The following is a 57,671-nucleotide window of genomic DNA, read 5'->3' on the forward strand; positions in this document are numbered from 1 at the left end:
TTATACGCAAATTTCTCAGCTGAAGATGAAATTCTCACCTATGTAGATTATACTATAGCTGAAGAAGATGCACAAGCACACTGGGATGAGTATAAAGCTGTAACAGTTAATGTCGACAATCTAAGGCAAGCGCTTGATAATGGTAATCTTAGTCTCAAGCTATTGGATGAGGATGTAAGTATTATAATTTTTGAATCTGACAAAGCGGATGGTTACTACCGTGGATATGCCAATGGTGTAGCAGCCAATCAGGCTGAATTCTCCTTTGGTGAAAATGCTTTTTCATGCTATGTTGATCTTGGTACGCACTCTTATCAAATAGCACCTTCATGGGATATAGTAGACAACAAAATGATTTACGTTGTTTACATGACCGACTATAAGAAAGAGGAACAACGGCATGAAGAGTATCCTATCGACCCACTGACTTTTGAGATAAGCAATGAGGACAATCTGGAACACAATATTTCAATTGAGGTATTCAATCCTTCAAGCTCATTGATATTTAGTGAGGAATATTCAATATCCCCGGGTGAGGTAATAGTATCTCCAGATATCAGTGAAGTTCTGGGAAAACACCGGTATGTTGTAGTACTTGATGGAGATTATGAATTTGAGGAATCTGCAACTGTGGCACGTTCTACGGGACTTGGTTCATCTGAGAAATTATACTTCAATTTTATCAATAATTCTGAGTATCCTATGGAAGTGGGAATTGAAGTAGCTTGAATATTTGATAAGCAAATCTGTTTCAACATATTTATAAAAATAAAAATCAAAGACTTTTTATATACTAGCGATTATATAATAATCGATGATGGAACCTCAGGATCTAATTATTGATGAAAAACTTCTTACTGAAAACGAAGAAGTCCCCATAGATGATAAAAAGTCTTCCAGATTGTCTACTCTGGTTACTGATATCAAATCAGGAATTAATTCAATAATTCATCCACGTACAAGACTTCCTGATTATGAACCTGAAATACACGGTCTGCTGGTGGAATTTGAAATTCCTGACGGATACCAGGAGGTTGAACGTTACTGGGTAAACGAACCTTATTCATTCATCAGCATACTGGAAAAGGGCAACATCTACTATTATCACGTGGTTGAGCCAACGCTGACCTTATATGAAAAAGATATTCTTGAAAGAGTATATGACGATCTTCAGGACATCCTGAGTCTTGGTGGTGTCAGCACCGACAGAAACAAAGAAACTGTGCTGATGGAGAATGCACTCGCCCTTTTTAACAGGTATCATGCGAGCCTGGAAATCTCTTCAACCTACAAGATATTCTATTATCTTAAACGTAATTTCCTTGGCCACGACCGTATAAACTCACTGATGCTGGATCCGGGTATAGAGGATATTTCATGTGATGGAATAGAAGTCCCGGTTTTCATGTATCATAATAAATACCGTAATATAAAGACAAATATTGCTTTCAGTGAAGAGGAACTCAATTCGCTTGTAATAAAGCTCTGTCAGAAAAGCGGTAAGCACATCTCTGTTGGCGAACCAATGGTGGATGCAACACTCCCTGATGGGTCACGTCTTCAGGCAACCCTTGGAAAAGAAATAACAACAAGGGGAAGTTCTTTTACCATCAGGAAGTTCCGTGGGGATCCAATTACTCCTATTGATCTTGTGAATTATGACACCTGTAACATTGAAATGATGGCCTATTTCTGGCTTGCAATGGAAAATGGAGATTGTGCCATATTTGCAGGCGGTACCGCATCAGGAAAAACATCCCTGCTTAATGCAGTTTCACTCTTCATACCTCCATTGTCAAAGGTTGTCTCCATTGAAGATACAAGGGAACTCACACTCCATCATGATAACTGGATAGCAGGAGTTACACGCAAGCCACTTAATGTGAACAGTTTGGGTGAAATATCCATGTATGACCTGCTGCGTTCAGCCCTCAGGCAGAGACCGGAATACATTCTTGTAGGAGAAATCAGGGGTGAGGAAGCTCTCACACTGTTCCAGGCCATATCCACGGGACATGCAACATATTCCACAATGCACGCAGGTGACGTTCAGACTGTTGTCAACAGGCTTGACAGTCCCCCGCTTAATGTTCCTCATGTAATGCTCCAGTCACTTGATATCCTGAGTATCCAGATGCAGACATTTGTAAATAACAAAAGGGTCCGCAGAACACAGAGTCTTGTGGAATTTACAGGTATAGATGCCAAAACCGGTTACATCCGAATAAACGAACTCTACCGCTGGGACCCTATTAGTGACACTTTCATTAAGACTGGGGATTCGTACACCCTGAACAAGGTTATGGTTGCAAGAGGCTGGGACAGGAACAAACTTGCAACTGAACTGGATAACAGAGTCCGCATTCTTACATATCTCCGAGAGAAGAACATGAGAGATTATGTAAGGATTTCACTGGTAGTACAGGCTTATGATGCAAATCCTGAATCTGTTATTGAAGCCATAGAAGCCGATACATTTCAGACAATGATAGAACAGAACATGTAGGGGAATCTGGTATGGATATCATCGACTCAGCCGCACACCTTATATTCGGAAAATATGTGAGGAGACACATCCATCGATACGAGGATCAGCGTCTTTTAATACGCAAAGCAGGGCTGGGTATGCTGATAGAACAATACATTGCCCAGACTTATTTCTTTTCGTTTATAATGGCACTGTTTGCCGGTTTTGTCGGACTGCTTGCCGGATATTACCTTCTTGGAAACGTCAGGCCCTATATGTTAGGTGTTGGTACTGAAATTCCCTGGATCTGGTCGAATTTTCATTTATTACTAAGTATCGGGCTGGCTGTTCTTTTTGCTGTAATAGCCTCCTCATTGACATATTACATTTTCATGTCAATACCTGAAGTACAAGCAAATGTAAGGGGAACACTCATTAACCAGTCTCTTCCACACACTACTGCATATCTCTATGCAATGAGCCATGGTGGTGGAATGAATCTTATTGATATCATGAAGTCACTGGCACAGAACTATTACATTTATGGTGCTGCGGCAGAAGAAGTGGGTTATATCGTAAAGGACATGGAATACTATGGTACCGATCTTCTTCAGGCTTTTGACCGTGCTGGACAGCGAACCCCTTCCAAGAAATTTAAGGATTTTCTGGATGGAATGACTTCCATTGTGACCAGCGGTGGTGATGTAAGCTCATATCTCAAGGCAAAGAATGACCAGTACCGACTCACCGCTACAAAAGAGCAGAAAATATTCTTTGAAACTCTTAGTGTGCTTGCAGAAGTATATATCTCAGCGTTTGTTGCAGGCCCGCTGTTTTTGATAACTATTCTTGTAGTACTGGGACTTGTAAGTTCAAGCTCAGCTAGTATTCTAAATCTGATAGTTTACCTGATTATCCCGATAGGAACCGTTATTTTCCTTCTTCTGCTTAATTCACTGACAAATGATAATCCGAAGATTCCTGATTTCTATGTTGTGGAAAAAAAACTGGATATTTTTTCCCATATTCCATTAAAAGCAGGAGAATCAGATGAAGAAGTCAAAAGGAAAAAAATGCGCAATTATGCCAGAATTGTGAAGTTCATTGATAAGGTTACACATCCACTGGCTCTTTTCACAAATAATCCATCTCATGTTTTATTCATTACTGTACCTGTTTCACTAGTGTACCTATTCTATACCGTTAATGAGTACATAAATGTTGCAAACATTCTCTATATAAATAGCTTCAATGTTCTGACTGTAAGCATAATCGACGATCAGATATTCATAGCACTTATTATTCTGCTTGTTCCTTTCATAATTTTTGATGAACTACGAACCTATCGCGTAAATCAGATTGAAAATCACATTCCTGATTTTCTCAATAACCTGGCAAGCATAAATGAGGCTGGAATTCTTCTAGTCGATGCTATTGTCATGAGCATGCAGCTTAAGATAGGTATCCTTCATTCAGAAGTAAAACGTCTTGTAAATGATATTTCATGGGGAGCAAAGCTTGATGATGCACTGAAAAAATTTGAGTTCAGGATACGTACGGAAATGACCAGACGTATCATTAATCTCATAATCAAAGCCAATGAGGCTACAGGTGACGTAAAAAGCGTGCTGGCAATTGCAGCTCATGATGCTGACATCCAGAGGCAACTTAAAAAAGAACGTAATGCAGAGATGTTTGTTTACATCTTTATTATTTACATAGCTTTCATGGTTTTTCTGTTCATAGTTTACATACTGGCAGCTTATTTCCTGCCGGCAATGCCTGCATCCACAGAAGGTGCAATTTCAGGTCTAAGCTTGTCGACTGCTTTTGACCTTGACAAATATACCCTGATATTTTTCCATGCAGCTATGATACAGGGTTTCTGTTCAGGTCTGGTAGCAGGGAAAATGGGAGGCGGAACCATTCATTCAGGATATAAGCATTCCATCATGATGATGTCAATTGCTTACATACTCTTTGCATTCTTCATCTGAGGTGAAATACATGGGAACACAGCTTAAAAATGAAAAATCTGGAATCATGGAAATATTCCATGATGAAAATGCAGTTTCCGAAATAATCGGTGAGATACTTTTGACAGCTATAGCTGTACTTGCATTTTCTGTAATAGCTGTGTTTGTATTCTCCTATCTTGAATCAGAAGATGCTGTGCATGCAGATGTAGATGGCTGGGTGGATGTCAGTTCAGATACTGTCTATCTGAGGCATTCAGGCGGTGAGAATATTGACCTTGATAAAGTGGAATTAGTCCTTAATCTGAATGGCACACGCAGGGATATATCCTCGTCACAACTGAAGCAGATAATAGGAAGCAATAGCTGGCACCTTGGACAAACCATTGTAATTGATACGGATCTTCTCTGGAACACGACCATCAATGAGGATGATTACGTTGGCATGATTTTACTGCAAACGGATTCCAATCTAGTTATTGAAAGCGGTTCTCTTCTTGGAGAAGAACTCGAAATGGGTTCAGGGTCTGGATCAGGTGGCAATGTCACACCATCACAATATGATCCGGTTGCTGATTTCACATATTCACCAGCAAGTCCCGGAGTACTTCAAACGGTTACCTTTACAGATCAGTCTACAGATTCAGATGGAACAGTTGTTGCATGGTCATGGAATTTCGGTGACGGAGGAACTTCTACAGTTCAGGATCCTTCACACCAGTACTCTTCCGCAGGAACCTATACAATAAGTCTTACTGTTACTGATGATGATGGTAATACAGACAGTTTTTCCCAGGGAGTAACTGTTGTGGCACCATCGGGTATATTTGCAAACAGTATAATCCTGAATAAAAACTCAATAGGCGGCGTAATTAAGGACGGCGGCTATATCAGCTTTACAAATGACGGCAATTACCGGTATGTAGATATAGACGGTACCAGGTACAACCTGGCTCTATCTGATGAAGTCAAACTTGAAGTTGTAAATGACCAGACTTCAGGACATATTTCCATGGGTGGTAGTGATTCCATATCAAATTTCAACCTGAACGTTAATCTGTACATAAACGATGTATTGCAGGACACAGGTCTGGTCACAAATATCTATGTTTATCCAATCTCGAATTATTATTCAACTCTAAAATATGAACTTCCATCTTATAGCAGCCAGACCTATCTTAAAGCGGATAGTGACACAATCATTAACTGGCAAACCAATAATTCCGGTATCAATATTTCAAACATCGGTTTCTATGGTTCAGGAAGCACTGAGATCAATTTCAATCCTTCTAACACCTATATTACCTGTAGTGGTTATTACGAGCTTTTCCCTCCGGAAGAGACAGAAGAACCAGGAACATCATCTGTGATTCCTGTTTCAAGATGGAAATTCGATGAAGGTTCAGGTTCAGTTGCTTATGACAGTGTTGATGGCAATGATGCTTCTATCCAAGATGCAAAATGGTCTGTCGGCACAGCAATAAATAATTCAGCGATGTATTTTGACGGTAATGGTGATTATCTTGTCGTTTCAGATGACAATTCCCTTGATTTTGACCAGAATGTGAGTCTGATATTCTGGTTAAGACTTGCAAATAATAATAATGACTATTGTATTATCGGTAAAGGAGCAAATGATCAGGACAACTTTGACGTTTTTGTCAGTAGTGGAGAACTCTGGTTTGAATGGACAAGTTCAGGTTATCATTATGTTGAAACTACAGGAATGAATCTTCAGAAAAATACATGGTATCAGATAGGTGTTGTTGCTGATGGAAATGATGTGAGCTTCTACAAAGATGCTACATTTGTAGAGTCACTTTCAATGAACGGTTATCAACTTGTGCCAAATAATTATGATTTGTGGATGGGCAGGCAGAACTATGGAAGCAATAACTATTATTTCCGTGGTTATCTCGATGAGGTGGAGATATACAATGTAACACTGGATGAGTCAGATATGGCAGATTACTATGCGAGGACAAATCCATGATAAAAATAAAAAGCGGTTGCTGCCAGAGGAAGCATAAGGATTTAAGAGATTTCCTTGGCAATGAAAGAGCTATTTCTGCTGCAATCTCTGCTGTCCTTCTTTTTGGTATAGTGGTATCTGTGATAACTCTTGTTTATGTGCAGTATATTCCTGAGTGGAAAACCTCTGCGGAACAGTCACATATGGACGATGTCTTTTATGATATGGCAGGGATGAAAAATGAACTTGATATCCTTTCAGGTTATGCAAGAACTGAACCTTCCACAAGCCTTTCCGTAAGTGTTCCTGTTAAGATGGGTGGGGCTTCATTGCCCATGTTCAGTCCTGAAAAATCCAGTGGAAGACTTACTATAAACGATGATGATTTTGAAATTAATATTGTGGGTACCACTCCGGGAATAGATTACAATAGTGATCCTTTCCTCCTTGATCTTGGAACTGTAAATTACAGGTCTGATAATCATTATTTTATAGACCAGAAATATGTCTATGAGGGTGGAGCTCTCATTCTGGCCCAGGATAGTTTTTCATTAATGCGTCTTGGTCCTCAGATGGATATAAGAAAGACACAAAATTCCAGTAATATAACTGTGGAATTTAATGTAATTGATCTGAACGGTCCCAGAAAAGCTATCAGCAGTAATTCTATTGAAGAGGTTAATTTCAGGACAAATGGTTCAGAGTCTCTTTACTGGGATGGTGTCATGTTTACTGATATGACAATGACAATTCAGACATCATATCCCGCGTCCTGGGAAAGTTATTTTGAAGCGCTGGCTGATGATGCAGGAATTGATTCGGCGGAATACTCTGTAAGTTCTAATGACACTGCAGTTGTATTTATCCTTGAAGGAAATTCCGGTGAAGATATCATGATAAATGTTACAAAGACATTTTTTGATGCGAGGCTGAATCTTTTGTCCTGACATATTTAAGATAATACTTAGTTTATTATTTTAGAGTTAATTGTGTGCTTATTTTTTATCAATGCTTAGTTTCATCAATAATGAAATCAAATCTTTAAAAGGGGATTTCTGATGATAAAGGAAGCTATGCTCTATGAGAAACTTGATGACGGTAAGGTCCGATGTAATTTATGTGCCCACAGGTGCAGGATATCACCTGGTAAGCGTGGTTTTTGTGCTGTGAGGGAGAACCGGGACGGGACTCTTTACACGCTGAATTATAATGTTGTTTCAAGCGAAGCTCTTGATCCGATTGAGAAAAAACCGTTGTATCATTTTTATCCTGGCTCACTTGTTTATTCTCTTGGGACCATAGGATGTAATTTCAGGTGTAAGCATTGTCAGAACTGGACAATTTCACAGATAAGTATTGATGAGGCTAATGCCATTGAAATAAGCCCTGAAAAGGCTGTGCAAAGAGCTGTGTCTTCCGGCGCAAGGTCAATTGCATGGACTTATAATGAGCCGACAATATGGTTTGAGTACACTTATGATTGCGCCAGGCTTGCAAAGGAAAAGGGACTTGGTACGGTTTACGTTACAAATGGATACATAACTAGGGAAGCTCTGGAAACAATAGCTCCATATCTTGACGCTTTCAGGGTTGATATCAAGGCTTTTACTGAGGAGTTCTACAGGAATATTACAAGTGCTAAACTTGCTCCTGTTCTTAAGTCTGCAAAACTTGCAAAGGAGCTTGGAATGCATGTGGAAGTTATTAATCTGGTTATCCCTACTCTCAATGATTCTGAAAATGAGATACGTGAAATGTCTAAGTGGATTAACGAGAATCTGGGTGCAGACACTCCAGTTCATTTTACACGTTTTCATCCTTACTACAAGTTGCAGGATATTAGGTCAACTCCTGTAGAAACACTGGAAAAGGCTTATTTCATCGCAAGGGAAGAAGGTATTAAATATGTGTATATAGGCAATGTTCCGGGAAATGGTCACGAACATACTTTTTGTCCTGAATGTGGAGAATTGCTTATAAAAAGAGGTATGTTTGGATTAGAGTCTTATGAACTGACGGACAAGGGTGCTTGCCCGCGTTGCGGCGCTTCTGTTAATATTGTGTCAGATGATTAGGTATGTCAGGACATTCTATTGAATAGACACTTTTGAAAAATATTGGGTTTGTAACTTTATGGTGTTACTGTATATTAAGCTAATACTGTTCTCTACCCCTTCGTTTCCATTGGAACATATATGTTTCATGATATATAATCATCATAATAATGATGACCTGGTTTTTCAGGGTAAATATTGTGTAAATATAGGGTTAAAACCAGGCCAAAATTGGACCAACAAAGCCGTGCAATCAAAAGGTTTAAAAGCAATAAGTGCATTAGAAGGATTCGCGCGTGAGCGCCATGCTGAGAGCCGCAATAACTCAGTTGGTAGAGTGTCTGGCTGTTAACCAGAATGTCACAGGTTCGAGCCCTGTTTGCGGCGCTTCAAACTTTTCTCGTATTGGGCCTGTAGCTTAGCCAGGTTAGAGCGCTCGGCTCATAACCGAGCGGTCACCGGTTCGAATCCGGTTAGGCCCACTTAAAAACATTTAGTTTTTCTCTAATGATAATTAAGGGTTATATCATTTTAAACTGAATATAGGATCCTTTTTATCAGATTTGCATCTAAATATATCTGAAACAGATGTAATTTTAAGGATGGTATTACATTAGCGAAACCGAATCTTATATTTTAAAGAAATTCCAGGATATACTTGATGGAAAAAAAGTTAACACTCCTCTTACAGGCACTGTCACCACATCAGCAATACTTGATTTGATGGAAATTTCCGGAGCCAGCAGGCCTGAAGCAGACAGCAATCCGAAAAAAATGGCAAAACTTGCTTCTTCTTTACATACTGTTGCAAAACTTGAGGTCATACGCATTCCATTTGATGTGACAGTTGTCGGTGAGGCACTTGGATGTCAAATTGATATCGGCACAAAAGCAAGGACACCATCGATAATAACTCATCCTTTTGAAAAAGACCCTGCAGAGTTTGATGTACCAGTTGATCTGCTGGAAAAAGGAAGAATACATGTTGTAATGGAAGCAATTTCACTTCTTAAAAATGATAAAGGATTGTCAGTTCCTATTGTTGCAGGCATTGAAGGGCCTGCTGATCTTTCTTCTTATCTTTGTGAAATAAAACCATTTTTAAAATTAACTGTAAAGAAACCTGAAATTGCAAGGAAAATTGTAGAAAAATGTGTTGATGCCTGTATTACCTGTGCCAACGCCTATTTTCTTTCAGGTGCGGATGCAGTGGTGCTTGCAGATGCCACGTCTTCTCCGGAGATGATAGGGCCTGCTGCATTTAGAGAAATTATAAAACCTGAATTAGTCAGATTCAATGAAAACATACAAGGTCATAGTATTCTACATATTTGTGGTGAAATTGATAGTATAGTTCCGGATATCCTTGAATGCGGTTTCAGTGCTATAAGCGTGGAAGAAAATGTGAAGGATCTGGAATATGTGGTAAATAGCGCACACAGTAATAATATAGCTGTAATAGGGAACATTTCAACTGCACATACTCTATATATAAAAACACCAAATGATGTTAGAAAAGAGGCTTTTGAATGTCTTGATACTGATATCGACATCCTTGCTCCGGGATGTGGGCTGGCTCCGGAGACACCTTTGAGAAATCTTCTTGCCATGGTGGAGGCAAGGAATGAGTATGTTTGAAAACAATTTTGTTTTAATAATTTTATTTTAGTTAGTAAGAATAAGTGTTTCTTCCACGATTTAGATAATTATCTTTTTTGCATAAATCTGTCTTAGTCATCATCTCTCACTTTGATATTTAAGCATAATTTTGCCACAGGTTCCAGTTTTTTCCAGACAACAGTTACATCTTTTCTGAATATGCAATTCTGAACTGTTTGATCACAAAACTGTCCATCCAGTTCATAAATAAAAAACCCCTCATCTCCATTAGTTGAGATTACATGGTCTTTTCCTCGTAATTTTTTTGTTTCGATAATGGCAACTTCCTTCAGAGCATCCAGAAGATTTGTTCCTTTTTTGACCTCTACAGTCTTAGTTGGTGCCAGAATATCAAGTGATTTGGCCACATCCTTATTGTTTAATTCCAGAACATGAGTTTTTCCATAAATATTTCTTTTAACAAGATTTGCATCTTCCAGGATGTTAACATGCTTTGCTGCAACAGGCACTGAGATTTTTTGCTCACGGGCAATTTCTGAAATATGTTTCTCATTTTCAAATAAACTTTGAATAATGGCTAATCTTGTTTTGCTATCAAGTGCATAGAATAATTTTAAAAAATTAGATTTCTCATCTTCTTTCAATTCTTCGTTAGTATTATCTGTCATATTTCTTTACTAAAGATGAATGTCTATATATGTTTTGCTTATTGTTCTTGCTCAACTATGACTTAAGTATGATTACTGGTGATTTAATTCCTGTATGCTTATTTCAGGAGAACTATTGAAATAATTTATCCAAAATATGATTTCATTGTAACCCCGGATATTTTTTGCTATTAAAGTTTCCAGAAAATATTTTCTTTTATTGAGATTATTTTCTAAATCTACTTCATTCCATCCTCTTCTTGATTTTATTTCATCAAGAACTTTGGACTGGTGATATTCAAAATGATCATTTAGTTTGCTCCATATGAATACATCCTGAATGTCAATTGATTCTGAAACACCTGTAACTTCAGCTATTTTGGATACTTTCCTTATTTCAGTACCACTTTCAAACGTCGTAGACTGCATACATATTATATCTAATGCTGTAAACATGGCTGCAGGAACATTAATTGGTGGATTTGTAAATCGGTTTATTACTTCTGTAGGAGAACCTGCATGGAAAGTTGAACATGTAGCATGGCCTGCATTCATCGCCTGGAATAATATTTGTGACTCGCTACCCCTGACTTCCCCAACCAGTAAATAGTCAGGTCTTTGTCTCAGGGAGGCCCGCAGAAGATCTTCCAGATCAATGTTTCCAACATTATCCTGTGAGATTCCTCCACGGGTAACCATTGGTATCCAGTTCTCATGTGGCAACTGTATTTCCCGCGTATCCTCTAAAGTTACAACTCTGACGTTTAAAGGAATAAACATGCAGACAGCATTCATGGTGGATGTTTTTCCACTTGCCGTACCACCGCATATCAGTATATTTTTCCCATTTTCCATACAAAGCCAGAAATAAGCCATAATATCCGAGGAAAAAGTATTCCAGGCAATCAGGTCAAGAGGAGTTAAAGGGACTTTTTTTTGCTTTCTTATACTGAAAGAGCTTCCTTTTGGACTGATTTCATGTCCATATGTGATATTAATCCTGGATCCGTCCTGCATTACTGTGTCAAGTATCGGAGAGGATTTAGAAATATGTCTTGAGCTTTGGTGTGCGACTCTCATAACAAAGGCAGCTATATTTTCATCACTCTCGAATGTAATGTTAGTTATAAGATTCCCATAGGTTGAATGAAAAATATAAACAGGAATCCCCACACCATTGCACCATGCATCTTCGATATTAGGATCCTTCATGATGGAACCTATCTTTCCAAAATCAATGAAATCTCTTTTTATATAGTAGAATATTTTCTCAAAAGAATTTCCTGATATCTGTGAATAGTCAGAAAGTAATTCTTTTATTTTTTCTTTAAGGAGCTTGTATTTGTTGTCCCTATCAATTTTATCCAGATCTTTTACTTGTTTCAGGGTGAGTACGTCACCTATTGTGAACAGAACCTCATCAAGTACTGATCTTTCGATTTCATTAAGTTCAGGTTCAACAACATGGTAAAACAGATCATTGTCATATTTTAAGATAGAAATAAATACATAAGGCTCATCGACCCAATAGCGTTCTATTTCTTCAGTATCGATATCAGGTTCAAATGATACAATTGGCTCTAATTCATCTGTTTCTTGGGCAACTGTATCTGAAGGTCTTTTATGCTTATTTCTAATGCTTGATAGTTTTCTGATCTTATCAGATATCTTTTGCATTTTTATTGCTATTGTTCCTTTGTATTTAAGATTTTACATATTAGTTTAACATCAATATAAATATTGTACTAACTATTGTTTATAATCATAATGATGATTATGACCTCTTGTACAATTTCATTATGTTTATATATAAGAAATATGTTTCTTTTAAAAACACTAAGTTTCGTTACAATAAGGAGTACTTATGATAGCTAAAAAGATAATAACTGGTTTTGCGCTTTCATTGCTGATTTTAATTTTATGTGGAACCAATGCTTTAGGTTCTGATGAAATTACAGCTACAAGAAGCATATCTGAATTGTCTGTCGATGCAGGTGATACTTTCACGGTAACAATTTATGTATATTTCCAAGAAGAGATTGATGCACCTAAAATTGAAGAAAACCTACCTGAGGGATGGGCAATAAGTAGCGGAAATTATGGTAACAGTACCTATAGTAAAGATGATTCGTTAGCCACATGGCTCTGGACCAAAAAAGTAGATGAAGGCGAACAAATGAGTATTACATATTATGTTGAGGTTCCCGATACAGCATCAGCCGGTTCCTATTCTGTTTATGGAATTATTTCCGGACTCAATAGCAATACTGGCGACAGAATTACATCAACTACAATAGGAGATCAAAAAATAGAAGTTTTATCATCCTCGACATCTACTGATGATTCTTCATCCTCATCTTCTTCAAGTACTTCCTCATCCTCCAGCGGTGGAGGAGGTGGCGGTGGAACCTCCGGTGAAGAGTATGAAAATATTCTGAAAAAGGAAGTAGAAAGTGTATTCATCAACAAAGGAAGTGTCATTAAATATGATTTCTCATCTGATGAAAATGCAATAGAATATGTACAGTTTACCGGTCTTAAAAACTCCGGGAAGATTTCCACTACAATTGAGGTTCTTAATGACAGGTCATCATTTGCAGATTCTGACACACCAGGACTTGTTTATCAGAATATGAATATCTGGGTAGGCAAAGTTGGTTTTGCAACATCTGATAACATTGAGGATCCTGTCATAGGATTCAGTGTTAAGAAAGAATGGATGGAAGAAAATGGTGTTACATCTGACGATATTATTCTTTATAGATATTCAGATGATTCATGGAATGAACTTGATACAAGTGTTCTGAGTGAAGATGATACCAGTGTTCACTTTGAAGCAGAAACACCGGGTTTCTCACCATTTGCCATTGCTGCTCCGGTAAGTAATGAAAAGACATCTGTTTCTTCATCTGCAGCAGAAGATGTGGAGGAACTTGAATCCACAGTTGAAGATATTGATGAAGAATCAACAATTCCTGTGGAATCAACACAAAGTTCCCCTGGATTTGGAGTTTTAGCAAGTATTGCCGGAGTAATTATTGCTGGTATTTTTGCTACAACGAAAGGTAGAAGATAATTCTACCTTTTTTTTGCAGGAAAACTAATAGGTGAATACGGGATGGAAAAAAGCACATTATCACTTTCTATTTTTTTACTTTTCCTGGCCTTATTTGTATTTCCTGTAAATGCTTCAGAACAAGTTCAGAATTCAACTGTTAATTCAACTGTTGTTACTAAAATAGAAACCTATTCAGAAGCAACAGTGGTTTCTCTTTCTACTAAAATAAGTCCTTCAGTCTCGATAATAGTTACTCCGGATACAATTGATTTTGGAAAATTATCTGCTGGCATGTCCAGTGAGGTGCATAAGCTTACAATATTCAATAAAGGAAGTTCAAAGACTTATGTTACTTCTGAAGTTATTGACGTTGCAAAAGACCTTTATGTGGACGGCCTGGAACTTGATAATACTTCCTGGATTGGTTATGAAAAAGAAATATCAAGGGATGATTATGTTGAATCCGGCGTGCAACTAAACGTACCGGAAGAATTTGTTGGCATCGGTTCAATGGAAGGAAAACTAATATTCTGGGCAGAAATGAAAGAAAATAATGCTCCAGTTCTTGAAAACATAGGGGATATAAGTGTAAATAGTTCCGATATAGTAAAGATTATTATTCATGCTTCTGATTCAGACAATGACAAATTAACATATTCAACAAATGCCGAATTTGGAACACTTTATGGGAATGTCTTTGAATGGAACACAACCGGAATTGAAGCTGGCAAATATAAAATTTCATTTTCGGTTTCAGATGGTTATTCTACGGATTCAGAAACCATAGTGATTACAATTAAGAATGAAGCTAACGATCTTTTTCCAACTGTGAATTTTGCAAGTAACGTGACAAATGGAAAGATCCCTTTAACAGTAATGTTCACAGACCAGTCTTTGAATGCCACTTCATGGAAATGGGATTTTGGTGATGGAACTTACTCAACAGACAGGAATGTTGTACACACATACACTGATGCTGGAAATTATACTGTTTCTCTTGAAGCCGGAAATAATTATGGAAATAGTACTGATAAAAAAACAGATTATATCATTGCTTATCCCAGAATCATAATTTCTTTGATATCTCCATCTAGTTCCTATATAACAGATCAAACAGGTGCTTCAAGATTATTCGAAATTACTACTGATGAGATCGCAAATATCACATGGATTCTTGATGATGTGATTGTGCAGATAAACTGTAGTTCTATGAATTCATCCTACTATTGTTCTTCAGCACCAAACGGATTACATAATCTTACAATTTTTGCTGAAAACGAGAATGGAAGTGCACAAAAAGAATGGATATGGAATGTTACTTCAATATCATCCTCAGATAGTGCCGGTAGCAGTTCTTCAAGTGGAAGATATGTCAGCGGAGGAGGTTATTTTGGAGAAGATTACGATAATATTCTGGATAAAGTATCCAAAAGCCAGAATGTACTGGCTAAAAAAGTTACGACTTTTTCTTTTAACTCAAATGATAATCCTATAAAGTCTATTAGTTTTATTGCTTTGAAAAATTCCGGGGTTGTAAGCACTACAATTGAAATTCTTAAAGGAATTTCAACCCTGGTATCAGAAGCACCTCCTGGTGAGGTGTATAAGTATATGAATATCTGGGTTGGTGACACAGGATTTGCAACATCAGATAACATTGAAAATGCAGTAATTTCCTTTAAAGTTGAAAAATCATGGGTGTCAGATAATGATATCCAGTCATCAATGATTTCCCTGTACCGGTACAATGATAATAATTGGAAAGAACTTGAAACACAAAAAGTGAAAGAGGACGAAGATTATCTCTATTTTGAATCGGAAACACCTGGATTTTCACCATTTGCTATTACAGGTATCAAAAAAGAATCATCATCAAACGCAGTTGAAAATTCGTTACGTTCAACATCAGAAGAAGATATTTCTTCATCTAATGGGTCTCTTGGTTTGGAACAGATTCCAACTAATGCCTCATCATCAGGTATCCATACATGGATATGGATATTGTGTCTGTTTTTAATATTAGCAGTTACGGGAACTTACATTGGGGAAAGAAAAGGTTTCCTTTCTTTCAGGAAGAATAAATATGAAAATGTTATTTTTAAGGATACACTTTCATGTGAAATCTCTCCAGATGGCTTTACTTCTTATTATTTTGATGCTGAAGAAAATCCTGTAGAATATATTCGCTTAAAAACAAAAAATTATTCTGATACTGTGGAAGTTAAGGTGGAAGTACTGAGGAACCGTTCACTTCTTGTGAAAAGTGATCCGCCTGGAATCGTATATAAGCATCTGAATATCTGGATTGTTGCAGAAGGAGTTGATCCGTTGACATTGGATACTCCTTTGATAGGTTTTAAGGTAAAACGCTTATGGATAGAAGAAAATGAAATAGAAATTTCCTCTATAACTCTTTTCAGATTTGCAGATGGCATGTGGCAAAATCTGCCTACTGAAATGGTTGAAGAAACTGATGAACATTTTATCTTTGAATCCGATACGCCTGGTTTTTCCTCATTTGCGATATGCAGTGTCTAGAGTTTTATTTTGGATTCAGATTTAGAAGTGTTGAATCTCATTTTATAAGCTCTACATATAACATATCTTATTGACTTTTCCATGTTTAAATAAGATGTTCTGTTAAACCCACTTGAAAAATGAAATTTATTTTACAAACTTAATTTTAGATGGTGGTTTTATGAAAATTGGGAAAGTTATTTGGGTAGTATTTACTCTATCTATCATTTTTATGTGTATTGGATTTGCTGAAGCATCTACTTTAGTAGTAGATTGTAATTATGCAGAGAATTCAGGTGGTGTTTCTGTAGCAAGTACTATTGTTGTATATCCTACGATACAGGATGCAATAGATGATGCATTGCCGGGTGATACAATTTCTGTGATGCCAGGCATATATGAAGAAAGTATTACTGTTAATAAAAGCGTCAAACTGCAAGCACCTGAAGGTGCTACGATAAAATGTCCGCAGTCTCCTGAAATAATAACTATTGCTGAGTCTTCGAAGACATTTGAATATGTAGTAGGACTTTTGGGTGGAACATATTCAAGTTCTAATGATACGGTATATGGTTCAGAGTGCATTACTGTTGAAATGTCCGGTTTTACTATTGATGCAAATAATTTTGCACCATCACAGAGGTGGAGCAGTGTAATATGCAGGAACGTTAATCGGGATAATAGTGAAATACTTTCTTCTATCCACGATAACAATTTTGTCAATATTCTGGTAGATGGAAAGGAAACTTTTGGTATTCTAGGGTATGGTTCCATGAACATTACTATCCAGGATAATCTGATAGATCAGTTTGCCCGTGGAGGTATCGGACTTTACTCCGGTGATAATGAAGTAATAGGCAACACTGTTATCGGTCCGTATAATGGTGAGGATATTACATGGGCACCCAATGGTATTCAATTTGGTTACGGTGCAAGTGGACTTATACAGGGTAATGATGTATCTCATTGCGGATGGCCGGGAACTGACTGGTCAGGAACTGCTATTATGGTTGTAGATACAAGCAATGTGACAGTTGATGGCAATTATGTCCATGATAATGAAGTTGCTATAAGTGTGACTGATTATCCAATAGAGCTATATTCATCCGAAGTCTGGGCAAACACATGTTCAGACATTACAGTTACCAATAATCTTGTAGAGAACAATGAATATGGTATTGATATTGCCAATTGTGTAGACACTGTTGTCGTTGAGAATAATGATATTCTGAATAATCTCTACGATGGAATAAGTGTATATGATTATGAGATATGGAATCCGGGGTATGATATTCCTGATCCGGTCAATATAGAGATTCACAATAATAATATTGCTGGAAATGGTGATTCCGGTCTTTATATAGATGTTAATATTACGGAAGTTAATGCAGCACTTAACTGGTGGGGAGATGCTACCGGCCCTTACCATGAAACTACCAATTCAGTCGGAACCGGGGATAATGTCACTGACAATGCAGTGTATTCTCCATGGCTTGGAGCTGAATTTGATACAACACCAATGACATACTATGTTACTCCTTACGGAAGCATTCAGGATGCCATAGAAGTTGCAGACCTTGTTGACACCATTTATCTGTTGCCTGGTACTTACAGTGAGAATATTGATGTCAACAGGAAGGTATCTTTAGTTGGTAGCGGAAGCGGAGATGACCCGCTTGTGGATTCCATATTGCAAAAGAATGTGGATGAAAGAATTGTCAAATTATCAGCTTCAGGAGCATCTGAAGAAGATACTGTCTTAATAAAAAACATAAGGGTAGTACCTGACGGTGTTTACGGTTTTGAGGTACACAATAATGACAGTGTTTCTTATATTGAGTTTGATAATGTTAATGTGGTTGGTGCAATCACTCACACAGTTGAGAATGAGATAGGCCTTAAGGTTGCAACTGATGCAAGCCTTAGTCATTTTGTAGTGAAGGATTCCACATTTGATAACTGTGATTATGGATGGTACTTTGCTAAAACCGTTGACATAAACGAAACCAGTAATGTGCAGTTTGTCACTGTAGATGATAGCAGTTTCAGTGAAAATGATTATAAAGGTATCTATGTTGAAAAGCTGTCAGATTCAACTTTCAATAATGTTCTTGTTGATAATAACGGTAAGAGCGATTTCTGGAACCAGATATGGAATGGTGGTTTTGATATCAATCTGAAGGCAGGTAACTATGCCAACCTTGTGTTCAATAACCTGACTGTTACTAACAATGGTCTTGGATATAATGAAGGTGCAGGAATTATGATCAAGGCAAGAGATGATGGCAGTTATATTTCACCTAATGATGCAGTTCTTGATGGTGTGCAGATCAATGGTGGTAACTATTCATTCAACGAACGAGGTATACGTATTGGTGAACCTGATAAGAACAATGCAGGGCCTATAAACGTAGTGATCACCGGAGCGAACATAACCGATAACGTCCAGACATATAGTGGTACAGATGGTTCAGCATACGGTGGTGTTGTGAACCATGCACTGGAAGAGATTAATGCTACCTACAACTGGTGGGGTGATGATTCAGGTCCTTACCATGAAACTACCAATCCATCTGGTGTTGGAAATGCAGTAAATGATAATGTAGACTATATTCCATGGGTTGCAACTGTTATCCCTGTGCCGGAATGTGATTTTACTGCAAACGTAACTTCAGGTAACATAAGTCTGACTGTACAGTTCTCTGATATTTCAACCAACAACCCGGATTCATGGGAATGGGACTTTGGTGATGGTACTTCATTGTCTACAGAACAGAATCCTGTCCATGTTTATTCAGAAGAGGGAAATTATACTGTAAGTCTTAATGTAAGCAATCATGGTGGATATGATATGGAGTCAAAAGTAGGTTTTATTACAGTAGCTGACTGGAATCCGTGGAATGATCCTGATTCAGATCGGGGAAGTTATATTTCTCAGGATGAGGTTATGATTGCTGTTTCCTACTGGAAATCTAATTATGTCATTCCTGAGACTGGTCATAGTATATCACAGGATGAGATCATGCTTATCATTTCCAACTGGAAGTGTAATTATTCAATGTAATTTTAAGCAGAGCGTAATGAAAAATATTGTGAAAAATGGTGGCTTGTATGAAGTTAGTTGTATTTCTGTCATGTCTGTTGATCGCATCTCTGACAATGGCAGATATTTCATTTGCTTCTGACTGGACAGAGTTCCAGAAAGATAGTTGTAATAGTGGTTTAACTTGTGATAGGGCACCTATTACAACTCCCTCAAGTATGTCGTGGAACAGGCTTTTTTCAGGTGAAGCTGTTGATTGCCCTTCTGTTGTCGTTGATGACATATTATACATGGTGTTTCCAGGTGGTAATGTATCTGCAATTCAAAAAAACAGTGGAAGTGTGGTGTGGAGCACTACTATTGAGCAAATTAGCTATCAGTTGGGTTCACCTGCATATGGTAATGGTACTTTGTTCATTCCAAGAGAGAACGGTAAAGTGTATGCTCTTGATTCTTTGAATGGAGAGCTTATATGGGAAACTGATCAAATTGGCAACTGGTTGTATACTCCAATAGTTTATGATTCTCATCGTATATATTTTGGGGACTGTTTGGATAAATATGGTAATGATGGAACTTTCTATTGTTATACGGATACAGGAGATGAATGCTGGTCAAAGGATGCAGCATCAGGAGGTGGATATTACTGGGCAGGTCCTGCTGTTGTAGAGGACTTTGTAATATTTGTGGATTCCAAAGGTTATCTTACTTCCTTGGACAAGGATGACGGTTCTTTAATAGATGAGGTTAATGTCAGTGAGATGTTCTCTATAGATGATGCAGGAGAGTTCAAATCTTCTGTGAGCTATGATTCTGATTCAGAAAAGCTTTTTTTAACTTCGAAAGGTGGTTATTGTTATTCTATAGGTTTTGATCAGACTGGTTCTTTCAATGTGTATGATAGTAATTATGCTCAATTGGATGGTGCATGTACTTCAACTCCTTCGTTTTTTAATGGCAGGGTCTATGTTGGTTGTGGCGGCTGGACAGAGGGAAAACTTTATTGTCTGGATGAATCTGACCTGAGTGAGATATGGAATTTTGAAACAAATGCCGGGGTTAAGGCATCTCCTGCAATTTCAAGGGCGTATGATGACGGTGACGGTGAGGTATATATTTATTTTACAACTAATTGTGCAGATGGAACTGTCTATTGTCTAAAAGACTATCCGGGTAATACTGAAGCTATGGAACAATGGAACTATCTGCCATCAAATGGGATGAATAATTATATCCTGCAGGGAGTCGTTATTTCTGACGGATGGCTTTTCTTTGGAAATGATGGTGGCTACCTGTTTGGGCTTGCCAATAGTCAAAGTGTTAAAGAGCAACATGTGTTTGCGGATTTTGAAGTAAATGTTACTTACGGAGATTTTCCTTTAACTGTGCAGTTCACGGATACTTCTTCAGATGCTACTTCATGGTCATGGGATGTGGATGGTGACGGAATTGAAGATTATGGTATTAAAGACCCGGTGCATACCTATAATAAATCCGGAAGTTACAATGTTTCATTAACGGCAGGAAATTCTGTTTTCATACATACAAGAACAGTTGAGGATTGTATTAGTGTTGACTGGAATCCATGGAATGATCCTGATTCTGAGTCAGGAAATCTTATTTCTCAGAATGAGGTGATGACTGCGATTTCTTACTGGAAATCCGGTTATGTTATTCCTGATACTGATCACAGGATATCTCAGGATGAGATAATGCTTATTGTTTCATACTGGAAGTCTAAATACCCAATGTGATACTGGCATTAAATTATTATTTATCATACTTTCTTCCTTCCTTTCTTTCTTTTTGATTTGTATTTCATTTAAGGAGAATCTCGTTTTTGTTTTATCTGTATAATTTTATTAAATTAGATATCTCCTTTATAGGTAACATATATGAACAAAATAAGTATGTTTATATGTTTTAATATTAATTTTTATTATTCCAAATGAAAATACTTGTTGTGTTTTCATTGATGGTGGACAAATATAGAGTTTGGGGAATTAGGTACTTTCAATGGCCATGTTCCTCAAGATGTATTAAATACCAAATTTTGGGAGAAATACAAAGATGAGAAATAGAAATATCTGGATGCTCTTATTGAGCATAGGGGTAGTTTTTGTAATGTTAACATCAGCAGCTTCTGCCGATGACTGGGCTTCATTCCAGGGAAATAACAACAATAATGGTGTTACAGACGATGACCTTCCTACTGATTTCAGTGACAACTGGACTTTCACTGATACTGCTACGGGATGGACAGGATTTGATTCCGCACCGGTTATCGGAAACGGAATTGCTTACTATGTATATTCTAACGGTACTGTGTTTGCTTTTGACCTTGTAAACGAAGAGGTTGAATGGGTTAACACAGCAATTGGTGGAGATGTAAGTTCCTTTGAGATTGGTACACCTGCATATGATGGTGACAACAACAGACTGTACGTTGGCCTTTCATACGGAAACACAACCACAGACACAACTGTATACGCTCTTAACGCAGCTACAGGTGCAGTTATCTGGTACAATGATGCATTGATTCCTGATGAATACCAGCTTAACAGCCCAATCAAATACGATGACGGCAAAATCTACGTCGCTGCCGCAAACATGACAGAAGTAGCCAGCTGGACCTACGTCGCACAGCAGGGCGGTTTCTACTGTATGAATGCAGCTACCGGTGCAGAAATCTGGTCAGACACAACAGGATACGGTCACTACTACACAGCTCCGGCTATTACAGATGATTACGTAATAATATCCGATGACGCAGGAGTTGTACGCTCATACGATAAGAATGACGGTACACTGGAAGACAGCTTTGATGCTTCAACCGAAATGGGCATTTCATTGATGTCTCGTGGTGCTGCAGTTATTGATCCAGGAACATGGACTGGGTTATTTACCGATGATAATATGATATTCTTCCCGGTAACAGCATCACCCACTGGAAGTGAATCATATGTTGTTGGTGTTGAATTCAACGCAAGCACAGGTGATTTTGGAGATTATGACAATACTTCCATGATTAGTTCAAGGACCACAACATCGATAGCTGTAAGTGTATCAGAACTTTATGTTGCAAGTGATGATGGTAGTGTAAGGGTATATGAAATCGATAGAGCAGACGAGGAGGATGGTTTCTTCACCCAATATGAACCAGTAGCTACAACTACTGCATTAGGATCTTCTATCAAGGCATCACCTGTCGTGACTACAAATACCGGCAATAGCTTGTATGATATATTATTCACAGAGCGTGTATATGTCACACATAATAGTGGTACTGGAGGCCTCTACTGGTACGAATTTGATAGGTATACCAACTCTTTTAGTGACAGCGGTTCTTGGATACCAGCTGGTTCAGGCTATACACTTCAGGGAATAGCTGCTGCTGATGGATATATCACTTTCGGTAATGACAATAAGAAAGTGTTTGTAGCATCAGCTTAAGTATATTCAAGGTAATCCGTAGGATTACCTTGCATTTTTTTCTTTTCTTCTTCTATTAATTATTCATTTGTTATTACTATAAAGAATAACATATGTTTCCATTATTGGGTGTATTATATAGCATTGATTTCTCACATATTATTCATATTCCGGTCTTGGTTAGAAAAGCAAACATAATCGTATAAGATATCAATCGAATTCCTTTCTCAGTGCAAATCACATTCTGAGAATCTTTTTCTATCAAAGTCCGGTGGAAGTTGGAGTACAAATAAACGGAGTGAAAAAATCTATGAGAAAACTCTCTTTAATGCTATTAATGACGCTGGCCTGCATTGCGGTTCTTGCATCTCCCGCAATGGCAGGTGTTGTGGGTGAACGAACAATAAATACAAGTACTGTTAATCCGGGGGAAACCTTTGAGGTAACAGTCAGCCTGACTGCAACAGGCACCAGTATGAGAACGGCAGGTATACTGGAAGACCTTCCGGACTACTGGACCCTTACGACAATTGACAATGACGGACTCTCTCATGTCATAGAAGATGGAAATCATACGTGGGTGGATGAATCCGGTTCAACTCTGGACCCTGCTGTCCCTGTAACTATTGTATATGATGTTACAGTACCTGAAAACGCCACCGCAGGCACATATTCAATAACTGGTCTGGTAAAGGCAATGGAAGACGTTGGTGGTTCTTTTGATATGTGCAGTAACACCACAAAAGGTGACAATTCCGTTACAATTGCAGCAGCAAGTGTTGTTCACATTAACGACGGAGACGATTATAAAAGCAAGATCGAGAATGCTGCTGCTGGTGCAACAATCTACTGGCATGAAGGTACATATTCAGGAGATGACGTTTCATTACCTGATAATGTCCACATAATAGGTGATGGAAAGGATGTTGTTATTTTTCAAGAGAAATTGCTTGATGGAGAAAACATCGAAGCAGAAGGATTGACTGTACATGTTTTTGGCAGTACTAATTATAAAGTTACAAATTTAACTGTGGCAGATTGTGGTATTACAAGTCTTTATGCTGAAGGTAATATATACGTTGAAAACTGTACCTCTACCTCTAATAATGGTAACATAAATTTACAAGTATATGGATTGAACTATGGAAATCTCATCATAAAATACAATACTTTCGATGGGAGCGCCTATGGTATGGGAAGCATAGTATTTGGTGATTTTGATAATGCAGAAATTATCGGTAATACTTTCCTAAATTATGATTCGGCTTCTAATATGGGATTAATTACAATGGCTACTGATACCTCCACTACTGTCATTGAAAACAATGTAATTGAAAATTACGCTGGAATGGTGGCACCAATATCTGTTGGTGGTGATGTAGTCATAAGAGGAAATACAATTGACACTGTTTCATCTACATATACTGGTTCTAGTCCCATTGCAGCTGCAGGTGCAACTGATTTCACAGTGTATCAAAATAACTTCTTCAACTGTTCTACTCCGTATGTAAATACAGATATGGCAAACGGTGCCACAGTGTCCCTGACCTGGCACTCTCCTGAAGCTATCGACTATACTTATCAGGGCAACAGCTACAGCAGTATCCTTGGTAACTACTACGATACCTACACAGGTTCAGATGCTGATGGTGATGGTATAGGTGACTCATCTTACAGTCCTGGTGCATCAGGTACTGATGAATACCCTCTCATGGCAGCATTTAGTAATGGTGAAATTGAATCTGAGCTTTTCAACGAACTCTACAGTGGTAACGTAACCGTTATGGAGACAGACATTGACTTTACAGCATCAGATTCAAGTGAGACCTATCCTGTCAGCCAGCGCACATGTCTTGGTGCACTTCTTGAATCAGGAGTTGAATATTACATCAACGATGACTCATATGCTGATTATGGCAGTTTCTACCTTGAAAGCATCGGAGGAATCGAAGCACAGTCCTGGCCAGGAGCAAGCTGGGGAATCTATGTCAACGGTGAAGCTACTGACTACGGTCTTGGTCTTAACTCCGTCTCAGACGGTGACGTTGTCAGCTTCTACTACGCACCATGGGACACAGAAACCTTTGCCCAGGACCTTGACAAGGTGTTCTATTCCGTCAGCATCACAGTAAATGATGAGACACCAATCGATGCCCAGAGGACAATTAAGTACCAGACCTTCAACGTTGACTCTGATCAATATAATTCAACACTTGTCACAGTCACAATCACAGCCAACGAGTATCTTGAAGCACTCTATCTTATCGAAACAGTACCTTCCGACTGGATACTTACAAGTGCAGACGAAGATGGTGCCCTTTTCAGGGAATCTGACGATCCTGATACCTATGAATGGATGTGGGCAGGCTCAATGAATGCAGGCGACTCAAAGACAATCAAATATGTTATCCAGTACCCTGCCGGTGAGTCACTCGATGACTACGAGTTTGACGGTGTTGTATCTGCTTATGTCAATAACGTGGATGTCGATGATATTAACGTACTTGGTGATTCAAGCATCGAACTTACCGAGGACTGGAACCCATGGGATGATATCGGTTCAGAAGAAGATGAAGTTGTAACCGGCTCAGAACTTCAGGAAGCAATCAAATGCTGGATAAACAAGATAGACATTCCACAGACAGGTGCAGAAATGACATCTGACAGAATGCAGGAAGTCATCCACCTCTGGTTGATCCAGTAAAATAAAGTTAGAATTTCTAAAACATCCGGGGAAACCCGGGTGATGTTTTCTTTTTTGTTTGATAAAAATCAAATTCATATTGTTATCTTTTTTAAACACATTTGTTTGCATTTTTCTTGCATTTATAAAGAATAACTTTCTCATTTCCTCCATACATTCCGGCCTTGGTTAGAAAAGCAAACATAATCGTATAAGATATCAATTAAATTCCATTTTCAGTGCAAATCACATTCTGAGAATCTTTTTCTATCAAAGTCCGGTGGAAGTTGGAGTACAAACAAACGGAGTGAAAAAATCTATGAGAAAACTCTCTTTAATGTTATTAATGACGCTGGCCTGCGTTGCGGTTCTTGCATCTCCCGCAATGGCAGGTGTTGTGGGTGAACGAACAATAAATACAAGTACGGTAAATCCGGGGGAAACCTTTGAGGTAACAGTCAGCCTGACTGCAACAGGCACCAGTATGAGAACGGCAGGTATACTGGAAGACCTTCCGGACCACTGGATCCTTACTACAATTGATAATGACGGACTCTCTCATGTCATAGAGGATGGAAACCACACATGGGTGGACGAATCCGGTTCAACTCTTGACCCTGCTGTCCCTGTAACTATTGTATATGATGTTACAGTACCTGAAAACGCCACCGCAGGCACATATTCAATAACAGGTTTGGTAAAAGCAATGGAAGACGTAGGTGGTTCTTTTGATATGTGCAGTAACACCACAGAAGGTGACAATTCCGTTACAATTGCAGCAGCAAGTGTTGTTCACATTAATGAAGGAGACGATTACAAAACCAAGATAGAGAACGCAGCAGATGGTGCAACAATCTACTGGCACGAAGGTACATATTCAGGTTCATCCAGTATATCTGTACCAAATAATGTACACATAATAGGTGATGGCAAGGATGTTGTAGATGTTCAATCATATTTAGTCAGTGGAGAAAACTTAGAAGTAGAAAGTATTTCAATTACCATTATTGGTTATTATAATAATTATATTACAAACGCAACAATAAACGATTGTGAGTTTCGTGGGATACTGTCACAGGGTAACCTTGTAGTTGAGAATTGTACATCTTCTGATATGTTGACGATTCAGTCAAATGGATTGAATTATGGAAATGTTGTTCTTAGTAATAATTCATTTATTGGAACAGCAGATGGTAATTACAGAATTACAATAGTTCTTACTGGTTATGATAATATTGAAGTCAACGATAATGTTTTCTATGATGCATTGTATCCTTCTGCAAGTACTTTAATAAGTATTGATGGAAATGAATGTGTAGTTGAAAAAAATACAATTGCTAATTACAGTGGAAAATATGCACCCTTATCTATAGGTGAAGGTCACTTTGTTATATCAGAAAACAATTTTGAAAGCATTTCATCAAAGTATGATTCTTTAAGCCCAATTCGGGTTGATGATAATTCCAATGTAGAACTATTCCAAAATAATTTCTATGATGATTCCTCCTCTTACGTAGCTGGTTCAGCAACTATTAACTGGCAATCTCCTGAAGCTATCGACTATACCTATCAGGGCAACAGCTACAGCAGTATCCTTGGTAACTACTACGACACCTACACAGGTTCAGATGCTGATGGTGATGGTATAGGTGACTCATCTTACAGTCCTGGTGCATCAGGTACTGATGAATATCCACTCATGGCTGCATTTACTGATGGTGAAATTGAATCTGAGCTTTTCAATGAACTCTACAGCGGTAACGTAACCGTTATGGAGACAGATATTGACTTTACGGCATCAGATTCAGGTGATACCTATCCTGTCAGTCAGCGCACATGTCTTGGTGCACTTCTTGAATCAGGAGTTGAATATTACATCAACGATGACTCATATGCAGACTATGGCAGTTTCTACCTTGAAAGCATCGGAGGAATCGAAGCACAGTCCTGGCCAGGAGCAAGCTGGGGAATCTATGTCAACGGTGAAGCTACTGACTACGGTCTTGGTCTTAACTCCGTCTCAGACGGTGACGTTGTCAGTTTCTACTACGCACCATGGGACACAGAAACCTTTGCCCAGGACCTTGACAAGGTATTCTATTCCGTCAGCATCACAGTAAATGATGAGACGCCAATCGATGCCCAGAGGACAATTAAGTACCAGACCTTCAACGTTGATTCAGACCAATATAATTCAACACTTGTCACAGTCACAATCACAGCCAACGAGTATCTTGAAGCACTCTATCTTATCGAAACAGTACCTTCCGACTGGGTACTTACAAGTGCAGACGAAGATGGTGCCCTGTTCAGGGAATCTGACGATCCTGACACTTATGAATGGATGTGGGCAGGTTCAATGAATGCAGGCGACTCAAAGACAATCAAATATGTTATCCAGTACCCTGCCGGTGAGTCACTCGATGACTACGAGTTTGACGGTGTTGTATCTGCTTATGTCAATAACGTGGATGTCGATGATATTAACGTACTTGGTGATTCAAGCATCGAACTTACCGAGGACTGGAACCCATGGGATGATATCGGTTCAGAAGAAGATGAAGTTGTAACCGGCTCAGAACTTCAGGAAGCAATCAAATGCTGGATAAACAAGATAGACATTCCACAGACAGGTGCAGAAATGACATCTGACAGAATGCAGGAAGTCATCCACCTCTGGTTGATCCAGTAAAATAAAGTTAGAATTTCTAAAACATCCGGGGAAACCCGGGTGATGTTTTCTTTTTTGTTTGATAAAAATCAAATTCATATTGTTATCTTTTTTAAACACATTTGTTTGCATTTTTCTTGCATTTATAAAGAATAACTTTCTCATTTCCTCCATACATTCCGGCCTTGGTTAGAAAAGCAAACATAATCGTATAAGATATCAATTAAATTCCATTTTCAGTGCAAATCACATTCTGAGAATCTTTTTCTATCAAAGTCCGGTGGAAGTTGGAGTACAAACAAACGGAGTGAAAAAATCTATGAGAAAACTCTCTTTAATGTTATTAATGACGCTGGCCTGCGTTGCGGTTCTTGCATCTCCCGCAATGGCAGGTGTTGTGGGTGAACGAACAATAAATACAAGTACGGTAAATCCGGGGGAAACCTTTGAGGTAACAGTCAGCCTGACTGCAACAGGCACCAGTATGAGAACGGCAGGTATACTGGAAGACCTTCCGGACCACTGGATCCTTACTACAATTGATAATGACGGACTCTCTCATGTCATAGAGGATGGAAACCACACATGGGTGGACGAATCCGGTTCAACTCTTGACCCTGCTGTCCCTGTAACTATTGTATATGATGTTACAGTACCTGAAAACGCCACCGCAGGCACATATTCAATAACAGGTTTGGTAAAAGCAATGGAAGACGTAGGTGGTTCTTTTGATATGTGCAGTAACACCACAGAAGGTGACAATTCCGTTACAATTGCAGCAGCAAGTGTTGTTCACATTAATGAAGGAGACGATTACAAAACCAAGATAGAGAACGCAGCAGATGGTGCAACAATCTACTGGCACGAAGGTACATATTCAGGAGATGACGTTTCATTACCTGATAATGTCCACATAATAGGTGATGGTAAGGATGTTGTTGATGCCAGTACAGTGGATTTAACAGGTGGAAACGATTCTGAGATCGAAGGTATGTCTTTACACGATATAGGAGACGGTGAAAATACTGTAAATCTAACTGTAAAGGATTCTTCATTACATTCTTTCGATGCCATAGGAATAGTTCTAGTTGAAAACTGTACTTTTAGTGGCTATCAGGTTCTTTTAGTAGGGTCATATTCTGGAAGTTTTACCTTTAAGAATAATACTCTAACTAATGCGGGACTAATATCTGCATCTCGTTTTGATTCAATTGAGGTTAGTGGAAATGTTTTCCAGAATTTATCTTCAACATCTATGATGAATGCATTAATAGTTTCAGATACTAGCGATGTTGTTATTGAAAATAATATTGTTACAAACTATTATGGAATGGGCAATCCTGTTATGGTAAAAAATTGTGATGATGTAGTAATAAGAGGAAATTTTTTTGAATCAACATCAACTCTGATGGCTGGTTCTAGTCCTATTAGTGTGTCGGGTGATGCAACTCTGACGTTGTACCTTAATAATTTCATTGATTGCTCTGAACCCTATGTACGCGATGTTAATGACGGTACAGTATCCCTGACCTGGCACTCTCCTGAAGCTATCGACTATACTTATCAGGGCAACAGCTACAGCAGTATCCTTGGTAACTACTACGATACCTACACAGGTTCAGATGCTGATGGTGATGGTATAGGTGACTCATCTTACAGTCCTGGTGCATCAGGTACTGATGAATACCCTCTCATGGCAGCATTTAGTAATGGTGAAATTGAATCTGAGCTTTTCAACGAACTCTACAGTGGTAACGTAACCGTTATGGAGACAGACATTGACTTTACAGCATCAGATTCAAGTGAGACCTATCCTGTCAGCCAGCGCACATGTCTTGGTGCACTTCTTGAATCAGGAGTTGAATATTACATCAACGATGACTCATATGCTGATTATGGCAGTTTCTACCTTGAAAGCATCGGAGGAATCGAAGCACAGTCCTGGCCAGGAGCAAGCTGGGGAATCTATGTCAACGGTGAAGCTACTGACTACGGTCTTGGTCTTAACTCCGTCTCAGACGGTGACGTTGTCAGCTTCTACTACGCACCATGGGACACAGAAACCTTTGCCCAGGACCTTGACAAGGTGTTCTATTCCGTCAGCATCACAGTAAATGATGAGACACCAATCGATGCCCAGAGGACAATTAAGTACCAGACCTTCAACGTTGACTCTGATCAATATAATTCAACACTTGTCACAGTCACAATCACAGCCACGAGTATCTTGAAGCACTCTATCTTATCGAAACAGTACCTTCCGACTGGATACTTACAAGTGCAGACGAAGATGGTGCCCTTTTCAGGGAATCTGACGATCCTGATACCTATGAATGGATGTGGGCAGGCTCAATGAATGCAGGCGACTCAAAGACAATCAAATATGTTATCCAGTACCCTGCCGGTGAGTCACTCGATGACTACGAGTTTGACGGTGTTGTATCTGCTTATGTCAATAACGTGGATGTCGATGATATTAACGTACTTGGTGATTCAAGCATCGAACTTACCGAGGACTGGAACCCATGGGATGATATCGGTTCAGAAGAAGATGAAGTTGTAACCGGCTCAGAACTTCAGGAAGCAATCAAATGCTGGATAAACAAGATAGACATTCCACAGACAGGTGCAGAAATGACATCTGACAGAATGCAGGAAGTCATCCACCTCTGGTTGATCCAGTAAAATAAAGTTAGAATTTCTAAAACATCCGGGGAAACCCGGGTGATGTTTTCTTTTTTGAACAACAATCTTTGTTAGTTATTAGTATAACATTTCTTTCCTGTTTTTACAAATTAATATAGGTATAGAAATTACCTTTTATCAATTCTGATTTCCAACAAATTTTAAAAGTTGAAAGCTTCAAAAGCAAGCTCACATACTAATAATATACAAATTGTGTTGGTTGGTGGGGAAGACACTAATTAAATTCAGGGTTCTGTGAATGGTTGGATGCAGTTTTCACATTTGGATTCCAACAAACAATCTCGGTATTTAGTTATCTGTAAAAACTTCTCTGCCCTGGAGGTATAAACATGAAAAAGAAAATACAGAACATAATTCCTATTATGGCTGTGGTTATGCTGACACTTTTCTTTATACCAGTGGGACTGGCTGAAGAAAGTGGATCAACCACATGGCATCAATTCCAAAAAGACATGGCACATACTGGATTTTATCCTGAATCACTACCAGAAGCATATGATGAGTTGTGGAACGTAAGTGTGAATGCAGTTGGCGATTCCGCACCGGTTGTCGCTGAAGGAATGGTATTCGTAAACTGTGCTGATAATAAGCTTAAAGCAATTGATGAGATTACCGGTGAAGTGCAGTGGAGTACACCTGTAGATCCTATACAGTATGGTTCCTGGTCATCTCCTGCCTATCACGATGGCATGGTCTTTACATCCACAGGTCTGAACACTACATGTGTTTATGCTGAAAACGGAACTATAAAATGGGCTTTCAAACTTCCGGGTAACATGGCTTCCTGTAATGGTGGTCCATTGATTGCTGACGGCAAAGTATTCTGCAATGATTGGAATGATATGCATTACTATTGTCTGGACGAGGAAACAGGAACAGAATTATGGAATTTTACCGTAGATCATGAATCGTATTCTTACTCATATGCACAGGGTACACCGGCATATAAGGATGGAAAGATTTACCTTACCTGCTGGGATTATCTGGCAACCCCCGGTGGTCACATCTATTGTGTAGACGCAACAACAGGTGAGAAAATATGGGATCAGCCTTTTGATAGTGCCTGTGGCTCTGCTGCTCTTGGGGACGATGGCCGGTTGTATGCTACAGCATTTAATTTCTATGGGTCAGCTTCAGTAAGTGCTCTTAGTATGGAAGATGGTTCTGTAATCTGGACGACTAATATTGGCAGTACTGATTCCACCCCTGCAATAGCATATGGGAATATATACGTCTCAGCTCCTAACAATGTATATTGTATAAATGCTAGCAATGGTTCGATCATATGGAACACCAAAGGCGCTGGTGGCTGGACTGATTCGGTTTCTGTAGCAGATGGAAAAGTATTTGCTGGTACACAATTCAGTTCAACAACAACTGGTGGATTCACAGGTTTGGTTGAACTCAATGCATATACAGGTGATGTATTATGGAAGGCAGCCGGTGGCTCTACTGCAATATCAGATGGTAATATCTATACTATACTCAGAGGTGGAAAAGTGTATGCTTATTCGGAAGCCACACCGACTATTGATATAGTAGCAGGTGATCTGGAATTACCTACAGGAATTGCCTATCCTTATTATTCCAATGAAATTACAGCGACTATAAGCAATGCTGGAAATAAATATGTAGACGATGTTTCTGTATCCTTACAGGTTAATGGTAATGAAATTGACAGTCAGACTATTTCAGTGCTTGGAGGAGCATGCAGCCAATCCGTAAGTTTTGACTGGACTCCTATTGAATCAGGCAATTATGAAATCACTTTAGTCACTTCTTCCGATGGCATAACTGAAATCAGTACTACAAACAATGAAATGTCTATTGATGTAGAGGTTCAGAGTGGTAATCCTGATCTGGTTCCATCAGAACTTAGTATTTCTACAGTTTATATTAACCAGCCATATGAACTGACTGCAACTGTGTCAAATATGGGTTATATGATTGCAGATCCATTCACCGTTGAAGTCAAGGAAGGCACAACAGTACTCGCAAGTGAAACAATTTCTTCTCTCGGTCCGGCCCAGAGCACAGATGTTGTGTTTAATTGGCTTCCTTCAGCCACCGGAAGCTCTGACCTGACAATAACTGTCGATGTTAACAGTGTGGTTGAAGAAGAAGATGAGAGTAACAATGAACTGATACAGTCTATTGAAGTAAAACCTGAAACATCTGTAGAGGTTTTATCTGATAATGATTGGTCACAGTTCCAGCGTGACAGTTCCAATAATGGAATAACAACTGCTTATGCACCATGTGATAATTCAGTTAAAGTTAAATGGAGTGCAGATGACTTTGATGGTTGCATTGATATTCCTCCTATAATTAAGGGGAATATGGTCTATGTAATATCTTCCAGTGGTGCAGTATTTGCCTATGACAAGACTACCGGGGAATATGAAGATAATACAGGATGGTCCAAGTTTACCTGGGAAAGTGCAGATTTGCATTCTGCAACTCCTGCATATGGCGATGGTAATATTTTTGTTGCAACATATGGAGGTAATCTATATGCTTATAACTCCAGTGAAGGTGATCTCCTGTGGACTGTAAACGTTACAGATGACAGTTTTGAGTGCCCGATAACATATTATGATCACAGAATTTACCTTGGAGAAGGTATTTCACTGGACTCTGATACGAAATATTATTATTGCTATGATGATCTGGGCACGCTTCTATGGAAATATCCAATTACCGATACAGTGGGATTCATATGGAATGGGGCCTCTGTTATTGGTGATTATGTTGTTTTCTCCACACATGAAGGTGGACTCATAAGTCTTGACAGAAAAACCGGAGAACTTGCCGATGAGATTTCACTTAATAGTACTGTCAGCTCTGAAATATCTTTTGCAAAAGCTGATCCGGGGGTATTTCGTTCTTCTGTGATGTATAACGATGGATATGTATACACCACATCAGAAAGTGGACAACCTACAGGTTATGTATGGAAAATAATGTTTGATTCAACAGATGGAACTTTTTCAGATCATGGGTGGTGTTCTGAGCAAATCTTCAGCACTTCTACACCTGCAGTATATGATGGAAAAGTGTATGTTGGACAGGGAGAACATTATAACCCGGGAGAATTGATCTGTCTGGATGACAGCACGGGCGATGAAATATGGTCATATAGCGTATCAGGTGGTGTGAAATCTTCTCCTGTAGTTTCAACATATTATGATACACCATATATCTACTTCACATCAGCAAATAATAATGGTACGTTATACTGTCTTGATGGTGATGGTAATCTTGTATGGGAGTACAATCCGCCGGACACTGGCTATATTCTGCAGGGTGTCGCTGTTTCTCAGGGTAAAGCATATTTCGGAACAGATGGCGGCTATCTTTACTGTGTGGGAGGTGACCAGTTCCCATGGAATGATCCAGCTTCTACGTCAGAACAGCAGGTGTCAATGGTGGAGGCTATGACTGCTATTTCTTATTGGAAAAGCAATTATTTGATTCCACAGACAAATGAAAAGGTATCGCAAAATGAGTTAATGTATATAGTTTCTTACTGGAAATCCAGATACTCATTGCCATTGTTCTGGTAAGACTGAATTATTAATTTAATTCAGTTTTCTTTTTAACTTAATTTTTAGTAAATCTTTATCTAATTTACCTTGTATCTCTTCATTATTTTCGATACAACACATGTGTTCGAATTTTTATTGAATTTACAACTAATAAATTTCCGTTTTCCATGTATTCTTTTCTTGGTTAGAAAAGGCGAATACAATTGAGTGAAAATCAATGATTATACTTTTTTAATACTATTTATGGCACAGGTATATGTTGTGGACGAATTAACAATCAGTATTGTACAGTTGACAGGAGAATAAGATTTTATCAATAAAGAAAATCATATTATTTATCTTATAAACTAACATATCTTATTGATTATTCAATGTTCATATAGTATCAAGAATACAGACGAAAATAAAGTTTCAATATACTTGGTTTTTGCTGATTATGGTGGTACTAATATGGAAAAAGGAAGATGTATTTCAATTTTATTCATTTCTATTTACTTTATACTCTCTTTCACTTCAATATCAATGGCTGCAGAAGAAATAACTGCAATACGGACAATTGAACCATCAACTGTAGAGCCAGGTGATAGTTTTCAGGTCACAGTTGTTATAAATTCATCATCAGAAGAATTTACGGCTGCAGGCCTGCAGGAGTATCTGCCGGATAGTTGGACAGTAATTCCAATAGATAATGATGAAATGATATATCAGGAAAAAGATGAGGATGACCCTTGTGGGTGGCTCATGATGTATGGTACTTTATCTCCTGATTCAGGAAGGACTATTGTATATGAAGTACAGGTTCCGGAAACAATCAGCGGTGGTACTTATTCTATTATCGGGGAAGTTTATGGACAATTTTTCGAAGATACTGATTTTGTTGTGTCTAGTTCTGAAGTTGCCGGAGATAGCGAAGTGACTGTAGATGGTGACTTGCTTTTTACTAATACTGATTGGCCCCAGTTTCAGTCTGGTATTTATAATAACGGAGTGACTTCCGACAGAGCAGCTATACAGGAACCCGATGAAACGGAATCATGGTCTACGTATACTTACAACATTGATGAAGCGTTAGGAATAGATGTGCAACCTATTGTGGTTGATGATCTGGTGTATGTAGTCGCTAATGATACGGTCTATGCTGTCAATGCATATAACGGGGATATGGAATGGTCAAAGAATATCTATGTTGGAGATACTGCTGTTCTTGGTACCCCCGCATATGGTAATGGTAAATTATTTGTTGTTTCTTTTGGGCGGGTATATTCATTTGATGCTTTAACGGGAGAAGAACTCTGGAACCAGACCATAAGCAGTGATAGTCTAAACAAAACACAGTTAAACACCCCAGTGTTGTATAATGATGGTAAGATCTATTTTGGAGAATGGATAAGTGAAGGGGAAGGGGATAGAAAATATTACTGCTATGACGAATCAGGTAACGAAGTCTGGTCAAGAGTTTCCTCATCAGATGAAAAAGGATACTATTATGCCGGAGCTACAATAATTGAAAATTCCGTTATATATGGGGATGATGCACTCCACATAACATCGATAGATAAAGACGATGGCACATTAATTGATGAGGTTAATGTCTCAGAATTATTAGGATTTGGCTACAATGGTGAACGGGAAGAAATAAGAGCCTCAATCACATATTCTCCCAAAACCGGGCGTATTTATTCAGTTTCAGAAGCTGGTTACTGTTTCTATATTGGAGTAGAATATTCAGGTAAATTTGATACCTCTGATGCAAATAAAGTCTATATTGGTTCAAGTACTTCTACTCCAGCAGTTTATAATGGAAGAATATACGTTGGAACAGGCAAATTTACAGGTAATCATGATTTTTATTGTCTGAATGAATCAGATCTGTCAGTAATCTGGAACTATACAGCAAATGGTGGTATTCAGGCATCACCGGTAATTTCTACTGCATATGAAGATGCATATGGAGACATATACATTTATTTTACAACCAACACAGAAGATAGCAGAGTTTATTGTTTTAAAGATTCAACTGAAAATATCGAACCTGATCTTCAATGGTATTACCAACCATCTGAAGAAAAGAATGATTACACTCTTCATGGTGTTGTAATAAAAGATGGTGTTATCTATTATGGAAATGATGCCGGTTATCTTTTTGCTCTTGCCGAGTGGAATCCATGGGATGATCCATATTCTGATTCTGAAAAAAAGTTAAGTAGTGATGAGTTCCAGCAAGCTATTCACTGCTGGATTACTCGAGAGGGTGCACCAACTACGGGAGCTACTATTGATGGTGACAGAATCCAGATATTAATCAATAAATGGCTTACAAAATCATGAGTCTAAAAAGCTGAATAGCAAAATGCATCTTATATTCACTTATCAAATATTAATGTCATAATTTCTGTGTTCGATAGGTGTTGTAGGGGGAAGAATGTTAATTGGAAAAGGAAAAAGGTTCTGTAAAATTATACTAATCAATTTAGTATTTCTGTTAATGACAGTATCATGTTCTGCTACAGTCTGGACTGCTACAAATGATTCCACCCTTTCAGACACACTTTCCAATGCATTATCAGGTGACACAATATATCTTGAGGATGGGACCTATGGAAAAATAGACTTCACTAAAAATGATATTTATATAGTTGGTTCTGATCCTAAAAATGTAATATTTGATCTTTCTGGAGATAATATTGAAATGCAGGCTTCCGGTTGTACACTTGAAGGGGTATCTGTAATTAATAGTTCTAATGGTGTTGAAGTGGAAGCAGATGATTGTAACATCGTCAATTGTATATTTGATAGTTTGACCCATAAATATGGAATTTTCATTAGTAAAGGCAGTGATAATCTTGTTTTTGAAAATAACATCGTTAAAAAATGCACTGGAGATTATTTTGCCATTTATAGTTTAGGTAATGGAGGTACATTTACGGGAAATGTCTTTTCAGATAACGATTGTGTTGCACTTTGTCTTTATATTGGTAGTAAGTCTAATACTGTATCAAAGAACAATTTCCAGAACAACACCTGTGCTATTGATTTATGGGGGTCTGGTAGTGGCAATAAAATATATTTAAATAATTTTTATTCAAACGATGCTGATATTGTAGCAAGTATTACACCTTCATCAGTTATTTGGAATACTACTGATTTCTATTCATACTTTATCAACAACTCTAACTATACCACTTTTCTTGGAAATTATTGGGATACATATGATGGTGACGATTTGAATCAGGATGGTATTGGTGATACGTCATATGCATTCTTAGATTCTATTGTTGAAGATAATTATCCTTTAATGGCTAAATTTGAAAATTATGTTTCAGATGATAATGGTAATGCTTCAGATCTTGTACCAATATCTTTTGATTCCGAAACTGTAGTTGCAGAACAACCAAACAGAATACGAGTTCGCATTGAGAACAGCGGAACCTCGGATGCGGGTAGTTTTGGAGTTTCACTGGCAATAGATGGTAACGAACTTGCATATCAGATAGTAACCTCCCTCAAAGCAGGTGAAAACACTTCTGTTGCTTTCACATGGCTTCCTCCTGAATATGGAATCTATCAGGTTGTGACAACAGTTGATTATAATTGCAAGATAAATGAGTCAAATGAAAATAATAATGTATTGGTACAATCAGTTTCTTCTGAGTATGAAAATATTGATTTTAACTGGTATCAATTCCATAAGGATGTGGAGCATACTGGTTTTTATCCTGGAAATGCACCTGATACAAATGAATTATTATGGGTAAGCGCTGCTATCGATGCGGTTACCAGTTCTTCGCCAGTTGTAGCTGAAGGTAAAGTGTTTGTAAACTGCGATGAAAACGGGTTGTATGCTACCATTGACGGTCCTGAAATAAAAGCACTTGATATGTATACAGGGGAATATGTGGGAGGTTATGGTTCTGGAAGTGCAGATTATTCCTCATGGGCTTCTCCATGTTATTATAATGGCAATGTTTCCTGTGCAAGATATGATTCTGTTAACGGAGGAAACATGATTGTTAATGGAAAAGTCTATGTGGGAGATTATTCTGGAAGTCATTACTATTGTTCGTATGAGTCAAATGGAACAGAGATTTGGTCTTATAAAGTAAATGGCAATGCACTTGTTACGCCTGCATATTCTGAAGGGATGGTGTATTTTGCATCTTGCAAGATGCAAGAGAACAAAGGTGATCTCTATTGTGTTGATGCAGATACAGGAGAGTTGATATGGCACAAGTCAGTTTATAATGAACCTAGTGGGACTGCAAGTATTTACAATGATATTGTATATTTCACGAAATATAATTGGTATGGAGATGGTGGTATTTATGCAATGGACAAACATGATGGCACTGTTCTGTGGGAAAAAACAATAAGAAGAACTGATTCTTGTCCTGCTTGTGCATATGGTAACATATACTTAACTGGTGGCTATAGTACACGTCGAGTATATTGTTTTAATGCTACTACTGGTGAAACTGTATGGGAAACCGATGAAGATGATGATGACCTTGGTGGTTGGAGTAATTCTCCTGCTGTAGCTGGTGGAAAGGTGTTTGTTGGAAAAACGAAGACTTCTTTCAGTTATGACTATACTTATGCTCTAGATGCTTTTTCAGGAGAAGTTCTTTGGAGCTATAATGGTGGGGGTGCTTCTCCTGCTATTTCTGATGGAATTGTATATACGATCGGTGATGATGGAAGGGTGTATGCATTTGGGAATCTCAGTACAAGTATACTACCAAAAGCAGCCTTTACATCAAATGTAACAATAGGAGAATCTCCATTATCAGTGGCTTTTTCCGATGCTTCTGTTAATGCATCATCCTGGGAATGGGATTTTGAAAATGATGGTACTGTTGATTCTATTGAACAAAATCCAGTGTACGTTTTCAATCAATCTGGGGTGTACGCTGTCTCGTTAAAGGTGAGCAATTCCAAAGGTAGTGATATTGAACTAAAAAAGTCTTACATAACTGTTACAGAACAGAATTCAACTGATTGGAATCCCTGGAATGATATAGATTCCGATGAAGGCATCATTATCACAGGGGATGAGTTTCATGCTGCAGTCAAATGCTGGCTCACAATGACTCCTGTGCCTGAAACAGGTGAAGAGTTAACAGGAGATCGATTTCAAGAATTAATTCATGATTGGTTAGTACAATAAAAAAGGAGATAGTATGATGGTTAAAGAAAAAGTACATATTTATATTATTTTTCCAACATTTCTGTGTCTCGTAATGTCACTTTCAACTCCTGCTTATGCGGCAGGTGATATAACTGCAGTGCGAGAAATATCTAATATGAATGTTACTCCTGGGGAGACATTCAATGTGAGTGTGACTCTAAAAATGAATGCTGATGTCATCGGTCCTCTTCTCCGTGAGACGCTGCCAGATGGCTGGACAATTGGATCATTAGATAACGATGGTAGTCTTTTTAATGTGAATACAACTGAATGGGCATGGGTAAGTATGTTGCAATCAGGTGAATCAAAAACAGTTGAGTATTCAGTAATGGTTCCTGATGATACGGATGATGGTGTTTACACTATTTCAGGATATGTTGCTCCAGAAGCTTATAATTACATTACAGTGCTCGGTGATACACAGGTGACTGTAAGTTCAGAAACCAGTACTCCCGAAGTAATAGCGGATTTTACTGCAAATATTACATCAGGAAAAGTGCCTTTGACAGTAAAGTTTACTGACAAATCAACGAATGCTACATCGTGGCAATGGGATTTTGATGGTGATAATTCAATTGATTCAACAGAACAGAATCCAGTTTACACCTACCAGAGTGCTGGTACTTATACTGTAAAATTGATATCATCTAGTAATAGTGACAGTGATGTGGAAACAAAGACTGATTATATTACTATTAAAAGCGGTGGTGGAAGCAGTGGAACTTCACTGGAAGCAGATTTTACTGTAAATATAACTTCAGGGCAAGCACCGCTATCGGTGCAGTTTACAGATCAATCTTCAGGAAATGTAAGTGCGTGGCAATGGGATTTTGACGGAGATAACGTTATTGATTCTACTGAGCAAGATCCTGTTCATACTTATACAGAAAATGGTTCTTACACTGTAAAATTGATAATTTATGACGATGATAGCAATAGTGATGCACTAACTGAAGTAGCTTACATCACTGTTAGTGATGAAGAAGATGATGACTCTTACAATTCCTATGAAGCCACATCAGTTTCGCTAAGTGCAACTATAATCCCTTCAATATCTATAGAGGTTACTCCGGGTACAATGAATTTCGGTACACTTTCAGCTGGTGAGGTTAGTGATGAGCACACTTTGCACATTAAAAATAAAGGCGCAGCCGATGCCACTGTTACAGCTCAGGTGACAGATGTTGCAAAGGATTTATATGTTGATGGTCTTATGCTAAATTCCGGTACATGGGACGGGTACTCAAACCTTGTTGAATCTGAAACCACAAAAACTGTGCAGGCAGCCCTGAATGTACCTGATGATTTTATTGGCATAGGTTCAATGGAAGGAAAGCTTGTTTTCTGGGCTGAAATAAGCTGAAAATAATTTTCACTATGGGGGATTTTTCCCTCTTCTTTATTTTAACTAATTCATACCTATTTTTTCATAAAAGCTAACATATCTAATCATAATTATGTGGTTTATATACATCTAATAATGACCTATTTTTGTAAAAACGAATATTCTTCGATTTTTCATGATATTGTAAGGTGGAGTTACATATGATACATATGAAACAACGAAAAACATTTTTAGATAATAATCTCGCTGCCTCGCCTGTAATTGGTGTAATGCTCATGGTGGTGGTCACTGTTATCCTTGCTGCTGCAGTAAGTTCATACAGCGGTGGGCTTGTGAGTGGCACAAAAACAGCTCCCTCTGCTACATTTGAAGTACAGATAAAAAAAGGGGTGGATATCGGAGGTGAAAATATTTCTTTTATGAAAATCAAAGAGATAACTGGAGATTCCATTGATACAAAAGATCTCAAGATAATAACCTCATACACTGGTGGTAACAATGATTTCTATCTGAAAGAAGTTTATCCAAATGTGGATAATACGGATGTAGTTAATGGTAATACTCCAATTATTACTAGTGTTTCTCCTTATTGGAGCAACCCTGCAATTGGAGAGTTTGGACAGGACGAGGAGGTTAATTTTGGGAATTACATTCTCAGACCCGGTGTTGTGATGATTGCTGATTGCAATGAAAATGATGTATCTAGTTATGACACTGGTATAGAAGCCGTAATATCTGGTTGGGAAAATATCAGTTCTGGTGATTTTATTACGGTTAGCCTTGTGGATATTCCAAGTGGGAAAGTAATTTTTGAGTCTGATGTAGAGGTGGTCTGATTGAATAAAGATCATAGATTTTTTTCTGATAGAAATGCAGTATCTCCTGTTATTGGCGTGATGCTGATGATTGTTGTTACGATCATACTTGCTGCTGCTGTGAGTTCATATTCTAACAGTATGAAATCTCAGGAAATGGCACCTCAGGTTACATTGATGGCCGAAGCATCTATTCAGGATGGTTTTGTTCATCTTGAGCATATGGGCGGCGATACAATTGACAGGAGGAATATACGGGTAGAAATAGAGTCAGGATATCCTTCAACATCAGGATTTATTGATTCTGATAATGTTACATTTATTTCGAATAGCAATTTTTTAAATCCCGGGGATGAAGCAAAGGTCAATTTCACACATTCCTCATCTAATGATTTCGTAACTTTCGATGGAGAGGAAATATTCCAGGAAGTGGAACTAGGTGAGCCCTTCAGGATAACTATCATAGACTTAAATTCAGGTCAGACTATCTATTCTACTAAAATCACACTACTACCCTGAGGTGAAACAATGAAAAAGTCAAATAAATTTATAAATAATTTGTCGGCAGCATCACCTGTAATTGGTGTGATGCTAATGGTTGTTGTCACCGTTATCCTTGCAGCCGCCGTCAGTTCCTACAGTACTGGCATGTTGAAAGGCTCAGAGGCTGTACCTTCTGCTTCATTTGATGTAGAGATGCGTGTGGATATACCTTACAATAATAGTGCTAATATGAGTTATATTGCAATTACGGAGATCACAGGTGATAAGATACCAACTTCTGATCTGAAGATTATAACAATAAATCCGAATGCTCGTGGAGATATTAAAACAATGGAAGTTTTACCAAATTCGAATAACACATTTTCTGGTGCATTTAGTGGAGCAGGAACCTCGCCTTTCTGGAACCTTGGCAATTTTGCAACATCAGGTCAGTTTTTCGGAGAATTTATAATGGAACCTGGAATGACTATGGTTGCAGATGAATATTCTAATTATTTTTCAGATTATTTTTGGAATGAAGATGACGGAATTTATGATTGCTATGTTGGTGGCAAGTATAAAACTGGAATGCAAGCAATGTTTGCAGATTGGTGCGATGGCGATGGTAGTGGAAGTTTAGATATAAGTACTCGAACAATCCATGCTGGTGATGTTGTAACTATAAAGATTGTTCATATGCCAACTAACAAGGTTATTTTCACGAAAGATGTGGTGGTGACTGGATGAAAGCAAACAGAAAATCAATTGGTAATGACAGTGCAGTTAGTCCTGTAATTGGTGTCATGTTGATGATTGTTGTGACAGTGATCCTTGCTGCTGCCGTCAGTAGTTTTGCGGGTAGTGTTCAGACAAAAGATGACCCTACTAGTGCTGTTTTTGACGTAGCATGTTCGGAATCAGATGGAATTATTACTATAAAGCATATGGGTGGAGATGTTATCTATAAGGAAGACATCAAGATTATGATTTCTCATGGTATTCCAAAAATGACCGGCTATCTTTCAAACGAAAATCTTACTTTCTATCCAGCAGAGCAGGAGAATAGAGGAGATGGAATGGATAAAATAGCCTTACAACCAGGTCAAACTGCGACATACAAGTTTGATTTCGATACAAATTCAGATGGTGAGAAGGTTCCGGTACTGGGTCAGCAATGGATTTATGTCGGTGAGACGTTTGAGATTGCAATAATTGATGTGAACACTGAAAATACTGTATTTTCCACTAATATTGTAATGGAGCCTTAAGGTTCCATTCTATTTTTCTGCATTTTGAAATCTAAATCCTGAAATTATTTGCTACCCCAAAAATTATATATTATTTAATAATATATTATTATTTGTGACTTATTATAGCACTAAAAAACTAGCCTTTAAATCAATACTAACTATTTTTTCTGTCCTTCTTTTAGTTCAGACTACATCAGCTGTATCGGTGGGAGCATCCCCGCACAACCTTGAGTTTGATTTGAAAGAAGGGATTTTCCAGAAAAACATTAGCATCATTAACAATGGTAATGAGTTTTCGACTTATACTGTTTATACAGATGATAAATACTCTGACCTTATCAGAATTTCTCCATCATCTTTTGACCTTTCACCGGGTATGACAAAAGAAGTTACAGTAACTTGTAGTCCACCAGAAGTTACATCTGGTAATATTTCTCTTAAAATTAGCATTGCTGCTTGTTCTGATAACAGCAAATTAGGTATTGGAGCAGGTATCAGAATTCCTGTAACAATTATTCAGGGTGAAATTGTAGATAATTCGGGAATAAATGTTTACACATCATTCTCCCGACATATAATGAACTTTTTCTAATACAATAGTTTCTGGTCATAGCAAAAATAAGCTCGGTTAATTTCACAGGTTTGTTAGCTAAAAAGGTACTATTTCTAATCCAAATACTCTTTTTTTTATAGAACCTGTCACACATATTTTCTACTAAATTGCAGTTTCAGTCCTGACTATGTAACTATTGCAATTGATTTTTGCATATGTGCTGCAATGTCGGATGTCCTGGTATTGCAGTAGATCAAATAATTTGAAACAGCAATTAATCCTGCTTCAAATTCAATAAATTAAATCAGCTAACTGGACTAAAAACGAAAAAAACGGGGTTCTGTATATGAAGGCAATCATCAATAAATTTAACAGTTCAGTAATGCAAATTATCGCATCGGCCAGCATGCCGGAAAAATCTGACATCATGAAAGGAATTACCGCTCATTTCTCCAGGGGAAACGATGATTTGCTTTTTGATATGTCTGAAATAATAGATGACCTTGTCTCTTTTACAGCTCCGTCTCACATGGAAGAACTGGAACGTTACTGGGTAGATGAGCCATATTGTCTTGTCTGTATATTGAAGGATAAACAGAAGAATGCAATTCATTATCATCTGGTTGAACCAAAACTGAACAAATTCGAAAAAACATTGCTTGAAGAATTCAATAATGTCATGGGAGACCAAATGACAATTTCAAACATTGAAGGCGAGTCAGATCTCACTTCAATTGATCGCTATCAACTTCTGAGAGAAAACACAAAGCGTACACTGACAGAATATTTTGATCTTCAGGCAAGGACATTTGAGAAAATCTATTATTACCTTAAACGTGATTTTATCGACTTTGGTTCCATAAGCGGAATTATGAAAGACAGCAAGATTGAGGATGTGTGGTGTAATGGAGTCAACATCCCGATATTCGTTTACCATAAAGCATATGGGAATATCAAAACCAATGTTGTCTTTTCAAATGATGAAGATCTTGATCACTTTGTTACACTGATAGCACAGCAAAGTTCTAGGCATCTTTCGAGATCAACTCCTATACTGGACACAATAATGCGTGATGGTTCTCGTATTAATATCACATATGGCCACGATATAAGCCCCAGAGGAAGTTCCTTCAGCATCCGCAGGCAAAAAAAAGTGCCACTAACGCCTCTTGATCTGATCTCCTGGAATACATTCTCATCGGAAATGATGGCTTATTTCTGGTTCTGCATGGAACACGGAAAAAGTATCCTTTTTTGTGGTGGTACTGCTACCGGGAAGACTTCATCGCTAAACGCAATTTGCCTTTTCATTCCTATGAATATCAGGATAGTCACTCTTGAAGATACCCCTGAGATTAATCTCCCTCATAAGAACTGGATATCTACGATAACAAGAGATGGATTAGCAGTAAACAAAATGGGTACTATAGATCTGGAAGACCTTTTGCGTGCATCACTGAGGCAAAGACCCGAATATTTGCTGGTAGGAGAAGTCAGGGGTCGTGAATCACAAACCCTTTTCCAGGCTATGAATGCAGGCCATGCAACATGTTCTACATTCCACGCAGGTGCACCACAGGAAGTTATTAACAGATTTACAAATCCTCCCATAAATGTACCACCTGCAATGTTCAGTGCACTGGACATTATTTCCATGCAGTCCAACATATACGAAAATGGTATAGAAAAAAGAAAAGCGTCACATGTATCAGAAGTAATTGGTGTAACAAATGGCATCAAATTGAAAGATACTTTTTTGTGGGATCCGGTAAAGGACTCTTTTGAATTTAAAAGTTCAAAAGTTCTTCATGATATAGGCCACAAATTAGGCTGGTCTGAATCAAGAGTCAATGAAGAACTTAAACGAAGAACCATGTTTCTTGATTTGATGCTTGAAAAAGGTATCAGGGATTATTACCAGTTTATTCGTTTGATTAATTCTTACAACAAGGATCCTGAAAAAGTAATCAGATTGTTGGATTCAGGTGAGTTATGACATGGAGTTTTCTAACATGTATGATTCACTGATAAACTTTAGTTTTGTCAGGAGATACGCAAAAAAGCGTTCTGATAAGTATGATTATCTTATAACCAGTCTCAGATCGGCAAGAATGGATATACATTACTCCACATATGTTGAGCAGGGAGCATTATATGCGTTTCAGACCTATACAACTGTACTTGTATCTCTGTTTCTAATGCAGTATCTGGTGGATATCCCAATATTCGGTTTACTAAAAACATATCAGGGAGTAATATTTTCAAGTATTACATATGCCGTTCTCCCAATTGTCTCAGCTTGCCTTGTTTACTGGTCTTATCTCCAGTATCCACGTTTCATTGCTTATTCACGTGCAACCAAAATAGATGTACTGTTACCACATGCCTCATCTTTTTGCTATGGAATGACAAAAGGTGGAACCCCAATTTATGAAACTATCAAGGAACTGGCGGAGAATCCACATATATATGGTGAAATTGCAACCGAGGCTCTTTATATAGTGAGGGATGTGGAGCTTCTGGGTCATGACCTTGTAAAAGCCGTGAAAAACACTGCAAAATATACTCCTTCCAGGACATTTCATGATTTTCTTGAAAACCTCGTCCCAATGATACAGGGTGGAAGTGACATTCATCAGTATTTTGCTGTTAAAACCGAACAATATTTCCTGCATGCGAAAAAAACCCAGGAAATGTTTATAAAAACACTGGAGATTATCTCTGAAGTATATGTGGTTGCCTTTGTTGCAGTCCCAATATTTTTACTCATTACACTTGTGACCATTGGTCTGCTCAATCTCAGCCAGACCTCATATTTGTTCCAGGCATTATACCTTGGTCTGCCTTTGGGTTCTATTGCACTAATTGTGCTTATTGATTCCATTTCTCCAAAAGAAGAACTTGGAATTCATTATGTAAACAGGGAGACGCAGAGAAAGTCACAGCAAATGGATGAAGAGGAAATAGATGAAGAAAATTATGAATCAAACCTTAAGAAATACAATAATAAAAAATTGAAAAGAAAAATAATTGGTAAATTAAAGAACCCTCTGGCACCGATACTTGAAAAACCAGTCTATGCTTTTATTCTGAGCGTTCCGTTAATGACACTTCCTTTTTTGATGACATCGGATGACCTGAACAAGCAGATAGTCCTGTCTATAATCATTGCTTTGCTTCCGGTATCACTTGCCCATGAATATAAGATGAGAAAACTATCAAAACTTGACAAAGCTGTCCCGGATTTTCTCAGGCGTCTTGCTGAAGTAAATGAGATGGGCATCCCCATAAACCATGCAATAAGTCTCCTTTTGAAATCTGATGTGGGATTATTGTCAGGTGAAGTAAAAAGGGTCTGGCTGGATATGGAATGGGGCGGTGAGATGAAGGATGCCCTTTCACGTTTTGAGAACAGGATTGGAACTCCGGCTCTTAGAAGGGCAGTAACTCTTCTTGTAAAGGCTACTGAGGTAAGTGATGATACCAGAGACGTGCTTCTAATAGCTGCAGAAGATACCGAGAACATGCTTAAACTCAGAGATGACAGGTTCCATACGGGTTTCATTTACCTGGCAACCGTTTACATTGCTTTTGGAACGTTTATGTATGTCTGTTATTCATTCTCAACACAGTTCATACCTTCAATGTCAGGGCTTGGCGGCGATAATATGCTTAATGTCGATCAGATTACCTCGACTATGTTCAATACATGTGGTATATTAGGTTTCTTTTCAGGTCTGATACTTGGTGAAATGGCTCATGGTAATCTCTTTTCAGGTCTTAAGCATTCTGTCATATTCCTTGCAATTACCTTTGCCTGCTTTACAATGCTTATGAATTACTAGGTGGAAAAATGGCTTCGGAAATGATTGGTGAAGTACTCAAACTTGCAATGGTTGTGACCCTGGCAGCAGTCCTTTCAATAGGTATATATGCTCTTCTGCCGGACGAACGTCCACCTCACCTTGAAGTTGAAATGAGTTTTAACCAGACTGACATCGGTGTAATAGATATTACACATGTTGGAGGAGATCCTATCAGGACCAATGATGTGCGGATTGAGATCAGTAATGCTTCCAACATTTTTGATAAAAAGGATTACAGGTTAACTGAGCTTAGCAATGAAAGCTTCTGGAAATTCCCGGATACATTATATCTTAGTTCAAGTACTGCTTCAAGTATCAATATGAGTGACGTAAAAGTCACGGTAATTCATCAGAAGGCAATAATAGCTATAGGTGAGGTCAGAAGAGTATGATCAGAAAACTGGTTTCATCAAGCGATGCAGTTTCAACGGTAATAGCTGCAATTTTGATTCTTGCAGTCCTAACAACGTTCATTTCTGCCATCAATGCTTACTATGTACCTTCACTGGGCTCTGAAAATGACATCCAGCACATGCAGGAAGTGAGAGACAGTTTTGTAAAAATAGCGTCACTTGCTGCTTCAGGAACTTCAAACGAAAAGGTCCAGATTCCTTTAGGAGGCAAGGAAATGCCATATGGTCCCTCTGTTTCTTCAAGTGGAACATTGACAGTTGATCCAAACAGTAGCTGGTTAAATATTTCAATGATCAATGTAGCAGAACCTGAGAACCGATTTTATTCAGTTTCATTCACTCCTTTAGATAACTTAACATCTGTTTCATCTTTCTTCCTTGTAAAAGAAAGAGGTCTTCCTGTCACTTATGAAATTGATATGGATAATGACAATAATCTTTCTGCTGAGTGGACTGGTGATAGTACTTTATTTATAGAGACTTATCATGATGGAAACCCTTTTTTTTATGGTTATGTTCCAACTCCTTTAGTAGATACTGATGAGTTTTTCACATTCGACATTTTAAGTCCGGTTTATGGTTTTTCGGACATGTTAGAAGATGCTGAAACACCATTCACTCTCATGCTTGACGGCTCGTTCCTGATAGAATACGAAAAATTACCTCCATATGAATATTCTGAGATAAGATACACCAAGAACAAAATTATGAATTTTACAACAGGGTCTTTTAAATACAGTTCATCAAATAACTTCTGGATAGATCAGGATTTCATTTTTGAAAACGGAGCTGTAATATTGCAGCAATCCACAAGCAATGAATCACTGGTAAGATCCAGACCTTTCATCACAGTGGATAAAGATACAAAGCTTCTGAATATCCAGACATTCAATGTGGTTGGAGTTGCCGACAGTATGGGCGGAAATGGCATTTCCACCGTAAACCTTCAGGTTGAAGACCATGAAGAAAAAACTTACCCATTTGTAGAAGTAACAAATCTTACGATATGCTCTGAGTATCCAAGTGCCTGGTACAGTTACCTTTCAACTCAGGGAGATGTGGAAATACTGGACGATGGTCTTGTCAGAGCATCTTTCTACAATATGAGTGTCAGGATGAGTAGTTCTGATGTAACGATAACGATTCCTTGATTGGGGGATTGTTGCTATTTGCTAATTCTATTTTATTATTTTCGAATATGTAATTATATTTTTTATATGTTTAACATGTAGTATGAATACTGGAAATAAATCTTTAAATATGTTTTATTGGTTCATATTTTTTTATGTTATCTAACAAGCCAATAGCTATACTGTATTTTTGCATATTTAAATAACAGAAACTAATATAAATACTTTATTCTTAATATAAATTATGTCGATGCATCATTTCAAAAAATATGATTCATGGATATAGGGGTGATCGCATGAATACAAAATCCAAATTGCTGCTTCTAATGCTTCTCTTCCTGCTCACATTCTCGTCCGGTTGCATAGATACAAACGGAACTCAAAATGCAAGCAACGAATCACAAACCGAACCGGAACTTTCTCCAAGAAACCTGAACCTTTCAGATATTTCTACACTTGCAAATGAAAATACCCTGATTGCTGTTCAGGATGGAATCACTTTCCTTGATTACATGTCAGCATTAAGACTACAAAATGCATTTCCAGATTCCGATATCATACAGTATTCTAACATCACAGATGACGACAGAAAATCTTCAAATATCGTTGTGATGGGAAACCGCAATTCCAACACAATGTTTGGTGAAGTTTACAATCTCAGCTATACTATCAGCGAGAACAGGACATTTCAGGGAGAAGGTAACGGCTCGATTGAAATAATCACCAATCCATGGAATTCGCAAACAAATGTCCTGTTAGTTGAAGGTTATGATTCATGGGGTGTTCGTGCTGCCAGCAAGTTTATCGAAGCAAATGAGACAGACGAAGTTTCAGGGAATTATACTGAAGTTGATTATCAGTTCACACAGTCATGGACTCCTGAATTGGAAGAAGCTGCGATTGAGAAGGCTGAGGAAATCTTTGCAGATGAAACACAATATGAATATGATTCCACCGTTTCAGAGAAGAGTCTGAGTCCTTTGTTTTATGAATATTTTGAAGGGTACGAAGTGTATTCGGCAACGTCTAAATGGGATGGTTCTTCCACCAGTGTATCAATAGTAGTTAGTCCAAATGGAACCACATTTGGAATGTGGAGTAGCTTCCCCAGCATGTTTGAATTTGAAAAACCTGTTATTGACGATGAAACCAATGCTATTGAGGTTTCAGGTTTGTATCTGTCGTTTTTTGATTCTCTAATTCTAGTAAGTGTCAGTGAAATTCCTCATGAGTCTCCAAGTGGGGAAAATCCAGCAAATTATCAGGATATTGTAAAACCACCTTGTGCAGCAATCAAAAACAATACCTACAATGTTGAACTGCACACGTGGGGCAACGGTATCTTGTCACATTGGTCTCTCGTAGTAGGGGATGAAACTGCATTTGAATCTGAAAAAAATATCGTTTCTTATAATGTTGGTGATTCTTTTTGGTTAGAATAAGGAGATAAAAATATGAAAATGGTGCATATAGCTCAAGTTTTGCTGATAATTTTCATGTTATCAGGGACAGGGATGGGAAATACAAATGATAATATAACTTATGTAGATGGCTCGTATTACGTGGCTACATATTTACCGGACGAAGTTGGTCCTAGACTTGCTGATCAAGGCAATAATGACCCTTTAACTCCACAGGTGAAAAGCCTAGCAATGGCAAATCAAATTGATTATTTCTGGGTTAATAACTCTGGAGTTACTCCCTCTGTTTGGGAAAACGTAACTGCAGAATTAAACACATCTGTTAATTGCGATGGAGCCTACATATACATTGAAAGCGGTTATTCAATCTCCATGTCAGAACTCACTACTGTTTGTGAAACCGTGGATGATTCCATAGATTTCATAGAAAACCAGCTAAATGCAGAATTTCCAGATGTTGATGGTGACTCAAAAATATATATTCTAATACTTGATTTGAATTCTAGACGTCCTGTAGATGAAGCACCATTTGGATACTTCAGGCAAGGTGATCAACTTAATGTAAATAACAGCAATCATAAAGACATGATTTACTTTAACATAAATAGGGTAGACCACATAGAAACGTTGCCACATGAACTTACCCATTTGTCAAATTACTACTATAACGATGATGAAGAACTCTGGCTCAACGAGGGTCTAGCACAATACAGTCAATTAGCACTATTTGGTGTTCCTCAAACTAACAGTCTTGATGCAAGAATCTATTGGTTTGAACAAAACTATTCGGAAGTTAACCTTAATTGGCTACAATACGATGAGGGTACAGTCAGAGATGCACAATACGGTTCTTCATTTCTTTTCACATGGTACCTCAGTGAGCAGTACGGTGGCAATGCTATAATATCCGACATCCTCACTGATAGCGATACGGGAATAGATTCCGTAGAAGATGCTCTTCCTGCGGGAGTTACTTTTGAAGAGGTCTTCAGCAATTGGCTGATTGCTAACTATGTAGACGACCGTTCACAAAATGAGAGTTGGGGGTATGATGCTCTGGATATACAGATAAATCCAGTGGACTCATATACTTACAGTGGAGGCAGTCATTCTTTTTCACAGGCAAATATGGATCAGTGGTCATCGGCTTATTACAGGATAGAATCTACTGCCGATGCTTTTGATGTAAGTCTTGATGAGGATTTCTATGTTAATTCCATTCGTATTGCTGATGGCAAAGCTGCGGTAAGGGGATACATTAACGACCCCACGAATTCTGATGTTAATTCCAATACAACCGTAACCAATGCTGACAAACATGACGAAACAGTTATTGTGGTATCGGGGCTGGATGAAACAGGGGACTTCCAGCTTTCCCTGGATGATGTAGAAACACTGGACTATTCCGTTCCTGCAGGTGGGTCGGCGATATTCCTGATACCTGTAGAGGAAGGAAGTAATTATAGTCGTCATGGGGATGTGTTCACTTCCGTTTGGTGGGAAACTGCTGCAAACATTGATGTTGACCTGAGCCCCGTAGGATTCACAACAACAGTTGAAACCCTGCCGTGTGCCAGTCCCCTTATTCGTGAGAATATCGGGTACAACTGTGATTCCACTGAGATATGGAAACTTGAAATAGATGATTCCGGGATGGATGGAACTACAAAACACTTAAAACTGGCATCAAACTACTATGACGGGCAGCTGGATGGAAGCAATCAGGTGCATACTCTTCCAACTGTTCTGGAAATAACACCTATTGATATGATTGTAGAAGATGAATCGGACACCATTCAATTCAACGTCATGGTGCTTGACGGAAGCATTCCTTTCTCATATGCTCCGTTTGCAGCCCCAACAGCCCAGAATTTTGAAATAAGCATAGGTGGGGTGGCTGCAGAATCGATTTCCATGGTAAGTCTTTCCCAGAGTGTCTACCGGCTGACTGTAGACCCTGCACAGTACAACCCAGGAAGGCATGACCTTGAAGTAAGTTTCACATACAGTAAATTCGGAGTTTCAAACACCGCAAGCACAAACGAAAAAGATCTCGTACTGAATCTGGGTGACGGACTTGCAGATATTGCGCTTGTGATAGATAGTTCAGGAAGTATGACATCGACAGATCCAAATAATTTAAGAAAAATGGCCGCAAGGTTGTTTGTGGACTTGGCAAACGATGATGATCAGATAGCAGTTGTGGATTTTGATTCTTATTCACATTTAAGAGCAGCTCTTTGTAATGTTGGGAATAACAGGAATTCTTTAAAATCCGCAATTAATGCAATCGACAGTTTAGGGGGTACAAATATTGGTGTGGGATTGAACACAGGATACAACCAGCTGAATGGAGCAAATGCTATATCTACGCATACTAAAACGGCTATACTATTGAGTGATGGAAGAGCTAGTTATCCTTCTTTGGTCGTTAATTCATATGTCTCAAATGGATGGCCGATATATACAATAGCTCATAGTGACAGTGCTAATGAAGACTTAATGAAAAGCATTGCTCAATCCACTGGAGGCGAATATTATAAAACAAAAGCAAGCTGTGTGATAATGGAGACTTATATAAGAATCAGAAGGTGCATCTCTGACATATATCAAATACAGAGAGAAACAGGAACAATATCTTCTGGAGAAAGTATTGAAGGATCTTTTACAACTGATTACTCGGTCGATGCTACAGATTTAATATTCTACATTACCGACACTGATGTGGAAACCGCATCATTGGCTACATCCACTCTTACATTGCTGGATGAAAATGAAACGGAAAATGGTCTTGACTATGTCGAAGATTCAAATATAGTAACTTTAAGCACAACAGATAACAGTCTGTCTTTGATACTCTACTATCCAAACGGCACGGAAGTTTCTCTGAATTCCAGCAGTTCTACAGGTACAAATGATTCTGAAATTATCTATGTTAATTCAGATGATTATGTTGTTTATAAGATAGAAAAACAACTTTCCGGTAATTGGACATACAACATGAGTTCAACGTATTCGGCCACCAAAGAATATGTATTATTGGTAGATGTAAACACATCCAGTAAATTTGATGTAAGTATTGACAAGGAGGCATATTATACTGGAGAGAAAGTCAATATTGCAGCCAATCTCTACAATAATACAAGCGGAATTGAAAATGCTAGTGTAGTTGCTTATATGACATTGCCAGATCAAAACACAACTGATATATATTTGAATAATTTGGGTAATGGAAGTTATGAAGGAAGTACCGTTTATCTTTTACAGGAAGGTACTTATGAATTAATAGTAGAAGCAATAAAAGATGATATAATCAGGCAAGAATATTTTGAGTTTGAGGTCTCAGATTCCAGTTGGGTTAATTTCATGTCTGATTGTAATTCTGGTTCCACTCCATTTACAGTAAATTTCACTGATTTATCAACCAGTGGGGATATTTGGGAGTGGGATATTGATGGAGATAATGTTGTAGATTATGTTACACAGAATGTAACTCATACGTATACGTCCCCCGGAATATATAATGTTTCTCTGACAGTTGGAAATGGAACTGCTTATGGAACTGAAACAAAGATATCTTATATTCATGTATTCGATGATAATGTAACCAACGGTGGCTTTGAAACCGGAGATCTATATGGCTGGAGTGTGTGTACAGAAGGATGCTCTCATTATGAAATTGCAGAAAAGCACAATTACTCCGGTATATATGGGTGTGAACTAAATGCCAGTTTAACTGACAGTTCAGGTCGTAATTATCTAAATTCCAGTATTTCTTTAACACAAAGTGTTAATTTGACAAATGTAGAATATGTAACTTTTTACCACAATCAAACATATGCAAATGGATGTCCCGGCGGATATGCCCAGTTAGAATTCTATGTGGATGATAATATGACTATAATCCCATTTTCAAATGTGTGGAAGCAGGAGTCAGTGTATGTATCCAATTATTCTGGAAATCATAATATTTTTATAAAACTTTTTGAGCATGCATACCAACCATCCAGTTTATCGACAAAAGTTGAGATTGATAATATATTGTTAGTTCATAAACAAAAAGATTGGAATCCGTGGAATTCTGCTGCAAACGTAAGCTATTCTCAAAACAACCTCTCCGGCAATTATAGTATCAATTTCAGTGAAGTGAATGTATCCTATATTGATATTTCAATATCAAATTATGATAATGGTTCCCTAGGGGATGTGCCAGATTCAGTAATGCAGGTAACAGAAAAAACACCAATTAGTCAGGATGCGTATATGATGTATGTCTCCTGTCGTAGTAATGGGTATCCTGTTCAAACTCAGACTTATGACGGTCATAAGTTCTTTGCTTATTCTTCTGCGGAATACACGATTTATGATCCTATTGTGAATCAGACTATTGCAGGACTAGATTATTTGACTTCTACCGATATTATGTATTGTGCATCATATTGGGCTGGTGGTTATCCTGTACCCCATTATTACTATGATGGGGTTGAGTTTTACAGTTTTACCACTGAGGGCAATATTTCTGCCCCTGTCTATGTTCCTCAGGATGCTAATTTTACGTTTAATGTGTCCTGCAATAGCCAATTCAATTCATCGGAGCTTTTAACAGAAACAAAGAATTTCACTATTGTTCTTAATGAGAATGCTTCACAGGCCAATATTATCACAAATAGCTCAAATTATAGTGTGCATGCAACTATTTACTATTCTGATATTCCAACGCCTAGTGGTATTGAAACCACAACAGCAAAACCTCTTATTTATTCGTGTGCTCTCATGCTTTTTATTTGCCTGAAGGAAAAGAAACAATCACAATAAATTAAATAGTTCCCGCACCATATTCCTATAATACAATGGAGTAGAGGATAGTCTTGAACCCATACAATATAGTCGTAGATCATACTTTTTGTTATTCAGGTCAGAATACAAAACGCAGAGATTACAGCCGGACAGAAAAAAGAACTTCTTGACATAGTGGACAAGTGCTTATCTAACAAGTCTTTAATGTGCATAGAAAAAGTAAATTTACCAAAACCAGCACCAGCATACAAAAGAATGTTATGTGACACATTAATGCTTCTATTATGGAACATATCATTAATGATTGACTTTCTAACTTCTTCTCTTCCATAATTATTTTCGTGGGCATATAGTAGGGTTAAAGAATATTCCTATGTGGTATTGGTATCTAAGCATAGTTATATACTATAAATGCCTATTTTTGACTCTGTAGAAATTCTTCATATTCTGTCGTTTATTTGGGTATCCAATAATTTGAAATGTATTGCATGACAGTGCTGAACAATCCTAATTTCATCTTACTAATATGAATTTTGATAGGTTTTCTACAGTGTCATTTTAGTCTAATGGATAATATATATTAATAAATTGAATACTATTATATTCTTTAACTTAACTATTGGTGATAATGTCTAATTTTTTTATCCACAGAATAAAGTTTATTATTTCTGTAGTTGGGCAGATGTTCAAAATAATTCTAAAATCTATACATAATATATTGGACATTTCGTCTGTACAAGATGTTCTGAATTTTGGAATTGAATTAAATGGAGTGAAGAAACGCATGAAAAGAAATTATTTAGTAATCTTAGCGGCATTAGTATGCACTATGATTTTCGTATCTCCTGCATTAGCAGATGCTGATCTTACAGGGGACAGAACAATTAGTGATAGTACAGTTCAGGCAGGAGATACTTTCAGGGTTACAATGACTATGACCTGTGTGGGTGATGCAGATATTTCTGCTCCTGCAATAGATGAAGATGTTCCTTCCGGCTGGACAGTTACTGAAGTTGATAGTGGTTACATGATCTATAAAAGTTCAACCATCGAATGGATTTATCTTGGGTCTTTAAGTCCAAGCGAAACTATGACAGTTGTTTATGATGTAACTGTGCCATCAAGTGCTACAGCTGGAACATATTCAATCTCCGGCGAAGTCTCTGGAATTGAAGATGTAGGTGGAAACATCGTTTATCGAACAAGTACCATTGCAGGTGATAGCGTAATTACAGTTGCTTAATAATTTGCGCAGTTTTTTAATTTATCAGACAAATAGTCCTTGATTACTTGTAAAATAGCGAAATTGAGCTTCCTACATGTAATCAAGGAGTTGTTATTTATTACAAATTCTCAATATCGAATTTTAGAATCAAAAATCTAGTTTGATAGTCTCTATTTAGCTGTTGAATGCCAATTAACAGCTGCTTTTTAGATATTTGGTATTTTTTAGATTAAGTATATCTTATGATACGTTGCAATATCATGCTTTTTCAGTGCTTTCTCATTGATTATCTGGAAAGTCCCTAACATGTTCTGTGTATGACTTAATAGTTCTGAAAGAAACGAAGATCTTTCCTGAAAATAAGTATCTCTGTTGATACTGAAAAATTCATAATTACTGGTTTTAAGATCTCAGGTAAACCGGTTCATGATGCAAAGCATGCAATGGCATTGCTGAAGCAATGCCATAAGAATCATAAATCCAAATATTATGTAATGGATAAAGGCTACTATTCAGAAGACATACATTCAATAACAAGAGAACAACTGGATTCTATAGCTATGATACCTTTGAGAAAATGAAAAAAGATCAAAGGAAAGCATCGTAGAAAAATGGAATGAAAATTTGACGGAGAATTGTATCATAACAGAAATTTGGTTGAAACTATGTTCTCAATTCTGAAAAGAAAATGTGGTGAAGGGATAAGGCAAAAAAGTATTGGAATCAACTGAAAAAAGTCTAATTCAAGCTACTATAACCTTGACAGGTATGTCAAGGTTATACTTGTTGCCAAA

34 protein-coding genes, 2 tRNA genes and 1 pseudogene (2 of these 37 running past the window's edge) are annotated in these 57,671 nt (G+C 37.9%); 35 read left to right on the plus strand and 2 right to left on the minus strand.

The window, feature by feature from the left end; all coding sequences use genetic code 11:
• The 9 genes from V7O61_RS05240 to mtaA form a co-directional block, all read left to right on the plus strand.
• Window positions 1-729, plus strand: the 3' portion of a protein-coding gene (locus V7O61_RS05240) for a hypothetical protein (RefSeq protein WP_407282523.1). The gene continues 84 nt to the left of window position 1, outside the view; only the last 729 of its 813 coding nucleotides appear in the window; its start codon lies beyond the left edge, outside the window; it ends in the stop codon at window positions 727-729.
• 85 nt (window positions 730-814) lie between these two features.
• Window positions 815-2,506 carry a type II/IV secretion system ATPase subunit gene (locus V7O61_RS05245; protein ID WP_407282522.1) on the plus strand — a complete coding sequence of 564 codons (1,692 nt, stop codon included), beginning with the start codon at window positions 815-817 and terminating at the stop codon, window positions 2,504-2,506.
• A gap of 11 nt (window positions 2,507-2,517) precedes the next feature.
• Window positions 2,518-4,464 (plus strand): type II secretion system F family protein, encoded by a 1,947-nt coding sequence (locus V7O61_RS05250; protein ID WP_288070370.1) that lies wholly within the window; start codon window positions 2,518-2,520, stop codon window positions 4,462-4,464.
• 10 nt (window positions 4,465-4,474) lie between these two features.
• Window positions 4,475-6,436 carry a LamG-like jellyroll fold domain-containing protein gene (locus tag V7O61_RS05255; protein ID WP_407282521.1) on the plus strand — a complete coding sequence of 654 codons (1,962 nt, stop codon included), beginning with the start codon at window positions 4,475-4,477 and terminating at the stop codon, window positions 6,434-6,436.
• Window positions 6,433-7,362, plus strand: coding sequence for a hypothetical protein (locus V7O61_RS05260; RefSeq protein WP_407282520.1), 930 nt, complete (start codon window positions 6,433-6,435; stop codon window positions 7,360-7,362). Before V7O61_RS05255 ends, V7O61_RS05260 begins: the two co-directional genes overlap by 4 nt.
• A gap of 111 nt (window positions 7,363-7,473) precedes the next feature.
• Window positions 7,474-8,490, plus strand: coding sequence for an AmmeMemoRadiSam system radical SAM enzyme (amrS, locus tag V7O61_RS05265; RefSeq protein ID WP_407282519.1), 1,017 nt, complete (start codon window positions 7,474-7,476; stop codon window positions 8,488-8,490).
• 293 nt (window positions 8,491-8,783) lie between these two features.
• A tRNA-Asn gene (locus V7O61_RS05270) sits at window positions 8,784-8,856 on the plus strand.
• A 20-nt stretch (window positions 8,857-8,876) separates the two neighbouring features.
• Window positions 8,877-8,951, plus strand: a tRNA-Ile gene (locus tag V7O61_RS05275).
• Between the two features lie 172 nt (window positions 8,952-9,123).
• Complete coding sequence (gene mtaA, locus V7O61_RS05280; protein WP_407347481.1) at window positions 9,124-10,107, plus strand: methylcobamide:CoM methyltransferase MtaA; 984 nt, start codon at window positions 9,124-9,126, stop codon at window positions 10,105-10,107.
• 92 nt (window positions 10,108-10,199) lie between these two features.
• Here the strand turns inward: mtaA and V7O61_RS05285 are convergent, their stop codons facing one another.
• Complete coding sequence (locus V7O61_RS05285; RefSeq protein ID WP_407282518.1) at window positions 10,200-10,733, minus strand: winged helix-turn-helix domain-containing protein; 534 nt, start codon at window positions 10,731-10,733, stop codon at window positions 10,200-10,202.
• A gap of 96 nt (window positions 10,734-10,829) precedes the next feature.
• The gene (locus V7O61_RS05290) at window positions 10,830-12,413 is read right to left on the minus strand and encodes a type II/IV secretion system ATPase subunit (protein ID WP_407282517.1); all 1,584 of its coding nucleotides are present in this window, start codon (window positions 12,411-12,413) and stop codon (window positions 10,830-10,832) included.
• A 187-nt stretch (window positions 12,414-12,600) separates the two neighbouring features.
• Between V7O61_RS05290 and V7O61_RS05295 the strand changes: the two genes are divergently transcribed.
• From V7O61_RS05295 to V7O61_RS05420, 26 genes and pseudogenes are all read left to right on the plus strand, one after another.
• Window positions 12,601-13,812, plus strand: a complete 1,212-nt coding sequence (locus V7O61_RS05295; RefSeq protein WP_407282516.1) for a PGF-pre-PGF domain-containing protein — start codon at window positions 12,601-12,603, stop codon at window positions 13,810-13,812.
• A 42-nt stretch (window positions 13,813-13,854) separates the two neighbouring features.
• Window positions 13,855-16,332, plus strand: coding sequence for a PGF-pre-PGF domain-containing protein (locus V7O61_RS05300; RefSeq protein ID WP_407282515.1), 2,478 nt, complete (start codon window positions 13,855-13,857; stop codon window positions 16,330-16,332).
• Window positions 16,333-16,492: 160 nt separating this feature from the next.
• The gene (locus V7O61_RS05305) at window positions 16,493-19,375 is read left to right on the plus strand and encodes a right-handed parallel beta-helix repeat-containing protein (RefSeq protein WP_407282514.1); all 2,883 of its coding nucleotides are present in this window, start codon (window positions 16,493-16,495) and stop codon (window positions 19,373-19,375) included.
• A 47-nt stretch (window positions 19,376-19,422) separates the two neighbouring features.
• Window positions 19,423-21,108, plus strand: a complete 1,686-nt coding sequence (locus V7O61_RS05310; protein WP_023844086.1) for a PQQ-binding-like beta-propeller repeat protein — start codon at window positions 19,423-19,425, stop codon at window positions 21,106-21,108.
• A 316-nt stretch (window positions 21,109-21,424) separates the two neighbouring features.
• Window positions 21,425-22,807 carry a PQQ-binding-like beta-propeller repeat protein gene (locus V7O61_RS05315; RefSeq protein WP_023844085.1) on the plus strand — a complete coding sequence of 461 codons (1,383 nt, stop codon included), beginning with the start codon at window positions 21,425-21,427 and terminating at the stop codon, window positions 22,805-22,807.
• Window positions 22,808-23,096: 289 nt separating this feature from the next.
• Window positions 23,097-25,490, plus strand: coding sequence for a DUF4430 domain-containing protein (locus V7O61_RS05320; RefSeq protein ID WP_407282513.1), 2,394 nt, complete (start codon window positions 23,097-23,099; stop codon window positions 25,488-25,490).
• A gap of 259 nt (window positions 25,491-25,749) precedes the next feature.
• Window positions 25,750-28,161, plus strand: coding sequence for a DUF4430 domain-containing protein (locus tag V7O61_RS05325; RefSeq protein WP_407347455.1), 2,412 nt, complete (start codon window positions 25,750-25,752; stop codon window positions 28,159-28,161).
• A gap of 259 nt (window positions 28,162-28,420) precedes the next feature.
• On the plus strand, window positions 28,421-30,496 hold the full coding sequence (locus V7O61_RS05330; RefSeq protein WP_407347457.1) for a DUF4430 domain-containing protein: 2,076 nt from the start codon (window positions 28,421-28,423) through the stop codon (window positions 30,494-30,496).
• Window positions 30,493-30,825: a hypothetical protein gene (locus V7O61_RS05335; RefSeq protein WP_407347459.1), complete on the plus strand. Its 333-nt coding sequence runs from the start codon at window positions 30,493-30,495 to the stop codon at window positions 30,823-30,825. Before V7O61_RS05330 ends, V7O61_RS05335 begins: the two co-directional genes overlap by 4 nt.
• Window positions 30,826-31,175: 350 nt before the next feature.
• The gene (locus V7O61_RS05340) at window positions 31,176-34,412 is read left to right on the plus strand and encodes a PQQ-binding-like beta-propeller repeat protein (protein WP_407282510.1); all 3,237 of its coding nucleotides are present in this window, start codon (window positions 31,176-31,178) and stop codon (window positions 34,410-34,412) included.
• A gap of 432 nt (window positions 34,413-34,844) precedes the next feature.
• Window positions 34,845-36,722 (plus strand): PQQ-binding-like beta-propeller repeat protein, encoded by a 1,878-nt coding sequence (locus tag V7O61_RS05345; RefSeq protein WP_407282509.1) that lies wholly within the window; start codon window positions 34,845-34,847, stop codon window positions 36,720-36,722.
• A 157-nt stretch (window positions 36,723-36,879) separates the two neighbouring features.
• Window positions 36,880-39,558: a PQQ-binding-like beta-propeller repeat protein gene (locus tag V7O61_RS05350; protein ID WP_407282508.1), complete on the plus strand. Its 2,679-nt coding sequence runs from the start codon at window positions 36,880-36,882 to the stop codon at window positions 39,556-39,558.
• A gap of 13 nt (window positions 39,559-39,571) precedes the next feature.
• On the plus strand, window positions 39,572-40,942 hold the full coding sequence (locus V7O61_RS05355; protein ID WP_407282507.1) for a PKD domain-containing protein: 1,371 nt from the start codon (window positions 39,572-39,574) through the stop codon (window positions 40,940-40,942).
• Between the two features lie 182 nt (window positions 40,943-41,124).
• Window positions 41,125-41,760: a type IV pilin N-terminal domain-containing protein gene (locus tag V7O61_RS05360; RefSeq protein WP_288067807.1), complete on the plus strand. Its 636-nt coding sequence runs from the start codon at window positions 41,125-41,127 to the stop codon at window positions 41,758-41,760.
• Window positions 41,761-42,258, plus strand: a complete 498-nt coding sequence (locus tag V7O61_RS05365; RefSeq protein ID WP_288067805.1) for a type IV pilin N-terminal domain-containing protein — start codon at window positions 41,761-41,763, stop codon at window positions 42,256-42,258.
• Window positions 42,259-42,267: 9 nt separating this feature from the next.
• The gene (locus tag V7O61_RS05370) at window positions 42,268-42,969 is read left to right on the plus strand and encodes a type IV pilin N-terminal domain-containing protein (RefSeq protein ID WP_288067803.1); all 702 of its coding nucleotides are present in this window, start codon (window positions 42,268-42,270) and stop codon (window positions 42,967-42,969) included.
• Window positions 42,966-43,490, plus strand: coding sequence for a type IV pilin N-terminal domain-containing protein (locus tag V7O61_RS05375; protein WP_288067801.1), 525 nt, complete (start codon window positions 42,966-42,968; stop codon window positions 43,488-43,490). Before V7O61_RS05370 ends, V7O61_RS05375 begins: the two co-directional genes overlap by 4 nt.
• Window positions 43,491-43,584: 94 nt before the next feature.
• Window positions 43,585-44,064 carry a hypothetical protein gene (locus V7O61_RS05380; protein ID WP_407282506.1) on the plus strand — a complete coding sequence of 160 codons (480 nt, stop codon included), beginning with the start codon at window positions 43,585-43,587 and terminating at the stop codon, window positions 44,062-44,064.
• 307 nt (window positions 44,065-44,371) lie between these two features.
• Window positions 44,372-46,021, plus strand: a complete 1,650-nt coding sequence (locus V7O61_RS05385; RefSeq protein WP_288067798.1) for a type II/IV secretion system ATPase subunit — start codon at window positions 44,372-44,374, stop codon at window positions 46,019-46,021.
• 16 nt (window positions 46,022-46,037) lie between these two features.
• Complete coding sequence (locus V7O61_RS05390) at window positions 46,038-47,870, plus strand: type II secretion system F family protein (protein ID WP_288067796.1); 1,833 nt, start codon at window positions 46,038-46,040, stop codon at window positions 47,868-47,870.
• A gap of 8 nt (window positions 47,871-47,878) precedes the next feature.
• On the plus strand, window positions 47,879-48,283 hold the full coding sequence (locus V7O61_RS05395; protein WP_288067795.1) for a type IV pilin N-terminal domain-containing protein: 405 nt from the start codon (window positions 47,879-47,881) through the stop codon (window positions 48,281-48,283).
• Window positions 48,280-49,455: a hypothetical protein gene (locus V7O61_RS05400; protein ID WP_407282504.1), complete on the plus strand. Its 1,176-nt coding sequence runs from the start codon at window positions 48,280-48,282 to the stop codon at window positions 49,453-49,455. Before V7O61_RS05395 ends, V7O61_RS05400 begins: the two co-directional genes overlap by 4 nt.
• 275 nt (window positions 49,456-49,730) lie before the next feature.
• On the plus strand, window positions 49,731-50,876 hold the full coding sequence (locus tag V7O61_RS05405) for a hypothetical protein (RefSeq protein ID WP_407282503.1): 1,146 nt from the start codon (window positions 49,731-49,733) through the stop codon (window positions 50,874-50,876).
• A gap of 72 nt (window positions 50,877-50,948) precedes the next feature.
• Window positions 50,949-55,670, plus strand: a complete 4,722-nt coding sequence (locus V7O61_RS05410) for a VWA domain-containing protein (RefSeq protein ID WP_407282502.1) — start codon at window positions 50,949-50,951, stop codon at window positions 55,668-55,670.
• Window positions 55,671-56,481: 811 nt separating this feature from the next.
• Entirely contained in the window at window positions 56,482-56,895 is a 414-nt protein-coding gene (locus V7O61_RS05415; RefSeq protein WP_407282501.1) for a hypothetical protein, read from the plus strand.
• 317 nt (window positions 56,896-57,212) lie between these two features.
• A pseudogene (locus V7O61_RS05420) lies at window positions 57,213-57,671 on the plus strand (transposase); its annotated part runs 42 nt beyond the window's last position; the annotation flags it as partial.

The organism is Methanolobus sp. WCC1 (genome assembly GCF_045690315.1).
In the GTDB taxonomy this organism is placed as follows: domain Archaea; phylum Halobacteriota; class Methanosarcinia; order Methanosarcinales; family Methanosarcinaceae; genus Methanolobus; species Methanolobus tindarius.

Coding starts and splice junctions, on each gene's coding strand:
- V7O61_RS05305 (WP_407282514.1), top strand. CDS start 16,493: ATGAAAATTGGGAAAGTTATTTGGGTAGTATTTACTCTATCTATCATT.
- amrS (WP_407282519.1), top strand. CDS start 7,474: ATGATAAAGGAAGCTATGCTCTATGAGAAACTTGATGACGGTAAGGTC.
- V7O61_RS05395 (WP_288067795.1), top strand. CDS start 47,879: ATGGCTTCGGAAATGATTGGTGAAGTACTCAAACTTGCAATGGTTGTG.
- V7O61_RS05295 (WP_407282516.1), top strand. CDS start 12,601: ATGATAGCTAAAAAGATAATAACTGGTTTTGCGCTTTCATTGCTGATT.
- V7O61_RS05390 (WP_288067796.1), top strand. CDS start 46,038: ATGTATGATTCACTGATAAACTTTAGTTTTGTCAGGAGATACGCAAAA.
- V7O61_RS05360 (WP_288067807.1), top strand. CDS start 41,125: ATGATACATATGAAACAACGAAAAACATTTTTAGATAATAATCTCGCT.
- V7O61_RS05310 (WP_023844086.1), top strand. CDS start 19,423: ATGAAGTTAGTTGTATTTCTGTCATGTCTGTTGATCGCATCTCTGACA.
- V7O61_RS05375 (WP_288067801.1), top strand. CDS start 42,966: ATGAAAGCAAACAGAAAATCAATTGGTAATGACAGTGCAGTTAGTCCT.
- V7O61_RS05405 (WP_407282503.1), top strand. CDS start 49,731: ATGAATACAAAATCCAAATTGCTGCTTCTAATGCTTCTCTTCCTGCTC.
- V7O61_RS05245 (WP_407282522.1), top strand. CDS start 815: ATGATGGAACCTCAGGATCTAATTATTGATGAAAAACTTCTTACTGAA.
- V7O61_RS05410 (WP_407282502.1), top strand. CDS start 50,949: ATGGGAAATACAAATGATAATATAACTTATGTAGATGGCTCGTATTAC.
- V7O61_RS05320 (WP_407282513.1), top strand. CDS start 23,097: ATGAGAAAACTCTCTTTAATGCTATTAATGACGCTGGCCTGCATTGCG.
- V7O61_RS05355 (WP_407282507.1), top strand. CDS start 39,572: ATGATGGTTAAAGAAAAAGTACATATTTATATTATTTTTCCAACATTT.
- V7O61_RS05255 (WP_407282521.1), top strand. CDS start 4,475: ATGGGAACACAGCTTAAAAATGAAAAATCTGGAATCATGGAAATATTC.
- V7O61_RS05350 (WP_407282508.1), top strand. CDS start 36,880: ATGACAGTATCATGTTCTGCTACAGTCTGGACTGCTACAAATGATTCC.
- V7O61_RS05370 (WP_288067803.1), top strand. CDS start 42,268: ATGAAAAAGTCAAATAAATTTATAAATAATTTGTCGGCAGCATCACCT.
- V7O61_RS05400 (WP_407282504.1), top strand. CDS start 48,280: ATGATCAGAAAACTGGTTTCATCAAGCGATGCAGTTTCAACGGTAATA.
- V7O61_RS05300 (WP_407282515.1), top strand. CDS start 13,855: ATGGAAAAAAGCACATTATCACTTTCTATTTTTTTACTTTTCCTGGCC.
- V7O61_RS05315 (WP_023844085.1), top strand. CDS start 21,425: ATGAGAAATAGAAATATCTGGATGCTCTTATTGAGCATAGGGGTAGTT.
- V7O61_RS05250 (WP_288070370.1), top strand. CDS start 2,518: ATGGATATCATCGACTCAGCCGCACACCTTATATTCGGAAAATATGTG.
- V7O61_RS05385 (WP_288067798.1), top strand. CDS start 44,372: ATGAAGGCAATCATCAATAAATTTAACAGTTCAGTAATGCAAATTATC.
- V7O61_RS05415 (WP_407282501.1), top strand. CDS start 56,482: ATGATTTTCGTATCTCCTGCATTAGCAGATGCTGATCTTACAGGGGAC.
- V7O61_RS05290 (WP_407282517.1), bottom strand. CDS start 12,413: ATGCAAAAGATATCTGATAAGATCAGAAAACTATCAAGCATTAGAAAT.
- V7O61_RS05345 (WP_407282509.1), top strand. CDS start 34,845: ATGGAAAAAGGAAGATGTATTTCAATTTTATTCATTTCTATTTACTTT.
- V7O61_RS05340 (WP_407282510.1), top strand. CDS start 31,176: ATGAAAAAGAAAATACAGAACATAATTCCTATTATGGCTGTGGTTATG.
- V7O61_RS05260 (WP_407282520.1), top strand. CDS start 6,433: ATGATAAAAATAAAAAGCGGTTGCTGCCAGAGGAAGCATAAGGATTTA.
- V7O61_RS05335 (WP_407347459.1), top strand. CDS start 30,493: ATGAATGCAGGCGACTCAAAGACAATCAAATATGTTATCCAGTACCCT.